A 57,671-nucleotide genomic window follows, 5' to 3' on the forward strand; every position below is an offset into this window, starting at 1 on the left:
CAGATGAACACCGGCGCGATCCTGGAGGGCGCGGAGAAGTACCAGCGCATCGCGCAGACCATGGGCCTGCCGCGGGACAACCACTGACCCGGGGGAGGGTCGCCGCGCCGGCGGCGCTCGGCCGCCTTTGCCCTGCGTCCCGGCTGGTACCACGCCCACCGCTAGCGTCATCCTGAGCTTGTCTCAGGACCCACTGCTCGCACGCGCTGCGACCGCCGGGTAGGCGGCGCGGTGGATCCCGAGGGAAGCTCAGGGTGACGGCAGGAGGTGAGGGCGCGCGCCGTCTCACGGGACGGCGCGCGGGGCGGGCGCGCCCTCTCCGCGTCTCCGTCTCCGCGTGAACATGCTTTCCCGCGCGAAGACGCGACGCATGGAGACGCGGCACCGACCGCGTGAGCGACACCTCCCCGCCCTCCCGCCTTCGCGGGGGATGGACTCTCGGAAGAGGTACAGAGGCGCGATGGGGGTGCGCGGAGAGCGAGCGGGGTGTCGCCGACGACGAGGTGAGAAGGCCTGCGGCGCTGGTCTCCGCCTGGGGGATGCCTTCAACGAAAAAGGGCGGCCCCGCAGGGCCGCCCTCGCACCTCTCAGCTTGATCCACAGCTTACCGCGGCGATGCCTCGCGCTTGCCATCCATCCGCCGCGCCACACCCCAGGGATTGGAGTCCGCCAGCGCCTCGGGCAGCAGCGACGCCGGCAGGTTCTGCAGGCTCACCGGGCGCAGGAAGCGGTAGATCGCCGCGGTCCCGACCGAGGTGGTGCGCCCATCGCTCGTCGCCGGGAACGGGCCGCCGTGCACCATCGCGTGGCTCACCTCGACCCCGGTCGGCCAGCCGTTGACCAGGATCCGGCCGACGCGGTCGGCGAGCACCGGGATCAGCGTCCTGGCCTCGGCCTCGTCCTCGGCGTCGAGGTGGAGCGTCGCGGTGAGCTGGCCCTCGAGGCTGGCGATCACCTGGCGCACCTCGTCCATGTCGCGGCAGGCCACCACGATCGAGGACGAGCCGAACACCTCGTGCCCCAGCGCGCGGTCGGCGAGGAAGCTCGCCGCGTCGGCGCGGAACAGCGCGCCGACCGCCTGATTGACGCCCTCACCGACCTTGCCGCGCGCCACCGTCGTCACCGCGCTGTGCCGTGCCAGCGCCTCGACGCCCTGCTCGAAGCTGGCGTGGATGCCCGGCGACAGCATCGTCGCGGGCGCGCTCTCGGTCAGCGCGCGGCCCGCCGCGGCGACGAAGGCGTCGAGCGCCTCGCCCGCGATCGCGAGCACCAGGCCCGGGTTGGTGCAGAACTGCCCAGCGCCCATCGTCAGCGACTGGACATAGGCCGGCGCCAGTGCCTCGCCGCGCGCCTCCAGCGCGTGCGGCATGAGGACGACCGGGTTGATGCTCGACATCTCGGCGTAGACCGGGATCGGCTCGGCGCGGTTGGCCGCGATCTTCACCAGCGCGAGCCCGCCGCCGCGCGAGCCGGTGAAGCCGACCGCCTTGATGCGGCGGTCGGCGACCAGCGCCTCGCCGAGCCGGTTGGTCTCGCCCGGCAGATAGGAGAAGACGCCCGCGGGCAGCCCCGCCTTATCGACTGCGGCGCGGATCGCGCGCGCGACCAGCTCGCCCGTGCCGGGGTGCGCCGGATGGCCCTTGACCACGACCGGACAGCCCGCGGCGAGCGCCGAGGCGGTGTCGCCGCCGGCGACCGAGAAAGCGAGCGGGAAGTTGGACGCGCCGAACACCGCTACCGGGCCGACCGCGACGTTCATGCGCCGCAGGTCGGGGCGAGGGAGCGGCTGCCGGTCGGGCAGCGCCGGGTCGATCGTGGCGTCGAGCCAGTCGCCCTGGCGCACCACCTGCGCGAACAGCTTGAGCTGACCGACGGTGCGGCCGCGCTCACCCTCGAGCCGCGCGCGCGGCAGCCCGCTCTCCTGCTGCGCGCGCTCGATCAGCTGGTCGCCGAGCGCGACGATCTCGTCGGCGATCGCTTCGAGGAAGGCGGCGCGATCCTCGGGCGCGGTCGCGGCATAGGCCGGGAAGGCCGCGGCGGCGAGCTCACACGCGTCGGCGACGGCATCGGGGCCTGCCGAGGAGAAGGTCGGGGTGAGAGGCGCGCCCTTGGCCGGGTCGACCGCGGTGAATCGCGCCTCGGCCTGGCGCAGCTCGGCACCGATCAGCATCGCTCCGTCGATCATGGATATCCTCGGCTTCGGAATTAGTCGGACATATTTAGGCGGCGGGGGGAGGGGGCGCAACCCTGGAGAGCGCCACGATCGTTCCCGTATACGCCTGTACCCCGGCAAACGCCGGGGCCCAGGTGGGGGACGTCGGTGAGACCCAACGCGGCTTTCCCGACCTCACCCCGGCTTCCGCCGGGGAACAGCTTATGAGGTTAGCCGTGTCATGCCATCCGCGATGTGAGGGAGCGGAGCAGCTCGCGTCCGCCCCCATCCCCTCAGATGAAGCGGTTAAGCAAATTCTCGATCCGCTCCTGCTGGCCCGAGCGCGGGCGCGGGTCGACGTTCTCGCGCTCGGCGAGGTCGGCGATCCCGGCGAGGTCGAGGCTCGACACCTGCTGGCCGAACGCGCCGTCCCAGCCGGCGTAGCGGTCGCGCTTGATCGAATCGAGCCGGCCGTCCTCGATCAGCTTGGCCGCGTTGAGCAGCCCGCGCGCGACCGTGTCGATGCCGCCGACATGGCCGTAGAACAGGTCGGCCGCGTCGACCGACTGGCGCCGCACCTTGGCGTCGAAGTTGAACCCGCCCGTGGTGAAGCCGCCCGCACGGATGATCTCGAGCATCGCCAGCGTCAGTTCCTCGACCGAGTTGGGGAATTGATCGGTGTCCCAGCCGTTCTGCGGGTCGCCGCGATTGGCGTCGATCGAGCCGAAGATGCCGAGCGCCGCGGCGGTGGCGATCTCATGCTCGAAGGTGTGGCCGGCGAGCGTGGCGTGGTTCGCCTCGATATTGACCTTGACCTCGTTCTCGAGCCCGTAGCGCTTGAGGAAGCCGTACACCGTGGCGGTGTCGAAGTCGTACTGATGCTTGGTCGGCTCGTGCGGCTTCGGCTCGATCAGGATCGTGCCCTGGAACCCGATCTTGTGCTTGTGCTCGACCACTAGGCTCAGGAAGCGTCCGAGATTGTCGAGCTCGCGCTTGAGATCGGTGTTGTGGAGCGACTCATAGCCCTCGCGACCGCCCCACAGCACGTAGTTCTGGCCGCCGAGCCGATGCGTCGCCTCGAGCGCGTCGCGCACCTGCACCGCGCCGAACGCGAACACCTCGGGATCGGGGTTGCTCGCGCCGCCGGCGGCGAAGCGCGGATGGCTGAACAGGTTGGCGGTGCCCCACAGCAGCTTGCGGCCCGAGGAGGCCTGCAGCGTCTCGAGATGGTCGACCGCCTCGGCGAAGTAGCGGCGGTGCTCGGCGACGCCGTGCGCGTCCGCCATCACGTCGACGTCGTGGAAGCAGTAGTAGGGCACGTCGAGCTTGCTGAAGAAGTCGAATGCCACCTCACGCTTCTGCGCCGCGGCGGCGCTGTCGTTGGCGCCGGCGTGCCAAGGGCGGTTGAAGGTGCCGCCGCCGAACACGTCCGAGCCCGGCCAGCAGAAGGTGTGCCAGAAGCAGGCGGCGAAGCGGAGGTGGTCCTCCATGCGCTTGCCGAGCACGACCCGGTCCTTGTCGTAGAAACGATAGGCGAGCTCGTTGTCGCTGTCGGGGCCCTCATACTTGATCTGAGGGATGTCGGCGAAGAAGTCGGTGGCCATGCAGGCGCTCCTTGGCGTGGTGGTTCGTGGGTAAGATCAGGCCGCGTGCGGCGCGATGCGGGGGTAGGCGTCGCGGAAGGCGGCGCGCTTGGGGGCGAGCCGGTCGACCAGCGCGGGGTCCGGCGCGACGACGTGGCTGACCGGCGGGGCGACGCAGACCTCGGCGGGCGTGCCGCCGTCGACCGCGAGCTGCGCCAGCCGCGCCGCGCCCATCGCCGGGCCGACCTCGCCGCCCTTGAGGTAGGCGAGCTCGACCTCGAGCGCGGCGGCGAGCGTCTCGCCCCAGTAGCGCGAGCGCGCGCCGCCGCCGATCACCGACAGCCGCTCGACCGCGGTGCCCGACTCGCGCAGCACGCGCACGCCGTCGGCCAGCGCGAAGGCGACGCCCTCGAGCACCGCCTGGGCGAGCCGCTCGGGCGTGGTGTCATGGTCGAGCCGCAGGAAACCGCCGCGCACCTGCGCGTCGTTGTGCGGGGTGCGCTCGCCCGAGAGATAGGGGAGGAACAGCTCGGGGCCGTTGCCGACGCCCGCCGCCTCCGCGCGCGCGAACAGCTCGGCCGCGCCCGCCGCGCCGATCAGCCGCGCCGCCCAGTCGACGCACACCGCGGCGGAGAGATGCACCGCCATCTGGTGCCACAGGTTCGGCAGGCAGTGGCAGAAAGCGTGGACCGCGGCCGCCGGGTTGGCGCGCAGCTCGGCGGTGGCGACGAAGATCACGCCCGAGGTCCCGAGCGACAGCAGGGCGTCGCCGTCCTCGACCACGCCGACGCCCGCTGCGCCCGCGGCATTGTCGCCGCCGCCGCCCGCGACCGGCACCTGGTCCATGCCCCAGCGCTCGGCGATCTCGGCGCGCAGCGTGCCCGCGACATCGCTACCCTCGACCGCGCGCGGCATCTGCTCGCGGCTGAGCCCGGTGGCGGCGAGCAGGTCGTCGCTCCAGTCGCGCTTCGCCACGTCGAGCCACAGCGTGCCGGCGGCGTCGGAGACGTCGCTGGCCTTCTCGCCGGTCATGCGCAGGCGGACATGATCCTTGGGCAGCAGCACGGTGCGGATCGCGGCGAACACCTCGGGCTCGTGGTGCGCGACCCACAGCAGCTTGGGCGCGGTGAAGCCGGGCATGGCGAGGTTGGCGGCGACCTGGTGCAGCTCGGGCGCCTTGGCCTCCAGCTCGGCACATTCGGCGAAGGAGCGCCCGTCGTTCCACAGGATCGCGGGGCGCAGCGGGCGATCGTCGGCGCCGAGCAGCGTCGCGCCGTGCATCTGGCCGGCGAGCCCGATACCGCGGACGGAGCGGCGCACCTCGGCGGGCAGCGCGCGCACCGCCGCCTCGGTCGCCTGCCACCACGCCTCGGGATCCTGCTCGGACCAGAGCGGGTGCGGGCGCTGCACGGTGAGCGCGGCGGTGCCCTGCGCCACGATCGCGCCGGCGGGGTCGATGACCACCGCCTTCACGCCCGAGGTGCCGATGTCGATGCCGAGGAACATGTTTCGCTTTCTGCCAGGTCGGAGCGCTGAAAAGAGAAGGCTTAAGCCGTTCTACCCACTACCCCGGCGAACGTCGGGGTACAGGTACGGGCCCGGCGCGAGAGGCGGCGACGTCTCCCAACTGGACCCCGGCGTTCGCCCGGGTGGTGCTCCGCGGGGAGCACCGAGCCGTCCGCCGCCCCGCGCCTCACTTCACGAACGGGTCGATCGTCGGGATCGTGCCGTCCGGGTTGAACTTGAGCTCGGTCATCTTGACGTTGCGGAGGTGGTTCTTCCCCGACAGCTGGGTGTCCGCGTAGAACAGCCACCACTTGCCCTTCCACTCGACGATCGAGTGGTGCGTGGTCCAGCCCTGCACCGGCTCGAGGATATGGCCCTTGTAGGTGAACGGACCATAGGGCGTCTTGCCGATGGCGTAGTTGAGGAAGTGCGTGTCGCCGGTCGAGTAGGTGTAATAATATTGCCCGCCGCGCTTGAAGACCCAGGAGGCCTCGAAGAAGCGCTTCTCATGGTCGCCGCCGAGCACGGGCTTGCCCTTCTCGTCGAGGATCACCGCGTCGCGCGGCGTCTCGGCGAAGCTCTTCATGTCGGCGTTGAGCTTGGCGACCTTGCCCGAGAGCGCGGGCTGATCGTCCTGCTTCAGGTCGGTGTCGCTGCCGCTGGGATCGTATTTGCCGCCCTTCCAGCGCTGGAGCTGGCCGCCCCAGATGCCGCCGAAATACATGTACGAGGTGCCGTCGGCGTCGGTGAACACCGCCGGGTCCATCGAGTAGCTGCCCTTGATCGCCTCGGGCTCGGCCTTGAACGGCCCCATCGGGTTGTTCGAGGTGGCGACGCCGATGCGGAACGCGCCCAGGCCGTTGCGGTCCTTGGTGCGGTCGCGCGCGGGGAAGTAGAGGTAATAGGTGCCGTTCTTGAAGGCGGCGTCGGGTGCCCACATCTGCTGCGACGCCCAGGGCACGTCCTTCACGTCGAGCGCGACCGGGCCGACCGTGACCTTGCCGCCGGGCTCGTCGAGCCGCAGCACGCGATAGTCGCGCATGGCGTATTGGTTGCCGAGATCGTCGTCCTTGGTCTCGGTCGGAATGTCGTGGCTCGGATAGACGTAGAGTTTGCCGTCGCCCCAGACGTGCGCCGAGGGATCGGCGGTGTAGATGTCACGTACCAGCGGCTGCGAGAGGTACGAGCGGCCGTCGGGTGCGCGCTCCTGGTCCCAGCCGGCGGTCTCGGCGGTCGCGTTGTTGCCCGCGGCGGCGGAGCTGCTCTCCTGCGACGAGCAGGCGATCAGCGGCAGCGGCGCGAGCGCGGCGAGCAGCAGGCGGCGGGCGGTGGATCGGGATGGGCGCATTCGGGCGTTCTCCTCTCGGTTCGCAGCGGATCTACGCCCGCGTCGCCGTTAGAGTTAGCGCTACCATGCGGCGCGCGCAACAGCTTTGATCGTGCGATCGCGTGAGCTTAGGTCAGGCAGGCATCGACGCAGGCGCGGCCCTCAACGCCCTGCCCAGCAGCAGCATGATCCAGCCCAGCGCGAGCAGGTAGGAGACCGCGGCGAACAGCAGCAGCGGTAGGTAGCCGAGCCCCGCCGCGAGCACCACGCCCGCCACCTTGGAGATCACCACGCCGCCGACATTGCCGCTGAAGGAACCGAAGGCGGTGACCCGCCCGACCTTCTGCTGCGGCACGACGTCGGCGATCAGCGCGAACAGGTTGGTGGAGAAGGCCTGGTGCCCCGCCAGCGCGAGCGCCATGAGCGCCACCGCGGCAGGATAGCTCGCGGTCGCGAGCGCGAAGGGGACGGGCAGCACGCAGAGCGCCGCCGCCAGCATCGCACCGCGCCGCACCGTCCAGGCGCGATGGCCGAACGCCAGCAGCCGAGTCGCGACCCCGCCGCCGAGCAGCGAGCCGAGCGCGGCGCCGCCATAGGCCAGCGCCAGCGGCACGCCGAGCTCGACCCCGCTCAACCCGAAGCGGCGATGGAAGAAGTCGGGCAGCCAGAACAGCAGCAGCCACCAGGTCGCGTCGGAGAGCAGCTTGGCACCCGCGACCGCCCAGGTACGCCGCTCGCGCAGGATCGGGCCATAATCCACCGGCGCGGACTCCGCCGGCGCCTCGGCCGGCGAGTCGAGTCGCAGCCCGCGCGCGGCGACCAGCCAGGCCAGCGCCCAGCCGAGCCCGATCACCCCGGCCGCGGCGAAGGTGCCGCGCCAGCCGAGCAGCAATGCCGCCGCGGGGATGGCGAGCGGCGCCAGGATCGCGCCCAGGCTGCTCGCCGCGTTGCTCACGCCGAAGCCGGCCGAGCGCCACGCCGGCGGCAGCACCGCCGCGACGGTCTTCGTCGCGGTGGGCGTGCCCATCGCCTCGGTCGCGCCGAGCGTGACGCGGACGAGCACGAACTCGATCGTGGTGCGCGCCCAGCCGTGCAGCAGCGCGGCGACGCTCCACGCCGCCACCCCGACCGGGTTGGCCCATCTCACTCCCAGCTTGTCCGCTATCCAGCCGGTGACGAGGAAGCCGCCTGCCGCGCCGGCCTGGAACCAGGCGGCGAGCGTGCCGTAATCGTCGTCGCTCCAGTTGAGGTCGGCGGCGATCTGCGGCTTGAGCACCGCGATGATCTGGCGGTCGACGAGGTTGAGCACGCCGGCGGTGATGACCAGCGCGAAGAGCAACGCGCGACGCGCGGAGCCGAGGTCGGCGAGGGTACGGGTCACTTGGCGCGGGGCGGCACGATTGTCGCCCTCCTTGTCACCCCGGCCCTGCACCGGTGTCGATGGCACCGCGCGTGCCGCGATGATGACGGAACAAGTCCGGAGTGACGAGCGCGAGGATGTGGGCCAGAAGAAGGCGCGCGCCCCGGTGGCGTCACGACGCGAACGCCTCGCCGCACCGGCCTCACCGCGCCAGCGGCGCGTGGTCGAGCCGCGGCAGCACGTGGCGCGCGAACAGGTCGGCCTCGGCGGCGTGCGGGTAGCCCGAGAGGATGAAGGCGTCGATCCCCTCGGCGCGATACGCCTCGAGCTTGGCGAGCACCTGATCGGGGTCGCCGACGATCGCGGCGCCGCAGCCCGAGCGCGCGCGACCGATCCCGGTCCACAGATTGGCCTCGGCATAGCCGTCGTCGCTGCCCTCGCGCAGCTCGGCCTGGCGGCGCACCCCCGCCGACTGCGAGTCGAGCGAGCGCGCGCGGATCGTGGCGCCGGTGGCGTCGTCGAGCCGCGACAGCAGCCGGTCCGCCGCGTCGCGCGCCTCCGCCTCGCTCTCGCGCACCACGACGTGAACGCGATAGCCGAAGCGCAGCGTACGCCCCTTCGCCGCCGCGCGCGCGCGCAGGTCGGCGACGATGCCGCGCACGCCCTCGATCGTGTCGGGCCACATCAGATAGACGTCGGCCTGCTCGGCCGCGGCCTCGCGCGCCGCCTCCGACAGGCCGCCGAAATAGAGCAGGGGACAGCGCCCCAGCGTGGTGGTGATGCCGGGCGGGTCGAGCTGGAGCTGCCAGAACTCGCCCTGGTGATCGAGCGACTTGCCGTCGAGCAGCGTGCGAAGGATCTGCATCGCCTCGACGGTGCGGCGGTAGCGCGGCGCGCTCTCCAGCGTTTCGCCGGGCAGGTCGCTCGAGATGATGTTGACGGTCAGCCGGCCGCCCAGCATGCGATCGATGGTCGCGATCTGACGCGCGAGCTGCGGCGGCCAGCTCTCGCCGACGCGCACCGCCATCAGCAGCCACAGCCGGCGCAACAGCGGCGCGATGCCCGCGGCGAAGGCGGTGGTGTCGATCCCCAGCGTGTAGCCCGAGGGCAGCAGGATATTGTCGAACCCCCCGCTCTCCGCCTGGAGCGCGATGTCGCGGCAATGCTCCCACGACGAGCGCAGCCGCTCGTCGGGCACGCCGAGGAACTCATAGTCGTCGTCGCACAGCGCCGAGAACCAGCTCACCTCGCAGGGCGCGCGCGTCATGGCAGTTTCTCCCCCATGCCGGTCTCGAGCACGGCGTACCAGCCCGCCCGGTCCCACTCGACCTTGAACGCGTCTGCCGCGGCGCGCACGCGCGCCGGGTTCTGCGAGCCGATGATCGGGATCACGCGCGCCGGATGCGCCATCGCCCAGGACAGCGCCGCCGTGGCCGCGTCGACGCCGAACGCGGCGCCCTGCTCGGCCAGCAGTCGCGCCGCCGGGTGCGACGGGTCGGCCAGCCGGCCGCCGCCGAGCGGCGACCAGGCGAGCACCGCGAGGTCGAGCCGCAACGCCTGGTCGAGCACGCCGTCGAACAGCGGCGCGGCGCGCAGCGGCGAGAACTCGGGCTGCGTGCTCGCCAGCGGCTGCGTGAGGAAGGACTGGAGCGCCTCGAGCTCGTGCACCGAATGGTTGGAGACGCCCAGCGCGCGCACCTTGCCGCTCTCCACCATCCGGGTCAGCGCGGCGGCGACCTCCTGTGGGTGAGTGAGGAAGTCGCGGCGGTGGACCTGGTAGAGGTCGATCACGTCGACGCCGAGGCGCCGCAGCGAGTCGTCGAGCGCGCCGGCGAGGTAGTCGGCGCTGGAGTTATAGGGGATGCCGGGTCGAATACCCCCCTTGGTCGCGATCACCATGCGGCCGCGCAGCGCGCGATCCTCGGCGAGCGCGCGGCCGAACAGTTGCTCGGCCGAGCCGAAGCCCGCCGGCACGTCGGCACCGTAGATGTCGGCGGTGTCGAACAGCGTGATCCCGGCCTCGAGCGCGGCGTCGATCAGCGCGCGCACCGGCGCGGTGTCGTCGCCGGCGAGGCGCCACATGCCCCAGGCGAGCGGTGAGACGGTCAGCCCGCTCTTGCCGAGCGGGCGCGGTTGGTTCGATAGGCGCAGCGTCGTCATCCGCGGCGGCATGGCACAGGGTTGGACGTGATGGTAGCCGAGATCAGGTACGGATTGGTCGGCACGGGGATGATGGGGGTCGAGCACCTCCGCAACATCGCGCTGGTGCCGGGCGCGCGCGTCGTCGCGCTCGCCGACCCGGTGCCGACCTCGCTCGGCTGGGCGCGCGACGCGCTCGGCGACGCGGCCGCGGGCGCGACCGCCTATGACTCGGCCGAGGCGTTGGCGCGCGACGGACAGGTCGACGCGATCGTGATCGCCTCGCCCAACCACACCCATCGCGCCGTGCTTGAGCCGCTGTTCGCCACCGACGCCGCGATCCTGTGCGAGAAGCCGCTCGCCACCACACTCGACGACGCGCGCTGGATCGTCGATCGGGCGGCCGCACGCGCCGCGCCGTTCTGGACCGGCATGGAATATCGCTTCATGCCGCCCGCCGCCGCCTTCATCGAACAGGTGCATGCCGGGCGCGTCGGCGCGCTGCGCATGCTGTCGATCCGCGAGCACCGCTTTCCCTTCCTCGAGAAGGTCGGCGACTGGAACCGCTTCGCACGCAACACCGGCGGCACGATGGTAGAGAAATGCTGCCACTTCTTCGACCTGATGCGCGTGATCACCGGCGCCGAACCGGTGCGCGTCCACTGCTCGGGGGCGATGGACGTCAACCACCTAGACGAGCGCTACGGCGGCGAGCGCCCCGACATCATCGACAACAGCTTCACCACGGTCGACTTCAGCAACGGCGTCCGCGCCCTGCTCGACCTCTGCATGTTCGCCGACGGCGCCGAGCACCAGGAGGAGATGAGCGCCACCGGCGACGCCGCGCGGCTCGACGTGCTGATCCCGCCGGGCGAGCTGGTGTTCTCGCCGCGCACCGGCTTCGGCAACCCCAAGCGCGTGGAGCGAGCCGCCGTGGCGATCGACCCGGTCGCGCACGCCGCCGGCAGCCACGAGGGCGCGACCTATTACCAGCATCTCGCCTTCGCCGCCGCGGTGCGCGGCGAGGCGCCGGTGCAGGTGAGCGCGGAGGACGGGCTGCGCGCGGTCGCGATCGGCGTCGCCGCCGAGATCAGCGCGCGCGAGCATCGCGTCGTCGAGATGAGGGAGCTGGGGCTGTGAGCCTGGTCCAGCCCGGCGACCATGTCGCGATCGTCGGCGGCGGCTTCTCGGGCACCCTGCTCGCGATCAACCTCGTCCGCCACGACGGCCCGCGCGCCACACTGATCGAGCGGCGGCCCGCGCAGGTGGCGCGCGGCGTCGCGTACAGCGCCGCGCACGACGAGCATCTGCTCAACGTCCGCGCCGGCAACATGAGCGCGCTGCCCGACGATCCCGACCACTTCGTCCGCTGGCTCGAGCGCGAGGGGCTGGGCGATCGCACCACCTTCGTCCCGCGCAAGATCTACGGCCGCTATCTCCGCGCGATGCTCGAGGAGGCCGCCGCGGCCCATCCGGAGCGGCTGACGCTGGTGTCGGGCGAGGTCCGTGCGCTCGACTGCGACCCGCGCGGCTTCACGCTGACGCTGGCCGAAGACGGACGCGTGGACGCCGATGTGGCGGTGCTCGCGCTGGGCAACCTGCCGCCGCACAGCCCGCCCGGGCTCGACCCCGCGACGCTGCCGGACGGCTGCTACCGCGCCGACCCCTGGGCCGGCGACATCGCCGAGGGGCTGAGCGACGCGGACGAGGTGGTGCTGGTCGGCACCGGGTTGACCGCGATCGACGCCGCGCTGCTGCTCGACTCCTCCGGGTTCCGCGGTCGCATCCTCGCGCTGTCGCGGCGCGGGCTGGTGCCGCGCCGCCACGCCGACGGCGCGCCCCGGCCCGGGTTGAGCGAGCGGCCCGCCGCTACGCTCTCGGCGCTGGTGCGCGCGGTGCGCGACCGCGCCGACGCGATCGGCTGGCGCGCCGCGGTCGACGAGCTTCGCCCGGTGACCCAGATGATGTGGGGCAGCGCCGACGCGACGACGCGCGCGCGCTTCCTCCGCCATCTGCGCCCCTATTGGGACGTGCACCGCCACCGGCTCGCGCCGGCGGTGGCGGAACGGATCGACGCGCTAGTCGAGGCGGGGCGGCTGTGCTTCGCCGCGGGCAAGCTGGCGGGGGCGGAGGCGGACGGCACACACGCGCGGCTGCGCTGGCGCGCGCGCGGCCGCGAGGCGGTGACGACGACGCGGGCGGCGCGGATCGTCAACTGCACCGGGCCGCAGGGCGACCTCCTGCGCTCGCGCGAGCCGCTGATCCGCCAGTCGCTCGCCGCGGGGATGATCCGGCCGGACGAGCTGCGCATCGGCCTCGACGTCGACCGTCAGTCGCGCGTCGTCGCCGCTGACGGCGGGGTCAACGACCGGCTCTACTGTATCGGCCCGATGACCCGCGGCGAGCTGTGGGAGGTGGTGGCGGTACCCGACATCAGGCAGCAGAACTGGACGCTCGCGCGCCGCCTCGCCAACGCGCAGTGGGTCGGCGGCGAGGGGCTGTGAGGAGCCGTGCTCCGGCGGACGCGAGACCCTGGCGAGAGGGACGATGCCGCTCGTCGGCCAGCTGTTTTCCCGCGAACGCGGGGACCCAGAGCCCCGCAAAACGACGTCTTGTGGCGCGAGAGCCGTCTGGGCTCCCGCGTGCGCGGGAGCACATGAGGGCGTTGCGCCGAAGGTCTCGCGGACGCAGGAGCCTCGAGCCCGAGCACGGCGTTCGACGCCTGGCGTCGCGTGTTGGCGTGAGCGCGGAGGTTCCTGGGTCGACGCATCATTACAGTGCAGCGCGGGTCGGCGAGCCGATTGTACGGCGCGGCGCTATCTCGTAGGCTGCTCGCTCGCCACCGGAAGACCGACTCATGACTGCCGCGCACGCGCACGAATATCCCGTCCAGGTCGCGGACGAGGACATCGACTTCATGGGCCACGTCAACAACGCGGTCTACCTCAAGTGGGTCCAGGCCGCGGTGATGGACTATTGGGAGCGCGTCGCGCCGCCCGAGGCGGTGGCGCAGCATCTCTGGGTCGCGCTCAAGCACGAGATCACCTATCGCCGCCCGACCTTCCTGGAGGATGGCATCGTCGCCGAGGTGATCGCGGAGAAGGCACAGGGCGCACGCACCTTCTTCAGCACCCTGTTCAAGCGCGGCGAGGAGATCGTCGCCGAGGTGAGCAGCGTCTGGTGCTGTCTCGACGCCGCCACGCAGCGTCCGGCGCGGCTCGCCAAGGACGTGATCGCGCGCTTCGTCGCCGAGCCCGGCACCGCGCGCGGTTGACGCCGCCGTCCCCAGCCCCGACACACGGCGGCGCAACGGGGAAGGGGAGCGCGATGGGCAGGTTGCTGGCATTCGGCGAGGTGATGCTGCGGCTGTCGCCACCGGGGCGCGAGCTGCTGCTCCAGTCGCCGCGGCTCGACGTGTGGGTCGCCGGTGCCGAGGCCAACGTCGTCACCCAGCTCGCCTGCCTCGGCCATGACGTCGCCTTCGCCAGCCGCGTGCCGGACAATGATCTCGGGCGCGCCGCGCTGCGTACGCTACGTGCCCACGGGGTCGACGTCGCGCATGTCGCACTCGGCGGCGAGCGGATCGGGCTCTACTTCGCCACCACCGGTGCGGGCCTGCGCGCGACCGAGGTGGTGTACGACCGCGCTTACTCCGCCTTCGCCGAGGCACCTGCGGAGTCCTGGGACTGGGACCGGCTGCTCGACGGCGTCGACCGGCTGCATCTCTCGGGTATCACGCCGGCGCTCGGGCCCGTGCCGGCGCGCAGCGCCGTGGCAGCGGCCGAGGCGGCGTCCGCGCGCGGCGTCGCGGTGTCGTTCGACGGCAATTGGCGCGGCAAGCTCTGGTCGCGCTGGAGCGGCGACCCGCGCGCGATCCTCGGCCAGATCGTCCGCCACGCCGATCTCATGTTCGGCAACCATCGCGACGTCGCGCTGCTGCTCGGTCGCGACGACCTCGCCGGCGACGCGCGCCGCGCGGCAGAGGCGGCGTTCGAGGCCTTCCCGGCGCTGCAGACGATCGCGTCGACCGCGCGGCAGGTCGAGCATGTCGACCTCAACCGCCTGTCGGCGCGGATCGACACGCGCGAGGGCGCGGTGGAGAGCGAGGAAGTGGTGCTCGCCGGCATCGTCGACCGGATCGGCGGGGGAGACGCCTTCGCCGCCGGGGTGCTCCACGCGCTGCGGCGCGGCGAAGCGGCGGAGGCGGCGGCGCGCAGCGGGCTGGCGCTGGCGGCGCTCAAACATTCACTCCCGGGCGACGCCGGGCTGTTCCGCCAGGCCGACCTCGACGCCTTCCTCGGCGGCGAGCTCGACGTACGGCGCTGACGAGTCCGGGCAGGGAGGCGCCAGCTCACCCCACCGCACGGACGCCGGCGTGCTCCTGCGCGCGCAGGAGCGCCGCCACGCCGACTAGGTCCCGCGACGCCCTGGGCTGCGGCGTTCGCCGGGGCACGGGTCGGCGGCGACCGGAGGCCTCTCCGTCACCGCCGCGGCGCGCTCACTTCGGCAGCGCGTAGGCGAGCACGCTGTCGCCGAGCCTGGTCCCGAGCGAGCCGTGCCCGCCGGCGACGACTACGACGAACTGCCGCCCACTGCGCGGTGAGATGTAGCTCATCGGCGTGGCCTGGCCGCCGGCAGGCAGGCGCGCGCGCCACAACACGCGGCCGTCGCGGACGTCATAGGCGCGGATGTAATCGTCGATCGCAGAGGACAGGAAAGCCACACCCCCCGCGGTCGTCATCGGACCGCCGAGCGAGGGCACCCCCATCTTGAACGGCAGCGGCAGCGGCGTCTCGTCGCGGATCGTGCCGTTGGCGTGGCGCCACGCCACCTTCCCGGTGCGCAGGTCGAGCCCGGCGACATAGCCCCACGGCGGCGCCTGGCACGGTAGCCCCAGCACCGACAGGAACGGGTTGAGCTCGACCGCGAAGGGTGCGCCCTTGTTCGGATTGTAGCCGTGCTCGGACGACCCGTGCATGTCCGACCCCCCCGACGGTCCGACGCCGGGGATGTTCGAGTCACGCCGCGGCACCAGCCGATCGACGAAGGCCATGTAATTGGGATGAGCGAAGGCGATCTGCCGCACCGGATCGATCGCCAGCCCGCCCCAGTCCATCACGCCGAAATTGCCCGGGAACACCAGCGTGCCCTGGAGCGAGGGCGGGGTGAACGGTCCCTCGTAGCGCAACCGGCGGAACTTGATGCGGCAGGCGAGCTGGTCGAGCATCGTCCCGCCCCACATGTCCCGCTCGGCGATCGGGCGCTCGGCCATCAGCGACGCCGCCGAGAAGGGTTGGGTGGGCGCGGTGCGATCGCCCGGTGCAGCGCCACCCGGCACGCGCCGCTCGGTCACCGGCAGCAGCGGCCGGCCGGTACGCCGGTCGAGCACGAAGATGTTGCCGGTCTTGGTCGACTGTACCAGCGCTGGGACCCGCCCACGGCCTGGGAGATCGAGGTCGACCAGGGCGGGCTGCGCCGGCACGTCCATGTCCCACAGATCGTGGTGGACGGTCTGGAACGCCCAGCGCGGCCGGCCGGTGGCGAGGTCGAGCGCGAGCACGGTGGTGGCGAACCGCTCGGTCCAGGCCGGGCGGTGGCCGCCCCATTGGTCGACCGCGCCCATGCCCATCGGGAAATACGCCAGGCCCAGCGCCTCGTCCGCGGCGGCGGTGCTCCACATGTTCGGCGTCGAGGGCGTGTAGCGCTGGCCGGCCGGTAGCGGGGCGGTGGCGTCGGGTCGAGCGGGATCGAAGTTCCAGACGAGATGGCCGTCGCGCGCGTCATAGGCACGGATCACCCCGGCAGGGACGTGGGTGGCGATGTTGTCGTAGACCGCGCCGCCGACGATGACGAGGCCGCGCGCTACCAGCGGCGCCGACGTGCCCTGATACCAGCCGTGTGGGCCGACCTCCATGCCCCGCCGCAGGTCGACGTCGCCGCCGCGCCCGAAGCCGGCGCAGCGTCGCCCGCTGGCGGCGTCGATCGCGATCAGCCGCGCGTCGTTGGTGGCGACGAACACCCGGCGCGCGCAATCGCTCCCCGCGCCGGGCGTCGCTAGGTAGGAGACGCCGCGGCAGGTGAGGTGCTGCATATGCTGCGTCACCTCGATCCGCGGATCGAACGTCCAGCGCCGTTGCCCCGTCTCGGCGTCGAGCGCGAGCACGAGGTCGTGCGGCGTGCAGAGAAAGACGGTGTCGCCGACCTTGATCGGCGTCACCTCGTAGGTGGTCTCGCCGGGATCGCTCGGACGCTTGCGGTCGCCGGTGTGGACGTGCCAGGCGAGCGCGAGCTTGTCGACGTTGCCCGGCGTGATCTGCGACCAGGGGGCGTATTTCTGCCCCGCCCAGGTGCCGGCATAGGCGGCCCAGTCGCCCGAGGCGGGCGCGGGCGCGGCGGTCGCGGCCATATCAAGCCGGCCGGGCCGATCGTGGTCGCGATGGAAGGCGGTCACCAGCGCGACCAGCGCGGCCGCGACCAGCGCCACCGCGAGCGGCGCGGCAGCGGGTCGCCAGCCGCGCGGACTGAGGCGGCGCACGACCGGGGGCAGCAGCAGCAGCGCGCCCAGCAGGAAGATGAGGTCGCCGCGCGGCACCAGCTGCCACCAGTCGAAGCCGATCTCGGATATCGCCCAGACGATGGTGCCGACCACCAGCACCGCGAAGACGTGCAGCGCGGCCGCTCGTCGGCGGAGCAGGAGCACCGCGCTCGCCACCATCAGCGCGCCGGCGAGGAGGTAATAGAGGCTGCCGCCGAGCCAGGCGAGCCAGGCGCCGCCCGCGAGCATGAACACGCCGAGCCCACCGATCAGCAGCGCCGGAACGACCAGCCAGGCGCCGCCGCGACGCTCGACCGCAGGAGGGGAAGGGGAGTGGCTGTCGATCATGCGTCCGCCCTGCGATGCGTCACGCGTGTCACGGCGTGCTGCTGGCGGGACGAGCGAGATGCCCGGATCGTTCCGACGCGTGATCTGGGTTAGCGGCTCCTCATGGCGCCGCCGGGGCGATCAGCGCCGGCCGATCAGCGCCTCGGCACGCGCGACCTCGTGCGCCGCGACCTGACCGGTCACGCGCAGGAACAGCCGCTGCGCCTGCTGCCACGCGCCGCGCTCGTCCGCGACGCTGCGCACGCGCCGCCCCGCGACAAGCTGGCTGCCCCAGGCGTCGAGCGTCGAGCGGATCGCCGCCTCGTCGTGCTGCGGCTGGATCACCACCGAGGGGAAGGGCAGCGGCGTGCCCGGCGAGGCGAACAGGCCGGGGTCCCCGTCGACGCCAGTCTCCTCGCCGCGCGGGGCGAACAGCAGCGCCCCCGCGATCCGCGACACGTAATCGGCCGGCGAGAGTCGCCCCCACCAGGCGCTGGCGGCGCAGCCTAGCCCGTCGGCGATCAGCAGCACCGGTCGCTGGGTCGCGCACACGGCCTGGTCGACCTTGGCCGCCCAGATCTTGCGGTCGGCGCGCGAGCGGACCGACAGCGGCAGCGCGCGCGGGTCGTCGGCCGGCCAGCCGAACATCGTCTTCCAGGTGGGCACCGCGCGCGCCGAGTCATTGATAGCGAGCACGGCGAAGGGGCCCGAGTCGGCGATGGCGAACATGATCGTCTCCCACGGGGTCGGCCACGGCAGGCTAGGCTATCCGACCGTCAAGGCGAGTCCAGATGCGCTTGGCATCGCAGCAGTTCTTCTATCATCGCCGTGAAGCGGCACGACCCGCTTGAGCCCGCCTTGACGTTGACGTAAGCGGCATCCAACGAACTCGGACTCGAGAGGAATGAGATGAGCAACGTCGTGATCGCCGGCTACGCCCGGTCGCCCTTCCAGCTCGCGGGCAAGGGCGAGCTGGCGCGCGTCCGCCCCGACGACCTCGCCGCGCAGGTGATCCGCGGGCTGCTGGAGAAGACGAAGGTCGATCCCGCCGCGATCGAGGACATCATCCTGGGCTGCGCTTTCCCCGAGGGCGAGCAGGGGCTCAACGTCGCGCGGCTCGTCGGGCTGCTCGCCGACCTGCCGCTGTCGGTCGGCGGCATGACGGTGAACCGCTTTTGCGGCTCGTCGATGAGCGCGATCCACATCGCGATGGGGCAGATCCAGATCGGCGCGGGCGAGGCGTTCATCTGCGCCGGGCTCGAGTCGATGAGCCGCATCCCGATGGGCGGCTACAACCCGCTGCCCAGCCCCGAGCTCGCCGCCAAGAGCCCGGGCGCATATATGGGGATGGGCCAGACCGCCGAGAACGTCGCGCAGCAGTATCAGATCACGCGCGCCGAGCAGGAGGCGTTCGCGGTCAAGAGCCAGCAGAAGGCCGCCGCGGCGCGCACCGAGGGCCGGCTCGCCGACGAGATCGTGCCGATCCGCACCAAGAAGGGCGAGGTGACGCAGGACGGCATCATTCGCCCCGAGACCACCGCCGAGGTGCTCGCCGGGCTCAGGCCCGCGTTCAGCGCGGACGGCTCGGTGACCGCGGGCACGTCCTCGCCGCTCACCGACGGCGCCAGCGCGGTGCTGGTCACCTCCGAGGAGTTCGCGGCGAGGCACGGGCTGAAGGTGCTGGCGCGGATCGTGTCGGTCGGCGTCGCGGGCTGCGCGCCCGAGACGATGGGGCTGGGGCCGATCGGCGCCTCGAAGAAGGCGCTGGAGCGCGCGGGCATCGCCGCCGCCGACCTCGACGTGGTCGAGATCAACGAGGCGTTCGCCAGCCAGGCGATCGCCTGCATCCGCGACCTCGGCCTCAAGGAGGAGACGATCAACCTCGACGGCGGCGCGATCGCGATCGGCCACCCGCTCGGCGCCACCGGCGCGCGCATCGTCGGCAAGGCCGCCGCGCTGCTCGAGCGCGAGGGCGGCCGCTACGCGCTGGCGACGCAATGTATCGGCGGCGGGCAGGGCATCGCCACGGTGCTGGAGCGCGCGTGACATGAGCGAGGCTGTGAAGAAGGTCTGCGTCATCGGCGCGGGCGTGATGGGCGCGGGCATCGCCGCGCAGGTCGCCAACGCGGGCGTGCCGGTGCTGCTGCTCGACATCGTGCCCAAGGACGCGACCGACCGCGACGCGGTCGCCAAGGGCGCGGTGGCGAAGATGCTCAAGACCGAGCCCGCGCCGTTCATGTCGGCCGCCGCGGCGCGGCTGGTCGAGACCGGCAACATCGACGACCATCTCGATCGCGTCGCCGAGTGCGACTGGATCGTCGAGGCGATCGTCGAGCGGCTCGACATCAAGCAGGCGCTCTACGCGCGACTCGAGCAGCTCAAGCGCCCCGGCACCGCGGTGTCGTCGAACACCTCGACGATCCCGCTCGGCCATCTCGTCGAGGGGCGCTCGGAGCAGTTCACGCGCGACTTCCTAATCACGCACTTCTTCAACCCGCCGCGCTACATGCGATTGATCGAGATCGTCCGCGGCGCGCACACCGACGCCGCCGTGGCGGAGAAGGTCGAGACCTTCGTCGATCGCTTCATGGGCAAGCGCATCGTCCGCGCCAAGGACACGCCGGGCTTCATCGCCAACCGCATCGGCACCTATTGGCTCGCGGTGGCGGTCAACGCCGCGCTCGACCAGGGGCTGACGGTGGAGGAGGCGGACCAGATCGGCGGACGGCCGATGGGCGTGCCCAAGACCGGCATCTTCGGGCTGATCGATCTCGTCGGGATCGACCTGATGCCGCTGCTGTCGAAGAGCCTGTCCGCGACGCTGCCCGCCGGCGACCCCTATTTCGCCACGGTGCGCGCGCTGCCGCTGGTCGATCGCATGATCGCCGAGGGCTATACCGGTCGCAAGGGCAAGGGCGGCTTCTACCGGCTCGACAAGCGCCCCGACGGCAGCCGCGCCAAGCTGGCGATCGATCTCGCCAGCGGCGACTATCGTCCCGAGCAGAAGCCCGCCGCGCTGCCACCGACGGCGGAGAAGGACCTCGCCGCGCTGGTGATGGTGCCGGGCAAGGTCGGCGACTATGCCTGGACGATCCTCGGCAACGTGCTGAGCTACGCCGCGATGCTGGTCGGCGAGGCGGCCGACGACGTGGTCGCGATCGACGACGCGATGAAGCTCGGCTACAACTGGAAGTTCGGCCCGTTCGAGCTGATCGACCGGCTCGGGCCGGGCAAGCTGGCCGAGCGGCTGCGCGCCGAGGGCCGCGCTGTGCCCGCCATCCTCGACACCGCGGGCGAGCGGCCGTTCTACCGCGTCGAGGGCGGGGTCCGGCAGTATCTCGGGCGTGACGGCGCGTACTACGACGTGCCGCGCGCCCAGGGCGTGCTGCTGCTCGAGGACGTCAAGCGTCGCTCGGCGCCGGTCGCGACCAGTGCCTCGGCGGCGCTGTGGGACGTCGGCGACGGCGTGCTGTGCCTCGAGTTCACCGCCAAGATGAACGCGCTCGACGGCGAGGTCGCGGCGCTGATCGAGCAGGCGGTGGCGCTGGTGCCGCAGCGCTTCAAGGCGCTGGTGATCTACAACGAGGGCAGCAACTTCTCCGCCGGCGCCAATCTCGGGCTCGCGCTGTTCGCGGTGAAGGCGGGTGCCTGGGGCGAGGTGGAGAAGCTCGTCGCCGCCGGGCAGCGCGCGTTCAAGGCGCTGAAATATGCGCCCTTCCCGGTGGTGAGCGCGCCCTCGGGGCTGGCGCTGGGCGGCGGCTGCGAGGTGCTGCTCCACTCGGACGCGGTGCAGGCGCATGCCGAGAGCTATGTCGGGCTCGTCGAGTGCGGCGTCGGACTGGTGCCGGGCTGGGGCGGGCACGGCGAGCTGCTCGACCGGCTGGCCAAGCTGCCGACGATGCCCAAGGGACCGATGCCCGCGGTGATGAAGGCGTTCGAGCTGATCTCGACCGCGCAGGTCTCCAAGTCGGCGGCACAGGCCAAGGAGATGGGCTTCCTGCGCGCGAGCGACGGCGTGACGATGAACCGCGATCGGCTGCTCGCCGACGCCAAGGCGCGCGCGCTGGCGCTGGTCGACGGCTACCAGCCGCCCGAGCCGCCGGTGTACCGCTTGCCCGGTGAGAGCGGGCGGGTCGGCATCGCGGGTGCGGTCGCCGACTTCCACCGCAAGGGCGTCGCCACCGACTATGACGTGGTGGTCGCGGGCCGGCTCGCCGAGGTGCTGACCGGGGGAGAGGCCGATCTGGTCGATACCGTCACCGAGGAGCAGCTGCTGGCGCTCGAGCGGGCGGCGTTCCTGGCCAGCGCGCGAGACGAGCGCACCCACGCGCGCGTGGAGTCGATGCTGATGACCGGCAAGCCGCTGCGCAACTAGGAAGCCTAGTTCGTCATCGCGGCCTCGAGCCGGGATCCATCGCGCCGCAAACGTAACCCGCGTGGCACGACGGATCCCGGATCAGGCCAGGGATGCCGGAAGAGGTGGAAGTAAGTCACTGAGAACGTTAGCCGGCCCACGCCATCTTGCACTTTCCTTCACCGCGCGTTCAGCCGGGCTGGCGGCAGGCAGATCACAGAAACGTCGAAAAGAGAGGTTCGCATATGTTCCCGTCGAAGAAGCTCGCGCTGTCGCTCACCGCCGCCGCCGGCGCGCTGGCGAGCGCCGGCGCCGCGCACGCCCAGGCCTTCTACCTGCAGGAGCAGGCCGCGCGCGCCGCGGGTCGCGCCTTCTCGGGCGAGGCGGCGGACACCGGCGCGGCCTCATTGTGGTGGAACCCGGCGGCGATCGGCGGGCAGGAGCGCGCCGAGGCCACCGTCAGCGCGTCGGTGATCCTCCCCAAGGGCAAGGTGACCAACAGCAATACGCTGATCCGCCGCCCCGGGGGCACCTTCGCGCCCGTAGGCGGCGACTCGACCTCGGAGGACCCGATCAACAACGGCGTGCTTCCCTCGGGCGCGGTCGCGGTGCCGCTGACCGACCGGATCGCGGTCGGCATCGCGGTCACCTCGCCGTACAGCTTCACCACCGACTACAGCGGTGACAGCTGGGCGCGCTACAGCGCCGACCGCACCTATCTGCGCACCTTCGATATCCAGCCGTCGGTCGGCGTCGCGGTGACCGACTGGCTGCGTGTCGGCGGCGCCGCCAACGTCGAGCATGCCGAGGCGAGCCTCACCAACGCGCTGCCCAATGTCGCCGCGGCGCTGCCCGACGGCAGCCAGAAGCTCGCCGGCGGCGGGTGGGACGTGGGCTGGAGCGCCGGCTTCCAGATGCACAACGACTGGGCGACGGTCGGCGTCAGCTACAAGTCATCGATCAAGCACAACCTCAAGGGCGACCTGACCGTCAGCGGTCTGCTCGGCCCGCTGGCGGCGAACAACCGCGAGATCAACGGCGTCGACGCCAGCTTCTACACGCCCGCGCAGGTGATCGTCGGCGGTCGCTTCCGAGTGACGCCAGCGCTGACGCTCAACGCGCAGACGATCCGCTACACCTGGGAGAAGTTCGACGCGATCCGCCTCGGCGCGCCGGTCAACGCCGCGCTGCCCGAGAACTACCGCAGCACGTGGAGCTACGCCGGCGGCATCGACTATGCCGTGTCGCCGCGGCTGACGCTGCGCGGCGGCGTGCAGCGCGCGTTGACGCCGACGCGTGACGGCGAGCGCGACGCGCGCGTGCCCGACGCCAACCGCTGGAACTACGCACTGGGCGCCTCCTTCGACGTCACGCCGAGCTTCTCGCTCGACCTCGCGGGCAATTACGTCGACTTCGCCGACACCACGATCGACCGCACCACCGCGGCCTATGCCGGGACGGAGGCGCAGACCCCGGTGCTGGTCAACGGCACGCTGACCGACGCGCGCGCGCTGGTGTTCTCGGCGGGCGGGCGCGTGCGCTTCTGAGGGAGAAGACCGCCGCTCTCTTTATCCGTTCGCTTCGCATCTCGAGAGGGCGCCGTGTGCGTCCCTCTCGATACGCCGTGTCGACAGGCCCGACGGCCACTCGCGGCGAACGGAAGTGGGCGCCACGAGGCGAGCGGTAGCAGGTGACACGACGCGAACGGGACCGGGCGAGTTGAGCCTCGCCCCAGCGATGCGCCGTCCGGAGGTGCGAGAGCCGCTCAGCTCAGCGCGGCCTCCGCAGCCACCCTCTCACTCTCCCGCCAGTTCCCGCAACAACGCGCCCGCGCGCTCCAGCCGTTCGCGCGGCGAATCGATCCGCTCGCGCAGCAGCAGCCGACGCTCCTTCGCCTCCAGCCCGTGTGCGGCGGCGTCGATCTCCACGCCCGGCCGCGGCGTCAGCGCGATCGCCGCCGGGCCCGCGGCCACCGCCGCGATCCCTGCCGCGCTCGCGTCGACCCGCAGCCGCGCTACCGCCAGCAAGGTCCTCGCTTCCTCCGGTAGCGCGCCGAAGCGATCTTCCAGCTCCTCCTCCAACGCGTCGAGCGCCTCGCCCTCGTCGATCCGCGCCAGCCGCGCGTAGATCGTCACGCGGATCTCCTCGTCGCGGATCCAGCTCTCGGGCAGGCGGCCGCCCAGCTCGAGCTGAAGCTCGGGCGTCCAGCGTTCCACTTCCTCGCCGCGCGCGCGGCGCAGCGCGCCCTCGAGCAGCTGTTGGTAGAGGTCGATCCCGATCAGCTTCATATGCCCCGCCTGGGTGTCGCCGAGCAGGTCGCCCGCGCCGCGCATGTCGAGGTCGCGCGCGCTGATCGCGAAGCCGGCGCCGAGCCGGTCGAACGCCTCCAGGGTGCGCAGCCGCTTCAACGTGCGCGGCGCGATCTCGTGCTCGGGATCGGTGACGAGCAGGACGTGCCCGCGTCGCGTCCCGCGCCCCACGCGCCCGCGCAGCTGGTGGAGCTGCGACAGGCCGAAGCGGTCGGCGCGCCAGATCACCATCGTGTTGGCGCGCGGCACGTCGAGCCCCGCCTCGATGATGTTGGTGGCCAGCAGCACGTCGCCGTCGCCGCCGGCGAAGCGCACCATCGCCTCGTCGATCTCGGCCGCGGGCATCTTGCCGTGTGCCTGCACCAGCGACAGCTCGGGCACGAGCCGCGCGAGCTTGTCGGCGATCCCCGCCATGTCCTCGATCCGCGGGACCACGACGAAGCTCTGCCCACCGCGCGCGCGCTCGCGCAGCAGTGCCGCACGCAGCGTCTCGGGATCGAAGTCACCCACCGCGGTGCGGATCGGCTGACGCCGCGCGGGCGGGGTGGCGATGATCGAGAGCTGCTGCAGCCCGACCAGCGCGCTCTGCAGCGTGCGCGGGATCGGCGTCGCGCTCAGCGTCAGCACGTGGCCGGCGGAGAGCGAGCGCAGCTTCTCCTTGTCGGCGGCGCCGAAGCGCTGCTCCTCGTCGATCACCACCAGCGCGAGGTCGTGATAGTCGACGCCCTTGCCAGCCACCGCGCCGGTGCCGATCACGACGCGGATCGAACCGTCGGCGAGCCCCGCCTTGACGCGCTTCTTCTCCGCCGCGCTGCTCAGCCGCGACAGGCCCGCCACCTCGATCCCGAGCGGCTCGAAGCGGCGCGCGAAGCTCTCCAGATGCTGGCGCGCGAGCACCGTGGTGGGCGCGGCGACCGCGACCTGCTTGCCCGCGAGCGCGGCGATCGCGGCGGCGCGCAGGGCCACCTCGGTCTTGCCGTAGCCGACGTCGCCGACGATCAGCCGGTCCATCGGTCGGCCCGAGGCGAGATCGTGGCGCACCGCCTCGATCGCGCGCGCCTGGTCGGCGGTCTCGGTGAAGGCGAAGCCGGCGGCGAAACGCTCGTAGGCGGCGGGATCGGGATCGAGCACCGGCGCCTCGCGCGCCCCACGCTCGCGCGCCACCTCGGTGAGCTGGCGCGCGCTCTCGGCGATGGTCGCGTCGATCTCGCCGCGGCGCTTCTGCCAGCTCGACCCGTCGAGTCGGTCGAGCGTCACCGCGTCGGCGTCGGCGCCGTAGCGCCAGATGCGGTCCGCCTCGGCGACCGGCACGAGCCGCACGCCGTCGTCGGCATAGCCCAGCTTGATCGCGTCGCCGTCCTCCTCGCCGGGCAGGCGCTCGAGTCCGAGCACGACGCCGATACCATGTTCCTCGTGGACGACGACGTCGCCGACCCGGATCTCACCGGTCTCGAACAAGGCGAGATCGGCGGGCGCGGTGGCGAGGCTCTCGCGCTCCGCGCGACTGCCGAGCAGGTCGGCGGCGGCGACCGCGAGCACGCCTTCGCGCCGGAAGCCGCGGTCCGCCGGCAGTGCGAGCGCGACGAGCGCGCCGGTCTTCGCCGTCGCGATCTCGGCCCAGGAGTCGACCGTCGCGATCTCGTCCTTGAGCGCCTTGGCGACGCGCCGGCGTAGGAAACGCAGGTCGCGCTCGCTGCCGAGCAGCGCCACGCGGTCGCCCTCCTCACGCGCCGCGCGAGCGAGCTTGGCGAAGGCGCGCAGCGGCGCCTTGTGCTCGACGAAGCGCGGCGGCGGGTCACCGGCGCGATCGACGCTGGCCTGATCGCGCCCGGCGAGCGCCTTCGCCCAGGCCGCCGCCTCGACGACGTCGGCGAGCGTACGATGCGGCGATCTCCTGGCGGTGTCGGCGGCGAGCGCGAGGAACCGGCGCCGCCGCTCCTCCGCCGCCGGTCCGATCACGACCAGCGCGTCGGGGAGATGATCGAGCAGGGTGGTGGTGGCGCCGGACCCTTTCGCGGAAGGCGCGGTCACCTCCGGCTCGGACACGCGTCCCAGCTCGCGCTCCTCCAGCTCCTCGGTCGTGCGCTGGTCCGCCGGGTCGTAACTGCGCAGGCCGACGACCTTGTCCTCGGCCACCTCGATCCGCAGCGGCTGCGGCGCGTCGGCGGGGAAGACGTCGAGCACTTGGCCGCGCAACGCGACCTCGCCGGGCTCGTCGACGCGCTCGTCGGCGACATAGCCGATCGCGATCAGCTCGTCGTAGAGCGGCGCGAGATCGAGCGCCGCGCCGCGCTTCACCGTCGGCGGTTCGGCCTCGAACGCCGCGGGGGGCGGATAAGCGCGCGCCAGCGCCTCTCCGGTGGTGACGCAGGCGAGGCGCGGGCGCTCGCCCTTCTTCTCGGTCAGGAGCCGCAGCCGCCGCAGCGCCGAGACACGCTGGCCGACGTTGGCGGGGGAGGCGGCGGCTCTCTCGCCCGGCAGCGCGTCGCTGCCGGGGCAGAAGATCACGCAGGCGTCGGGCACCGCCGCGGCGAGCGCGTGCGCCAGCGAGAGACCGCGGGCCTCGTCCACGGCGGCGACGAACAGGTCGCGCTCGCCGAGCAGCTCGGCCAGTGCCGCCGCACTCTCGGCGATGCCCAGCTGCGGCGTCGGCAATGGGTCGGTCAGCGCGGTGAGCGCTGCCGCCTCTGTCTTGGTCATTCGGCTAAACCCCTGAAGTTAGGGCACGGAACGAGCCTGAGGGGGCGGCGTTCCCTTGTCGAGGTGACGGCGTGAGGCGCGAGGTGGTACGATGCTGAGGGCAGGCGTGGCGATGGCGATGGTGGCGCTGCTCGCGGCAGCGCCCGCGGCGGCGAAGCGCAAGACGCCGGACGCGGAGCTCGCCGAGCTGCTCAAGGGTCGCACCGCCGAGCCGGCGGTGCGCTGCATCACACCGACCACCAACGACTCGCAACGGATCATCTCGGGCAAGGCGATCGTGTACGGCAACGGGCGACGAATCTGGGTCAACGTGCCGATCGGTCGCCTCGAGACGATGCGGTGGGACGACGTGCTGGTGACCGAGCGTTTCGGTGGGCAATTGTGCCGCAACGACCAGATCCGCGTCGTCGACCGCTTCTCGCGCGTGCCGCGGCCGATCCTGCGGCTCGGCGACTTCGTGCCCTATGTGAAGGGTTCGGCGCGGCGATAAGGGGTAAGACGGCCTCTCCGCTAGCCCCTGGCGTCATCCTGAAGTCGTTGCAGGATGCACCGCGCCGCGAATACAGCGGCCGAGATGTGCGCGGTGTCGTCGATCCTGGAACAAGTCCAGGATGACGCCCGCGGGTAAATGGATGGCGCCAGCCACAAGATCGCCCCACCAGCAGCTTGCTACTCCGCTCACCCCGCCTCGATCACCTGCACGCGATGCTCGTGGCAGGCGCGCAGCAGCTCGTCCGGCAGCGGCTGGTCGGTGACGAGATAGTCCACCATGTCGAGCCGCCCGACCCGCACCGGCGCCGCGCGCCCCACCTTCGACGCATCGACGACCAGGATCACCTGGCGCGCGTTGCGCGCGATCGTCTGGGTGACCTGCACCTCGTCCGCGGCGAAATCGAGCAGGCTGCCGTCGAGGTCGATCGCGGAGGCGCCGATCAGCGCCACGTCGACCTTGAAGCTCTCGATGAAGCGCATCGCCAGCGCCCCCACCACCGCGCGGTCGCCGCGGCGCACCTGACCGCCGACCACCACCAGCTCGATCCCGTCATGCCCGTCGAGCAGGTCGATGACGTTGAGGTTGTTCGAGATCACCAGCAGGTCGCGGTGCGCCACCAGCTGCCCCGCGACCGCCTCGGTGGTCGTGCCGATGTTGATGAACAGTGACGCGCCGTTCGGGATCAGCGCGGCCGCGGCGGCGCCGATCGCCGCCTTGGCACCGGTCGCGACGCCGCGGCGCTTGGCATAAGCGAGATTGTCGACCCCGGAGGTCACGATCGCCCCGCCATGCACGCGCGACAGCAGCGCGCGCCGCGCCAACACGTTGAGGTCGCGTCGGATCGTCTGCGGGGTGACGTCGAAGCGCGCGGCGAGGTCGTCGACCGTGACGCGCCCGGCACCCCGCGCCAGCGCGAGGATGCGGCGATGGCGCTCGGCGGCGGGATCGCCGCCGTCGGGCGCGTCCGCGCTCACGCCGCCGTCGCGGCGCGCGCGAGATAGGCGTCGACCCGCTCGGCGGTCCCCGGCGGCACGTGAAGTCCGAGCTTGCTGCGGCGAAAGAGCACGTCCTCGGCGGTGCGCGCCCACTCGGTCGCGGCGAGATAATCGAGCTCGCGTGCGGTGAGCCCCGCGCCGAAGTCCTCGCCGAGGTCGGCGGCGGTGCGTGCCTCGCCGAGCAGCACGCGCGCCTTCGTGCCGTAAGCGCGCGCCAGACGGCGCAGCAGCGTGCGGTCGAGCGCGGGATAATCGCCCGCCAGCGAGTCGACGAGCGGCTCGAACCCCTCGGCCGGGAAGTCGCCGCCGGGCAGCGTCGCGCCCGCGGTCCAGGCGCCGCCGGCGTCGGGGAAGGTCTCGGCCAGCTCCGCCATCGCGTGCTCGGCGAGCTTGCGATAGGTCGTGATCTTGCCACCGAAGATGCTCAGCATCGGGGCGTTCTCATTGGCGCCGGCGGGGCCGCGGTCGAGGTCGAGGACATAGTCGCGCGTCACCGCCGAGGCACTGGCGGCCTTGTCGTCGTACAGCGGGCGGATGCCGGCATAGCTCCACACGATCTGCTCGCGCGAGACGGGCGCCTCGAAGTAGCGCGCGATCGTCTCGAGCAGATAGTCGGTCTCGTGCGGCGCGATCGCGGCGCGGCCGGGTGCGCCCTCCCACGGCTCGTCGGTGGTGCCGACCAGGGTGAAGGCGCCCTCATAGGGGATGGCGAAGACGATGCGGCGGTCGGGGTTCTGCAGCATGAAGGCGTGGTCGCCCGCGTAGAGCCGCGGCACGACGATATGGCTGCCCTTGACCAGCCGCACCCCGCGGTCGTCGCGCGCGTGCGGCACGCGCGACAGGATGTCGGCGACCCAGGGCCCCGCGGCGTTGACCAGGGCGCGCGCGGTGAGGGTGCGCTCGCCGCCGGCGTCCGCGCCCACGCCTGACAGCGTCGCGCGCCAGCCGCCGCCCGCGCGCGCGGCGTCGACGAGGCGGGTGCGCGTGAGCACGGCCGCGCCGCGGTCGGCGGCGTCGCGCGCGTTGAGCACGACGAGCCGGCTGTCCTCGACCCAGCAGTCGGAGTAGACGAAGGCGCGGCCGCGCTGACGAAGCCCATCGCCGCGGAGGTCGTACGCGAGGCGGATCGTCTCGGTCGCGGGCAGGCGCTCGCGCCCGCCGAGATGGTCGTAGAGGAACAGCCCCGCGCGCACCATCCAGGCCGGACGCGGCGAGTTCGTCTGCGGCAGCACGAAGCGCAGCGGCCAGATGATGTGCGGCGCCATCGCCCATAGCCGCTCGCGCTCGATCAGCGCCTCGCGCACCAGCCGCACCTCGCCGTACTCGAGGTAGCGCAGCCCGCCGTGGATCAGCTTGGTCGAGGCCGAGGACGTGTGGGCGGCGAGGTCGTCCTGCTCCACCAGCGTCACGCGCAGGCCGCGACCGGCGGCGTCGCGCGCGATCCCGGCGCCGTTGATCCCGCCGCCGACCACCAGCAGGTCGGTGTCGAAGCCGTCGCGTGTGTCGTTCCCGCTCGCCATCGCGCGAATATGAGCCGCGGCGCGCGCGACTTCAAACGAAGATGTTGACGTTCGTTCGAACCCGGCGGACAAAAGTCGGCGACGGCCACCAGGGCCGCGGGGAGAGGGGACATGGCGGACGAAGCGGCGCCGGCGGTCAGCACGCTGCGCGGCGAGCTGATCTCGGAGATGCTCGCGGTGGCGATCATCATGACGCTGGGCGACTCGGCCGCGGCGATGATCACGCTCTACGACCCGAGCCCCTATGCCACGGCCTATTGGGGCGTGTGCATCGCCTGGGGTCTCGCGGTGACGATCGCGATCTACGTCACCGGCGCGGTCTCGGGCACGCACGCCAACCCGGCGGTGACGCTGGCGCTGACGCTCTTCCGCGACTTCCCGCGTCGCAAGGTGCTGCCGTACGTGGCAGCGCAGGTGGCGGGCGCGATGATCGGCGCGGCGCTGGTCTATCAGATGTTCGGCCCCGTGATCGACGCCTATAACGCCAGCCACGCGCTCACCCGCGCCGAGGGCGGGGCGGCGGGCGTGTTCTTCACCGCGCCGGGGCTGCACATCACCGCGGTCCACGCCTTCTGGGACGAGGTGGTGCTCACCGCGATCCTGCTGCTCGGCATCTTCGCGATCACCGACGAGTTCAACACCTCCGCGCCGATGGCCAACGCCAGCGCGCTCATCATCGGCCTGCTGGTGGCGTGCATCGGCGCCTCGGCGGGCTTCCTCGAGGGTTGGCCGATCAACCCCGCGCGCGATTTCGGACCGCGGCTGTTCTGCTGGCTGCTCGGCTGGGGCGAGTCCGCCTTCCCCGGGCCGGACCATTATTGGTGGGTGCCGATCGCGGGACCGCTGGTGGGTGGCGTCACCGGCGCGGGGCTCTATCAGTTCCTGGTCAAGCCGTACCTGCCGCGGCGGCGCTGAGGAGAGGGATCATGCGCGATACCAAGAACCACGTGCTGGCGATCGACCAGGGCACCACCTCGACCCGCGCGATCGTCTTCGACCGGGACGCGCGCCCGGTCGCGACCGCGCAGACCGAGTTCGCGCAGCATTATCCCGAGGGCGGCTGGGTCGAGCACGACCCCGAGGATATCTGGCGCGACACGCTCCAGGTCGCGCGCGACGCGATCGCGGGGAGCGGCGTCGGGGCGGAGGGCGTGGCGGCGATCGGCATCACCAACCAGCGCGAGACGGTGGTGGTGTGGGACCGCGCCAGCGGCGCGCCGATCCACCGCGCGATCGTCTGGCAGGACCGCCGCACCGCCAGGCTCTGCGCCGAGCTCAAGGCCGCCGGGCACGAACCCGCGGTGCGTGCCAAGACCGGCCTGCTGATCGATCCCTATTTCTCCGCCACCAAACTCGCCTGGATCCTCGATCACGTCGAGGGCGCGCGCGAGCGGGCCGAGCGCGGCGAGCTGGCGTTCGGCACGATCGACAGCTTCCTGCTGTGGCGGCTGACCGGCGGGGCGGTCCATGCCACCGACGTCACCAACGCGGGCCGCACCCTGCTCTACGACATCCGCGCGCAACGCTGGGACGAGGAGCTGTGCCGCCTGTTCGAGGTACCGATGGCGCTGCTGCCGGAGGTGCACGACAACAGCCGGGTCTTTGGCCACACCGCCGAGGGCCTGTTTGATGTCGCCATCCCGATCGCGGGCATCGCGGGCGACCAGCAGGCCGCGCTGATCGGCCAGGCCTGTTTCGACACCGGCATGGCCAAATCGACCTACGGAACCGGCTGCTTCCTGCTGCTCAACACCGGCGGCGAGGCGATCGAGTCGGAACATCGTCTGCTGACCACGCCGGCCTATCGGCTCGACGGCGCGATGACCTACGCGCTGGAGGGCTCGATCTTCGTCGCGGGGGCGGCGGTCAAGTGGCTGCGCGACGGCATCGGCGTGATCACCCACGCGCGCGAGACCAACGACATGGCGACGCAGGTGCCCGACAGCCACGGCGTCTACATGGTCCCGGCGTTCGTCGGCCTCGGCGCGCCGCACTGGGACCCGGACGCGCGCGGCGCGATCTTCGGGCTGACGCTCGGCGCGACCCAGGCGCATCTCGCGCGCGCCGCGCTGGAGGCGGTGGGCTATCAGACGATGGACCTCACCGCGGCGATGATCGCCGACGGCGGCGCCGCGCCGGCGACGATCCGCGTCGACGGCGGCATGGCGGCGAACGACTGGCTGTGCCAGTTCCTCGCCGACCTGCTCGAGGTGGCGGTCGAGCGGCCGGTGCATCTCGAGACCACCGCGCTGGGCGCCGCCTTCCTCGCCGGGCTGGCGACCGGCGTGTGGGCCGACCTCGACGCGGTGCGCGCCACCTGGGCGCGGCGCGACTGTTTCGAGCCGCGCATGGCCGCGGCGGACCGAGAGCGGCTCGTGGCGGGCTGGCAGGTGGCGGTGGCGAAGACGCTGACGACGGGGTGAAGGGGCGAGGCGCCTGCCTGCCCCTGACCGCGTCAGAACAGCAAAGTCAGCGAGTAGACCAGCGCGCCCACCGCGGCCGAGGCGGGGATGGTGATCACCCAGGCCACCACCACGTTCTTCGCCACGCCCCAGCGCACCGCCGAGGCGCGCCGCGCCACGCCGGCGCCGATGATCGAGCCCGTGATCGTGTGCGTCGTCGACACCGGGATCCCCAGAGTGGACGCGCCGAACAGCACGATCGAGCCCGCCAGCGAGGCGCTGAACCCCTGGTGCTGCGACAGCCGCGTGATCCGCGAGCCCATGGTCTCGATGATCCGCCAGCCGCCGGTCATCGTGCCGAGCCCGATCGCGACGTAGCAGCTGATCGCGACCCAGTGCGGCACCTCGAAGGGCCCCGTCAGATAGCCGGTCGAGTAGAGCAGGACGGTGATGATCCCCATCGTCTTCTGCGCGTCGTTGAGGCCGTGGCTGAGCGAATAGGCCGCCGACGAGACGAGATGGAGCACGCGGAACGAGCGCTCCGCCTGGTTCGCGGTGCGGTGGCGCAGCGCCCAGCTCGACAGCAGCATGACGAGCATCGCCAGGAACATCCCGATCGTCGGCGAGAGCACGATCGCGATCAGCGTCTTGTTGAGCCCGCCCCATTGCACCCCGGTGAGCCCGGCATGCGCCACGCCCGCGCCGATCAGCCCGCCCACCAGCGCGTGGCTGCTCGACGAGGGAATGCCCCTCAGCCAGGTGATGACGTTCCACGTCATCGCCCCGCCGAGCGCGCCGAAGATCACCGCGGGGGTCACCACCTCCTGCGCGATCAGCCCCTTGCCGATCGTCTCGGCGACCGCGTGGAGGCTCGGCACCGCCAGCGTCAGGAAATAGGCGGCGAAGTTGAAGAAGGCGGCGAACACCACCGCCTGCACGGGGGACAGCAGCCGAGTCGCCACCACGGTGGCGATCGAGTTGGCGGCGTCGTGCAGCCCGTTCAGGTAATCGAACGCCAGCGCGACCAGGATGAGGCCGACCAGCAGCGGAAAGGCGAGCTCGTGCATGGGCGCGCGTCAGGCGTGATCGATGACGATGCCATCGATCTCGTCGGCGACGTCCTCGAAGGCGTCGAGCACGCGCTCCAGATGCTTGTACAGCTCGCGCTCGACCACGAAGCGCAAGGTGTCGGTGCGGCCGAACTCGCCGAGCGAGCGCTTGAGTCCGGCGGCGTGCATCTCGTCGGCGCGGCCCTCGATGCGGATCAACTGCTCGGTGAAGTCGTGCAGCTTCTGACCGTTGCGGCTGACGTCGCGCAGCAGCGGCATCGCCGCGACGGCGAGCTCGGCCGCCTCCACCGCCGCGGCGGCCATCTCGCGCATCTCCGGCGCGAACTCGCGCACCTGGTAGAGATCGATCGCGGCGGCGGCGGCCTGCATCTCGTCGACCGTGTCGTCGAGCGCGCCGATCAGCGTGGCGATCGCGCCGCGATCGAACGGCGTCAGGAAGGTCGAGCGCACCGTCTTGAGCACGTCGCGGGTGACATCGTCGGCATCGTGCTCGCGCGCGATGATCTCGGCGATCATCGCGGCGGGGTCGCCCTCGCCGCTGACCAGCCGAGCGAGCGCGCGCGCGCCCGCCAGGTCGATCACCGCGTGCGCTTCGAACAGCTCGAAGAAATTACCCGTCTTCGGCAGAAGACGCTGGAACCAAGCGAACATCGAACTCCCATCCCCACCCGAAGGTGCTCACATCCCTGTAGCCCGAAGCACGAGTTGCGCGCGGCGCCAAGCGAAACCGAGCGGGGCCATGGCTTAGTCATGTGACACTTGGGTTGCAGCGCCCTGCGACGGCCCGCGCCGAAAACCGATAACCTGCATCAAAGCCAATGATTTTAAAGGAACATCCGGCGCCGCACCAGCTTGATCGGGAGAGCAAGGAGAGACGCATGGCAAGCTATTCCAACGATGTGGTCCAGTCGGTGTTCGTGACCGGGCTGAAGAACGCGCACGGAGTCGAGCACCAGGCACTGGCGCTGATCGACCGCCAGCTCGACCATCTCGCCAACTATCCGGAGGTCGCCGCGCAGCTGCGCACGCACCGCGCCGAGACCGAGCAGCAGATCGAGCGGCTGGAGGAGATCCTGGCCGGCTTCGGTGAGACCCACTCGGTGCTGAAGGACGCGGCCTTGTCCTTCACGGGCAACATGGCGGCGCTGGCACATGTCTTCGCGCCCGACGAGATCCTCAAGAACAGCTTCGCCAACTTCGCCTTCGAGAACTTCGAGGCGGCGAGCTACAAGTCGCTGCTGACGCTGGCGGACGCCGGCGGGTTCCAGCAGCCGGTCTCGCTGCTGACGGCGTCGCTTAACGAGGAGCTGGCGATGGCGGCCTGGGTCGACGAGCACAACGCCGAGCTGACCCTGAAATATGTCGAGCGCCGCGCCGCGGGGGAGACGGCGAGCCACTGAGGCTGGCGGGACTCAACATTCGCGCGGCGACGGCGTGTTCGGCTAAGTGACGGGGAGGCTGGGTTCTCTCCGTCCGGGTCGGGGCGGCGGCGGGCGCGAATGTTGCGAAAGTTGAGTCGCTGGCGCGGTTCGCGCGAACGTTGAGTTGGGCGCGGATGGCGCGGTGATCGCGGTAACCGGGCGTCGCGGGGCGCGATCGCGGCCGGCGACGATGAGACAGAGCCGCGCGTATGTGACAGACCGCCGAGGTGTAGGACAGCGGCGGCCTCGAGGAGCCAATCCTCCCCGATCGCGGGGAGGGGACCGCCGCGCGAAGCGCGGTAATGGAGGGGGCTTTCCAAGCAGCGCAGCGTTCGCGGACATCCCCCCTTCCACCAGCCTGCGGCTGGTCCCCCTCTTCGCGAGCGGGGAGGGCCTTAGGGCTCGAAGCCGACCCCGCTCACGCCACCGCGACCGTCACCGGCCCCGCCGCGAACAGCGCGCTCGCGGCCATCTCCTCGCCCGAGGCGAAGCGGACGCGCGTGTCACCCCAGTCGGTCGTCCCGTGCAGCGCCACCGCGCAGCGCAAGGTACGGCCGTCGCCGCGGCGCTCGAAGGCGAGCAGGTGCGCGGCACCCGCGCCGCTCGCCTCGGCCGCGGCATAGTCGCCGTCGCGGAACAGCGTCGGATGCGCGCGCCGCAGCGCCAGCAGCTCGGTGATCAGCCGCAGCTTCGGCTGCCCCTCTCCCCCCAGCAGCCGCGCGCGCAGGTCGTAGTCGACCGGGCGCCGGTTGTCGGGATCGACCAGCGAGAGGTCGGCCAGCTCGGTCCCCTGGTAGAGATCGGGCACGCCCGGCAGCGTGTAGCGCAGCAGCACCTGCGCCAGCGTGTTCGCCTCCGCGACCGGGCGAAGCGCGGCGAGCAGTTCCTCCACCGCCGCCGCGAACGCCGCGTCGGCGAGCCAGCGATCGAGCAGCGCGTCGGCGGCGGCCTCGTAGGCCTCGTCGGGCGCCTCCCACGACGATCGCAGCTTGGCCTCGCGCAGCGCCTTCTGCTGCCAGCCTTTCACGCGCTCGGCGAAGTCGCCGCCGGTGCCGTCGTCGGGCCCATCGTCCGGCCACGCCCCGACCAGCGTCTGGAGCAGCATATAGGCGTCGGCGGGATCGACCGCCTCGTCCTCCGCGACCCAGCGCAGCGCGAACGCGCGCCACGCCTCGGGCCGCGCGCTCACCGCCGCCAGCCGCGCGCGGACGTCCTCGCCGCGCTTGTGGTCGTGCGTCGCGGTGGTGAGCATCGCGTGCGGCACCGCGCGCGCGCGCTCGGTCATGACCGCGTGGAAGGCGGCGGGGGGTAGGGCGAAGGTCTCGGCGTCGAAGCCGACGTCGTTGCGCGAGAGCAGCCGGCCGTAGCGGTAGAAAGCGGTGTCCTCGACCGCCTTGGCCGCGATCGGCGCGGAGAGCTGCTGGAAGCGGCGCACCGCCTCGGCGGCGAGTGTCGCGTCGCCGGGGCCGTCGCCGGCGAGCCAGGCGAGGACACGGTCAGTGATCGGCGCCTCGCCCGGCGGGATCAGCTCGGCGACGCGGGCGCGGACCTGCGCGCGCACCGCCTCGTCTCCGGCGGGCGCGGCGTCGCCGGTGCCGTAGGTGCGATAGACCGGGAAGACCCACAGCAGCCGCTCGATCGCGCGGCGCAGCGCGGCGGCGGTGACGCCATCGCCGCCGGGCGCGCTCGCGGCGAGCGCGGCGAAGGCGGCGACGCAGCCGTCGAGCTGCCCCGCGAACTGCCACGAAAGCAGGTCCTGCCGCGCCTGGAACTCCTCCGGCTCGAAGGTCGCGCTGCGCCCGCTGATCTCCTCCCACAGGGCGCCGAGCGGTTCCGCGCCGGCGGGATCGTGGAGCAGCGCGGTGACCTGCTCCATGAAGTCGTAGCCGCTGGTGCCGTCGATCGCCCATCCCTCCGGCTGCGGCTCGCCCGCGCCGAGGATCTTCTCGACGATGATCCAGGCGTCGGCACCGAGCCGCTCGCGCAGCCGGTGACAATAGCCGATCGGGTCGGTGAGCCCGTCGACATGGTCGACCCTCACGCCGTCGATCAGCCCCTCGGCGTGGAGGCGGAGGTAGAGCGCGTGCGTCGCCTCGAACACCGCGGGATCCTCGGCGCGGACGCCGGCGAGCTCGTTGATGGTGAAGAAGCGACGCCAGTTGAGCTGATCGTTGGCGGTGCGCCAGTAAGCGAGGCGGTAATGCTGGCGCTCGAGCAGCGGGGCGAGCGGGCTGGTCTCGGCGCCGTCTTGATCCTCGTCGCGGATCGGGAAGTGGTGCTCGCCATAGGCGACCACTTCCCAGCGGTCGCCGGCGCGCTCGACCGCGATGTCGCCGTTGGCCAGCGCCTCCGACAGGGGCGCGCCGAGCACGGGCAGGACGATCCGCTCGCGCCAGTCGATGTCGAAGACGCGCGCGTGCGGGCTGTCGGGGCCGCGCTGGAGGACGTCGGTCCACCAGGCGTTGTGGCCGCCGGCGACGCCCATGTGGTTGGGGACGATGTCGATGATCACGCCCATGTCGCGCGCGCGCAGCGCGGTCACGAGCGAGCGGAACGCCTCCTCGCCGCCCAGCTCGGGGTTGATCCGGGTCGGGTCGGTGACGTCATAGCCGTGGGTCGAGCCCGGCGTCGCCACCGTGATCGGCGAGGCATAGACGTGGCTGACCCCGAGCCGGTCGAGGTACGGGACCAGTGCCTCGGCGTCGGCGAAGGTGAAGTCCCTGTGGAACTGGAAGCGATAGGTGGCGCGCGGGGTCATCCGTGTCTCTCGGCGGTGAGCAGGTCGGTGCGGCGCGCGACGTCGCGCTGCGCGAGCAGCTGCTCGGTGGCGGCGGGGAGGCGGCGTCGCCAGTTGGGGTGCTCGTCGACCGTGCCGGGCAGGTTGGGCTGCTCCTCCTCGCCGAGCAGGTCCTCCATCGGCACGATCGCGAGCGGGGCGGGCGCGGCGGCGACGTGCGCGAGCACGCGGTCGAGCGGCGGTTGCGCGGGAGGCGCACCGGTCTCGCCCATCGCCTGCCAGAGCGCAGCGCGTTCCTCGCCGCGGTGGGCCTTGTCCTCGGCCGCGCTGGCGTGGCGCGAGCGGCGTCCGAGCTGCCAGGCCCAGTCGATGTCGCGGCCCTTCCACCAGCCCGCGACCGTGGGCGTGTCGTGCGTGCCGGTCATCGCCACCGCCATCGCGTCCCAGCGGGTGGGATCGGTGAAGCCGCCGTCCGCGTCGCGCTCGAACGGCAGCACGCGCATGCCGAGCATGCAGCGCCGCGCGAGCTCGTCGCGGAAGCCGGGCGGGACGGTGCCGAGGTCCTCCGCGATCACCAGCGCGCCGGCGCGCTGCGCCTCGATCGCGACGATGCGGCGGAGATGGTCGCCGGGCATCGTGAGATAGGCGCCGCGATCGGCACTCTCGCCCGCCGGGATGATCCAGAGCCGCTGCAGCCCGAGCGCGTGGTCGACGCGGATGCCGCCGGCGTGCGCCAGCGTCGCGCGCAGCGTCTCGATGAACGGACGGAAGCCGGTGCGCTCGAGCGCGAACGGGTCGAGCGCGGTGATGCCCCAATTCTGCCCGTCGGGGCCGAGCGGGTCGGGCGGGGCGCCGACGGTGAGACCGGTGAGCAGCTCGTCGCGTGCGCCCCAGGCGTGGCTGCCCCCGCCGTCCATCCCGACCGCGAGGTCGGCGATCAGCCCGACCCGCATCCGCTCGCGCGCGGTGCGCTGGGCGGTGGCGAGACCGAGATCGGCGAGCCACTGGAGGAAGGCGTAGAAGGCGACGTCGTCGGCGTGCTCAGTGGCGAAGCGGATCACCGCGTCGGAGCTCGGGTCCTGATACGCGCTCGGCCAGTCCTGCCAGCCGTGCCCGCCGAGCCGCGCGTGGAGCGCGTCGAAGCGCGCGTGCGCCTCGAGCGCGGCGCCGCGCTGGCGGCGGAAGGCGAGCGCGGCTGAGCGCGCCGCCTCGCCGGCGAGGTCATAGGCGCCGCGCAGCTGCTGCAGTCGCTCGCGCGCCGCGCTCTCCCACTCGATCAGCGCGGGCGCGGGGGCTGGGGGAAGCGGCACGCCGACGAGGCCGGGGTCGGCGAGCAGCACGTTGTGGAACAGCCGCGTCGACGGCGCATAGGGGCTGAAGCGCGTCGGGTCGGCGGGGAAGAGCGCGTGCGTCGGGCTGATCGCGAGCGCGTGCGCGCCCGACCGGCCGAACGCCTCGGCCGCCTCGACCAGCGCGCCGGCGTCGCCGAAGGCGCGCGGCGCGCGCGACTGGAGCGCGGGGATCTGCACCGCGGCGCCCCAGCTGCGCGGCGGCGGCTCGGGGCAGCGTCGCGGCGCGAGCGCGAGCGTGTACGCGCGCTCGCCGACCAGCAGGCGGTGGTAGCCGGGGCGGTCGAGCGCCGGGAGCCGGCCGCTGGCGTCGCGCTTCGGGGCCGCGCGGCCGCCGTCCTCGAAGTGGAGCTCGACCGCGCCGGTCGCGTCCGCGGGCAGGTCGATCGCGGCGCCCGCGTCGGCGGAGAGGAAGGGGGTGTCGGGCGGCGTCGGGTCGAGCCGGTCGAGGATCGCGGCGAGCACGTCGTCGGGCACGCGCTGCGCGTTGCCGTCGGCGTCCTCCCAGTCGCGCACGAGGCCGGCGGCGGCGGCACGGGCGGGGAGGTCGGTCACGTCTCCACCCAGGCGACGAAGCGCTCGCCCTCGCGCCACAGCACGCGCTCGGGTGTCGGCAGCGGCGCCGGCGCGTCGCCGAGGTCGAGCGCGATCGCCAGCGTGGTGCCGTCGGCGAGCCGCCAGCGCGCCTCCACCGCCGCCGCGCCGGTGGCACGCGCGCCGAGCGACGTCGCGCCCCCGAGTCCGGGCACGATCCGCTCGGCGCGCAGCGCGAGCAGGTCGGCGTAGAGCGCGCGCCACGCCGCGGCGTGCGGACCCGGCTCCGGGCGCGAGCGCTCGAACGTGCTCGCCGCGTTCGGGTCGGGGATGCGTTCGCGCGCGGACTCGTCGGCGAAGGCGTCGAACTTGGCGAACTCCTTGCGCCTCCCCTCGCGCACCGCGTCGGCGAGCTCGTCGTGGAAGTCGGTGAAGAACAGGAACGGCGTCTCGCTGCCCTCGGCGTCGCCCATGAACAGCAGCGGCACCTGCGGGCACAGCAGCAGCAGCGCGGTGGCGGCGCGCAGCTTGTCGGGCGCGGTCAGCAGCGTCAGCCGCTCGCCCAGCGCGCGGTTGCCGACCTGGTCGTGGTTCTGGAGGAAGGCGACGAAGCGCGTCGGCGGCAGGTGCTTGCTCGGCGTGCCGCGCGGCTTGCCGTCGTGGTTGGGCGAGGGGTCGCCCTGGTAGATGAAGCCCTCCGCCAGGCAGCGCGCCAGCCGCTCGGCGGGCCGGTCGGCGAAGTCGCCGTAATAGGCGCTCGTCTCGCCGGTGAGCAGCACGTGGAGGACGTTGTGGAAGTCGTCGTTCCACTGCGCGTCATAGCCGCCCTCGTGAAGTCGCGCGGCGTCGTTGCGCTCGTTCTCGAGCACGAGGTGGACGTGGCGGCCCGGCAGCGTGGCGCGCAGCTCGGCCGCCATGGCGTCGAGGAAGTCGTCGTCGGCGATGGCGTGGACGGCGTCGAAGCGCAGCCCGTCGACGCGATAGTCGCGCAGCCACATCAGCGCGTTGTCGACGAAATAGCAGGCAACCGGCGGCGCCGACACGTTCACTGCACCGCCCCAGGGGGTGTGCACCGCCTCGTCGAAGAAGCTCTTGGCGTAGAGCCCGAGATAGTTCCCGTCGGGGCCGAAGTGGTTGTAGACCACGTCGACGAAGACGCTCAGCCCGAGCCCGTGCGCGGCGTCGACCAGGGTGCGCAGCTCGTCGGACGTGCCATACGCCTCGTGCAGCGCATAGGGCAGCACGCCGTCATAGCCCCAGCCGCGTTCGCCGCCGTAGGCGCCGAGCGGCATCAGCTCGATCGCGGTGGCGCCGCCCGCGGCGATGGCGGCGAGTCGCTCGGTGACGCCGGCGAAGCCGCCGAGCGCGCCGGCGTGGAGCTCGACGATCACCATCTCGTGCCACGGCCGACCGCGCCACTGCGGGTGCTGCCAGTCGAACGCGGTGGCGGTGACGACGCTCCAGCCGTGCACCCCGCCGTCCTGGCGGCGCGACGCCGGGTCGGGCACCGCCTGCTCGCCGACGCGAAAGCGGTAGCGCGCGCCCGGTGCGGCCTGCGCCTCGGCGGCGTACCAGCCGTCCTCGCCCGCGGTCATCGCGATCGGCGCGCCGTCGGCGAGCTCGAGCGTCACCGCGGCGGCGTCGGGCGCCCACAGGCGGAAGCGCGTGCGGCCGCCCTCGAGCGGCTCGGGACCCCAGGCCATCATGACGGGAACGCGCTCCGCCACGTCAGCAGCACGGCACCCTGCGGCGCGACCTCATAGTGGTCATCGACCTCGATCTCGCCCTGCTCGGGCTTGGCGCTGTCGAGCAGTACCACGCGCTGCACCTGCGGCGCGGGCAGCTGGAAGGTGATCGGGTCGGCGCCGGCGTTGAGTAGCAGCGAGATCGCCTCGACCTCGCCCTCCTCGGTGCGCGTGGCGCGGCGCATCATCAGCGCGCGGCCCTCGGGATTGTCCCAATCCTCGGGCGTCATGCGCTCGCCGCGCTCGTTCCACCACTCGACGTCGTTGATGCCCTCGCCGGGCGAGTCCTGGCCGTAGAGGAAGGCGGCGGCGCGCAGCACCGGATAGCGCCGGCGCAGCTCGGTGAGCCGGGCGGTGAAGTCGATCTGGCGCTGGCCGTCCTCGCTCGCCGCCGCGGTCCAGTCGAGCCAGCTGATCTCATTGTCCTGGCAGTAGGCGTTGTTGTTGCCGCCCTGGGTGCGGCCGAACTCGTCGCCCGCGACCAGCATCGGCGTGCCGAGCGAGGCGAGCAGCGTGGTCAGCATCGAGCGCATCACGCGGCCGCGCGCGTCGTTGATCGAGGGATCGTCGGTCGGCCCCTCGGCGCCCCAGTTGCGCGAGTAATTCTCCGAGTGGCCGTCGCGATTGTCCTCGCCGTTGGCCTCGTTGTGGCGGCCCTCGTACATCACCGTGTCGGCGAGCGTGTAGCCGTCATGCGCGGAGAGCAGGTTGACGGTCGCCCAGGGACGCCGCGCGCGCCGGTCGAACAGGTCGCCCGAGCCCGACAGCCGCGCCGCGAGGTCGCCGCGCTGCGACGGGTCGCCGCGCCAGTACTTGCGCACGGTGTCGCGGTACTTGTCGTTCCACTCGGCGAAGCCGGGCGGGAAGTTGCCGAGCTGGTAGCCGCCCGGGCCGACGTCCCACGGCTCGGCGATCAGCTTGAGCCGGCCGAGCACCGGGTCCTGCCGCAGCACGTCGAAGAAGGCCGCGCCGGGATCGAAGCCATAGTCCTCGCGCCCGAGCGTGAGGCCGAGATCGAAGCGGAAGCCGTCGATCCCGAAGCTCGTCGCCCAGTAGCGCAGCGAGTCGGCGACCATCTGGATCACGCGCGCCTTGCTCATGTTGAGCGTGTTGCCCGTGCCGGTGTCGTTGATCGTGTAGCGCGGATTGTCCTGGACCAGCCGATAGTAACTGGCGTTGTCGAGCCCACGCCACGACAGGGTCGGGCCGCGCTCGGATCCCTCGCAGGTGTGGTTGTAGACGACGTCGAGGATCACCTCGATCCCGGCCTTGTGGAGCCGGTGCACCGCGCGGCGCAGCTCGTCCTGGTGGTCCGACGCCATGTAGGACTGCTCGGGCGCGAAGAAGCCGAGCGAGTTATAGCCCCAATAGTTTCGCAGGCCCTTCTCCTGCAGGAAGCGGTCCTGCGTGAAGCTATGGATCGGCAGCAGCTCGATCGCGGTGACGCCGATGCGTTGGAGGTGCTTGATCACCGCGGGGTGGCCCAGCGCGGCATAGGTGCCGCGCTCGCGCGCGGGGACCAGCTCCATCAGCTTGGTCAGGCCCTTGACATGCGCCTCGTAGATCACCGTCTCGGACCAGGGCGTGTTGGGCCGGCGATCGCGCGACCAGTCCCAGTGATCGTCGACCACCATCGCCTTGGGCATGGCGGGCGCGCTGTCGCGCTTGTCGAACGACAGGTCCTCGCGGCGGTGGCCGATGCGATAGCCGTGGAGCGCGTCGGTCCACTTGATCTGGCCCTGGATGCGGCGCGCATAGGGGTCGAGCAGCAGCTTGTTGGGGTTGAAGCGGTGACCTTCCTCGGGCGCGTAGCGGCCGTGCGCGCGATAGCCGTAGACCAGCCCGGGCCCGACGTCGGGGAGATAGCCGTGCCACACCTCGTCGGTGCACTCGGGCAGCATCAGCTTGCGGAGTTCACGCTTGCCCGCGGGATCGAACACGCAGAGCTCGATCGCGTCGGCGTTGGCGGAGAAGACCGCGAAATTGACGCCCTCCCCGTCGAACGTGGCGCCGAGCGGATAGGGCGATCCCGGCGATAGCCGGTCCGGCAGGTCGTGCAACATCGTGCTCCCGACAGGAGAGGGGCCGCACGGCGGCGGCCGAAGAGGTAAGGTGTCTCGCGCCGGGGAGGGGCGCCGCGGCGCGCCTCAGGCGCGCTTGGTGCGGGGCCCCGGGCGCTTGGGCGCGGGGGTGGCGCCCGTCGCCGTGGAGTCGGCCGCCTTGGCGCCACGCGCGCGCGGCGCCTTGCCGCCGGCGCTGCCCGCGCTGCCGCTCTCGGCGGCGCCGGACGGGATCGTGGTGGCGGGCGAGTCCGCCGGCTCGTTGGCGAGCGGCTTGGTCAGCTCGGCGCCGGTGGTCTCGTCGCCGGAGGTCACGGCTGGGGTGTCGCTGCCGTCCTGCGGCTCAGGCGCGGCGGTCGGCTGCTCGCCGGGGAATTCCTGCTGCGCGCGGTGCCAGTGCTCGTCGTGCTTGCCGTGCGGCTCGCCCTCGTCCTGCCAGAGGCGATAAGCGCGCTCGCGGATCTGTCCCTCGCGATCGTCCGACATGCCCGTTCCCTTTTTCCCGGTTTTCCGCGGCTGTAACTCCCGAAGCGCGGGATCGTCGCAGGAGGCCGAAGAAAATCGTCGGGAGGTGAGATAGATCCTCCCCGCGAGCGGGGAGGATCTGCGCGCCTCACCCCTCCGCGAGCGTCGCGTTGTCGATCACGAAGCGGTACTTCACGTCGCTGCGCTGCATGCGGTCATAGGCCTCGTCGATCTGCTGGATGCGGATCATCTCGATGTCGGCGGTGACGCCCTTCTCGGCGCAGAAGTCGAGCATCTCCTGCGTCTCGGCGATCCCGCCGATCAGCGAGCCCGCGATCGCGCGGCGGCCGAAGATCAGCGTGCCGACGCTCGGCGACGGGTGCGGGTGCTCGGGCACCCCGACCAGCACCAAAGTGCCGTCGCGCTTGAGCAGCCCGGTGAAGGCGTCGAGGTCGTGGCTCGCCGCGACGGTGTTGAGGATCATGTCGAAGCTGCCGGCGTGCGCCTCCATCTCCTCGCTGTTACGCGAGTTGATCACCTCGTCGGCGCCGAGCGCCCTGGCGTCAGCGCGCTTCGACTCCGAGGTGGTGAAGGCGATCACGTGCGCGCCCATCGCGTGCGCGATCTTGACCCCCATGTGGCCGAGCCCGCCGATCCCGACGATGCCCACCTTCTTGCCCGGCCCGACGCCCCAGTGGCGCAGCGGCGAGTAGGTGGTGATCCCCGCGCACAGCAGCGGCGCCACCGCGGCGAGCTGCTCCTCGGAGTGCGAGATCTTGAGCACGAACTTGTCGGAGACGGTGATGCGCTGCGAATAGCCGCCGAGCGTGTGGCCGGGCGCGTCCGCGGTCGGGCCGTTGTAGGTGCCGACGAAGCCGCCGCCGGTGCAATATTGCTCCAGCCCCTCGTCGCACGAGGCGCAATGCTGGCAGCTGTCGACCATGCAGCCGACCCCGACGGTGTCGCCGACCTTGAACTTGGTCACCTCGCCGCCGACCGCGGTGACATGGCCGACGATCTCGTGGCCGGGGACGCAGGGGTAGAGCGTGCCGGCCCACTCGCCGCGCACCTGGTGGAGATCGGAGTGGCAGACGCCGCAATAAGCGATGTCGATCTGGACGTCGTGCGCGCCGGGTTCGCGCCGGGTGATGTCCATCGGCTCGAGCGGCTTGTCGCCGGCGATCGCGCCATAGGCTTTGGTGGCCATGATTGTTCCCCTTGGCAGAAGTGGGCGCGCCGGGCGACGCGCGGTGGATCAGATAAGGGCGCGGCGCCGCCAGCGCAGGCGGGTGGCGGCTCAACGCTGTGATGAGGATCGCTCAGCGGCGATCCTCCGTGTGCTCCTGCACACGCAGTAGCACGGACTGACTACACCGGGACGGCGCTCACCCCAGCGGCCGCCGCTCGCGGATGTGGTCGGCGAGCAGGCGCAGCGCGGTCGGCACCTGGCGGCGGCTCGAATAATAGAGGTGGTAGCCGCCGCCCACTGCGGCCCAGTCCTCCAGCACCAGCCGCAGCGCGCCGTCTTCCAGCGCGCCCGCGAAGACCGGCTCGGGCCCGTACATCAGCCCCGCGCCGCCGCGCGCCAGCGTCAGGCCGAGATCGGTGTCGTCGATCGTCAGCGCGCCGGGTACGTCGATCGCCAATTCCTCGGTGCCGCGCTCGAACTCCCAGTGGTAGATCCGCCCGGCGCCCTGTCGCAGCCGCACGCAGCGATGCTGCGCCAGCTCGCGCGGGTGCGCCGGCGTGCCGAAGCGGTCGAGATAGGCGGGGGCGGCGGCCACCACCCAGCGGATGTCGCGCGAGAGCCGGAGCGCGATCATGTCCTCCGGCACCGTGCCGCCGTAGCGGATCCCGGCGTCGAAGCCCTCGCCGACGACGTCGACCAGCCGGTTGCTCGCGACGACGTCGACCTCGATGTCGGGGTACAGCTCGACGAAGCCGGGCAGCACCGGCGCGAGCAGCAGACGCGCCGCGTCGACCACGACGTTGAGCCGGATCCGTCCCGCCGGCGCGTCGCGGAAGCGGTTGAGCGCCTCGATCGCGCCGTCGATCGCGCGCAGCGGGTCGCTGATCGAGTCGCGCAACTGCTCGCCCGCGGCGGTGAGCGTGACGCTGCGGTTGGTGCGGTGGAGCAGCCGCACGCCCAGCCGCGCCTCGAGCGCCTTCATCGAGTGGCTCAGCGCGGAGGCGGTGACGCGCAGCTCCACCGCCGCGCGCGCGAAGCTCAGGTGGCGCGCGATGACGAGGAAGTAGCTGAGATCGGGCAGGTCGCCGCGGCCGGTGGACATTACGCCGATGTGCGACCTCGCCGCGGCGCTGGCAACCGCGTCAGCGCCGCGCGCGCACCAGCGTCACCGCGCCGGTGCCGAGCGCGGTCAGCACCGCCAGCACCGTCAGCAGCAGCGCGAAGTCGCGCGGCGTCGCCAGCGTCCAGGTCAGCAGCGGGCCGAGCAGCGCCGGCAGCGTGTTGGTCAGGTTGAGCAGCCCGAGATCACGCCCGCGCCGCCGCGCGTCGGGCAGCAGCTGCATCGCGAAGGCGGAGTGGAGCGCGAGGAACACCGCCGACCCGACCGAATAGGTCGCGAAGCCGATCGCGGCGGCGGTGGTGCCGCTCGCCAGCGCCATCGCGCCCAGCCCGGCCACCGCGACCAGCCCCGCGCCGACGAGGAACGGCTGGCGCCGCCCGACGCGGTCGGACCAGCGCCCGACCAGCAGCGCGAGCGGCAGCGGGATGACGTAGCAGATCGTCAGCAGCGTGCCGACCTGGCGCGCGAGCACGAGCTGGCGCTCGCCCGGCGCGACGCTCTCGAACACGTAGAGCAGGTACAGCGACAGTGCCGCGGTGGCGAGCTGCATCATCAGCCGCGCCGCGGCGGCGATCAGCAGGTCGCGGCGCGGCAAGCGCGCTGCGGCCGCAGGCGCGGTCTCGCCCGCGCCGCCGTCGCCGCGCAGCAGCAGCAGCGGCAGCAGCGCCAGCGCGGCGAGCAGCGGCACGATCGCCAGGCGAGTCGCGTCGGCGAGCCCCTCGTCCGCCACCAGCAGCGCCGAGACCAGCGCCGCGACCGGGTTGCCGAGCGCGATCAGCCCCGCGGCGAGGCCCTTGCGGGCGTCGGGCACCTCGTCCGCCATGATCGGCAGCAGCGGCGCGAGCACCGCGTTGACCGCCACCTGGAATAGCATGACCGCCGCCACGATCGTCGCCGCGTTCGCGGCCGCGGCGACCAACGCGTAGCTCGCCGCGGTGGCGACCAGCCCGCCCGCGACCCAGCGCCGCCGCCCACCGCCGCGCGCCACCGAGCGGTCGCTGAGCCAACCGAACAGGATGTTGGCCGCGCTCGCCGCGACCGCGCCGAGGATCGCGGTGAGGCTCAGCAGCGGGATGCGCGCGTCCCCCGCGATGGCGTGGATCTTGAGCGGCAGCAGCAGCGTGAGCAGCGGCAGATAGGCGATCACCCCGCCCATGTTGGCGAGCGCGAAGGCGAGCAGGAACCACGCCGGGCGCGCGGGGCGGGGGAGAGCGGGACGGGCCATGGACGCGCGCATGATAGGGCCGCGCGACCGCCGCGCCACCCTCGACCGCAACGCGGGTTGGCGGGGCGCCGCCGGCTTGGCTATGGCGGGGAGACCGGGGCAACCGGCGGTCCGGGGGAGCAGAGATGGTACGGCGGCGTCAGTCGGTCACGATCAAGCATGTCGCGGCGGACGCGGGCGTCTCGCTGCAGACGGTCAGCCGCGTCATCAACAACGAGCCCAACGTCCGCCCGGCCATGGCGGAGCGGGTGCGCGAGGCGATCACGCGGCTGGGCTATGTCCCGTCGCTGGCGGCGCAGCGCATGGGCGGCTCGCGGAGCTATCTCATCCTGGCGCTCAACGACCGCGAGCGCACGATCAGCGACTGGCGCGCGCGCCAGGGCACCGACTGGGTCGACCAGATGCTGCTCGGCGGCATGCTGACCTGCGCGCGCCACGGCTATCGCCTGCTGCTCGAACTGGTCGACACGCACAGCGACCGGATCGAGCGCGAGCTCGCCGCGACGATCGCGGCATTACAACCCGACGGCGTGATCCTCACCCCGCCGCACTCGGACAACCCGCTGATCGCCGAGCTGCTCGACCGGCACGACATCGCCTTCGCGCGGATCGGCGCGCACGGCGGCGGGACCGGGATCGCGCTGTCGATGGCGGACGAGGCCGGGGCGCGGCGCGCGACCGAGCACCTGCTCGGGCTCGGCCATCGCCGCATCGGCTTCGTCGCGGGGCCGGAGGATTACACCACCAGCGCGCAGCGCGCCGACGGCTGGCGCGGCGCGATGCGCGACGCCGGCGCGAGCTGCGACGGGCTGCTCGCGGTCGGCAACTTCGATTTTCCCAGCGGCGAGGCGGCGGCGCACGCGCTGCTCGGCGCCGCCACACCACCCAGCGCGATCCTGGCGAGCAGCGACCAGATGGCGCTGGGCGTGCTCGCCGCGGCGCGCGAGCGCGGCCTCAGCGTGCCCGAGGACCTGTCGGTGGTGAGCTTCGACGACACCCCGATCGCGCGCTTCGCGCACCCGCCGCTCACCGCGATGGAGCAGCCGATCGCGGCGGTGACGGCGCGCGCGGTGGAGCTGATCATCGCGCAGCTCGGCGGCCGGGCGCGCCCCGCCGCGCCCGTGGTGATCGCGGGCGAGCTCAAGCTACGCGCCTCGACCGCGCCGCCGCGGGAGTGAGGATCAGTGACGGCGCGTCGTCGAGACGGTTGGACCGTAGGCGAAGAGCCGTGGGCGGAGCGGCGAGAGATTGAACGATCGCTTCGACCGCGCGGTGGCAAGCAGCGCCTGAAGCTCGCTGTCCGCGTCGGTCGGCCCCACGCGCTTGATGTCGCCGTCGAGCAGCTCGCTGTTCGAGCCGATCATCTCGTGCGTCCACCGCGTCGCCTCGCGGACCTCGGGTGTCATATAGTCGGTGGCGATGGCGTCGCCCCGCCGATCACCGTGATGCATCACCGCATCGTTGAAGGGCGCCAGAGGCGCGCGTCCGCCGTCCTTCCTCACGCCGCCTCGCGCCGCCGCTCCCACTCGCGTACCAGCGTCGCGGCGGCGTCCGGCTCGATCGGGGGCGAGAACAGGTAGCCCTGCACCGCGCCGCAGCCGATCCGCAGCAGCGCGTCGAGCTGCGCCCCGGTCTCCACGCCCTCCGCCACGCATTCCAGCGCGAGCGAGCGGCACAGCGCCACCACCGCCGCCACCACCGCCCAGCCGCGCGCGGCCTCGTCGTCGGCGAGAAAGCTGCGGTCGATCTTCACCTTGTCGAGCGGCAGCTGGTGCAGGTTGCTGAGGCTGGAATGGCCGGTGCCGAAATCGTCGAGCGCCACCTTGATGCCGCGCGCCCGCAGCTGCGCCAGGGCGCGCGCCGCCGCGGGCGGGTCGCGCATCACCGCGGTCTCGGTCACCTCGATCCAGATCCGCTCGGCGGCCACGCCCGAGGCGGTGATCTCGCGCTCGATCGCCGCCATCGTCGCGGGCGAGTGCAGGTCGCAGGCCGAGAGGTTGAACGACAGCGCCAGGTCGGCCGGTAGCGCGCGGGCCGCCGCGAGCCCCTTGCGGAACACCGCCAGCGTGATGCCGTGGATCAGCGAGGATCGCTCGGCGATGGCGATGAACTCGGCGGGCGGCACCTCACCCACGAGCGGGCTGTGCCAGCGCGCGAGCCACTCCACCGCCACGATCGTGCCGCTCGCCGCGGCCACGATCGGTTGCGCGACGACGCGCAGCTCCTCGTCCAGCGCGCTGGCCTGGAGCGCGGCCTCGATCGCGCGGTCGGTGCGGATCGCGCGCGCCATGTCGGGCGTGAACACGCAGGTGCCGCCGCCGTTGACTCGCTTGGCGTGGTAGAGCGCATAGTCCGCGCGATCGAACAGCTCGGCCGCGAGCGCGCCCGCCGCGTCAACCTCGCCGGAGAGCGCGAGTCCGAGCGAGCCGCCGACGGCGACGCGCAGCTCGCCGACGGCGAACGGCGCGGCGATGCTCTGGCACAGCCACTCGGCCGCGGCGACCGCCTCGTCGCGCGCGCCCAGGGTGAGCAGTCCGAACTCGTCGCCGCCGAGCCGATAGACGGTGGTGGCGCCGCCCGCGACCGCGCGCATCCGCCGTGCCAGCTCGACCAGCAGCAGGTCGCCGACCTGATGACCGTAGGTGTCGTTGACCGGCTTGAAGCGATCGAGATCGAGCAGACCGACCGCGAACGGCGCGCCGTCGCGCGCTGCCGCGAACAGGTCGAGATCGTGGTGGAACTGGCGGCGGTTGGGCAAGGCGGTGAGGCTGTCGGTCAGCGCCAGCCGGCCGTTCTCGGCGTTGAGTCGCACCAGCTCGGCGTGCTGCTGCTCCAGCGCGGCGCGCGCCGCCACCTGGTCGCGGAAATAGTCGAAGCTGTTGAACAGCACGCGCAGCAGCACCGCGACGACCAGCGCCACGTTGGTGGCGATCACCGCGAACATGATCTGATAGTGCGTCAGACAGGCCGCGATGAAGGGCGGCACCACCATCGTCGCCACGAGCAGCGCGGCCTGCGGCAGCGACATCAGGCAGAAGACACAGCCCATCACCGTGGTGGAGAGATAGACCGCGGCATGCGTCTGCTGCGCCGCGTCGCCGTAACGCATCAGCAGCAGCGACCACACCATATAGGCGATCGCGATCGGACCCGCCGCCGCCGTGATCGTGCGCAGCTGGCGCCGCGCCGCCGCGGGGGTAGGCGCGACCCCGCGTCGGCCGGCGCGGGCCCAGCGCAGCAGGCGGATCAGCGTGACCGCGAAGAGCAGCGCGGGCACGGTGACGGTGAGCAGCGCCGGCGCGCTGTCGTGATGCGTCACCGCGACCGCGAGCGAGTTGATCAGCAGCAACCCGTAGAGCAGCGGGACCTGGCGGTAGAGGTTGGTGACCTGGGCGATCGCCAGCCGCGGATCGTCACCGATCCCGGCGTACCAACGATACAGCCGCGTCACCATCGCCACCCCCTGACACGCGCGAGCGTCCCTTTCCCCATCGTGGGCCATAGAACGGATGGGCTGACGATACACTAACGCGGCGGCTACGATTCCTTCCAATTCCCGCGGGCTTGCGGGGCGAGCCCGAGGCTATGCGCGCGTTGGGAGCTTGTCGTACCAGATCGACTATCTTCTTCGCGGACCGCGGCTGCGCCTTCCACGTCTCCGTCATCCCGGGCTTGGTCCGGGATGACGGAAGTCTGCGGAGAGGCGCCGCGGACCCAGGAAGCCGCTACACCGAGGCTTGCTGCTCCTGCGCCGGCACGTCGGATCGGCTCGGCCCGCCCGCCGCATCGCGCGAGAGCAGCTCGAGCCGCTGCGGCACCGTGCCCAGCTCGATGCCCTCCTCGCGGAAACGGCGCAGCAGCACCGTGAAGATCGCGCTGCGCGAAGCGTAAGCGGCGCGCGGCGAGCCGACGTGCGCGAAGCAGTTGAAGAAGATCCGGCCATCCGCGATCGAGTCGATGAAGATCGCGGGCGCGGGATCGTCGAGGATCGCGCCCTCGTCGGCGAACGCCTGCGCGACGATCGCGCGCGCCTTGTCGGCGTCGCTCTCGAGCGGCACGGAGAATTGTACCTGGATGCGGCCGAGCGGGCTCGCCAGCGTCTTGTTGAGCACCGACTTGGTGATCAGCTCGCTGTTGGGAACGATCAGCGTGGAATGGTCGGCCAGCGCGATCTCGGTCGAGCGCACGCTGATGCGCTTGACGTCACCCTCGTCGGTGCCGACGCGGATCCAGTCGCCGATCTTGATCGGCCGCTCCGCCAGCAGGATCAGCCCCGACACGAAATTGGACGTGATCGCCTGCAGGCCGAAGCCGATGCCGACCGAGAGCGCCGAGAGCAGCAGTGCGATCCGCTCGACACCGATGCCGAGCGAGGCCAGCGCCCAGATCACCGCCAGCGCCACACCGACGTAGCGCGCCACCAGGCTGACCGAGTTGCGCCCCGATCCGTCGAGGTCGGTCGCGGGCAGATAGCGCTGCTCGAGCCAGCGCATGAAGCCGCGCACCAGCGCCAGCCCGATGAACAGCACCACCACGCCGCGCAGGATCGTCCCCGGCGAGATCGCGATGCCGCCGACCTGCACGCCCTGCGCCAGCGTGCCCAGCCGCGAGACGAGCGCGCCGACGCCGTTGCCGCCGTTGAACGGCGAGAACAGCAGCCCCAGCGCGAACAGCGCCAGCGTCAGTCGCAGCACGCCCGAGGCGAGCACGCCGAACTGCTCGATCAGCGCGCCGCGGACGCCGAGCGCGCGCGACAGCGTCCGCCCCAGGCCGCCGTCGCGCGTGAAGACCGTCGTGGCCAGGTCGTCGATCGCCGCCATCAGCAGGAAGGTGGCGCAGCCGAGCACCGTCGCCCAGGCGACGATCCGGACGATGAACGAGGCCAGGCCGACGTAGCCGAGCAGCAGCGCGAACGACGCCACCACCACCACCGTCCAGGCCACCAGCGCGGCGGCCCCGAGCCCGGCGCGCGCCGGGGCCTGGTCGTCCTCCGCGCGCGCCGCGCGCAGCCGGCCGAGCGCGACCAGCGCCGCGGCGAGGATCAGCAGATGGAGCAGCGCGACGAGCACCTGGGTCGCGCTCAACGCCGCGGCACTGGCGCCGACCGTCTGGTTGAAGGCGTTCACGATGATCGAGAAGAAGGCGACCGCGGCGAGCAGCCAGCTGAACGGGCGCAGCCGGCGCGCGACGTCGTCGGCGATCGGCGCGACGCGCCAGCTCGGCTGGTTGCGCATCAGCACGGCGCCCGTCACCGCGACGGTGAAGCCGGCGAACGAGCTCGCCTGCACGAACGTGTCCGCCAGGCCGTTGACCGCCGCCGGCACCAGCCCGGCCCAGCGCAGCCCCTGTACCAGCGCGAAACTCGCCAGAAGGGGGGTCAGCGTGCCGACCAGCACGCGCCAGATCGCGTTGCCCGAGCGGCGGACGCGATGCCCGGGCGCGTCGTCGATCAGGAAGCGCAGGCCGATCCGCACCGCGGCGGCGCGGCCGGGCAGCGCGATCGCCAGCGCGACGAGCAGCCCGAGCAGCGCCGGCCAGACGGGGGCGTCGCGCCAGCCCGCGGCGAGCTGGCGCGTCGCGAGCGTGAGCACCGCCTCGATCCGGCGCAGGTCGCGCGGCGCCGCCTGCAGCACCGCGCCCCAGAAGCCGGGGGAGAGCGGCGAGGGGACGTGCGCCGCGATCGTCTGGCTGAACTGCTCGGCCTCGGTGCGGTCGATCTCCTCGACGAGCTGCTGCGCCTCGACCGCGATCAGCCGGCCGCGCTTGCTGTTCGAGTCGATGGCGGTGCGCTGCCGCGCCAGCCGCGCGCGCTGCGCGGCGAGGTCGGGCGCCTCGCCCGCGGCGGCGGGGCCGAGCTGCGCGGCGCGCGCCTCGACCAGCGCGAGCTGGTCGGTGAGATCGTCGGCGGCGGCGGCGGCGTCCTCGCGCGCGGCGTTGACGCGCTCGCGCAGCGTGTCGCGCGCCTCGCGGTCGGTCGACCGGTCGAGTGCGCCGTCGACCGCGCGCACCTCGCGCTCGGCCTTGATCAGCCGCGCGGTGGCGGCGGTGACCGGGTCGACCTGCGCGGCGGCGAGCGGCGCGAACAGGAGCGCGAGCAGCGCCAGCAGCGACAGCGCGGCGGCGCGCGCGCGGGCGGACAGCGGGAGGCACGTCATCGCCGCGGCGATAGCAGAGCGGGCGGGGGCGCGGCCAGTGTGCGGGGAAAAGGCATCGGGGTCATCCGTCCGCGTCACCGTCCGGACGCGCTTCGTCGCTTCCCGCCGTCATCCTGAACTCGTTACAGGGTCGAGTGTCCCGCGAGCGCCGCCGCGGCCGATCTGCGGCGCGGTGGATCCTGGAACGAGTTGAGGATGACGCCAGTGGACGACGCATGGCGCTGACGCACGAAGGACGGCGCGTGGTGCATCGCGCTACCCTGCGCTTCACCGCTCCCCCTCGGGACCGTTCCGCCCTACACCGTCGTCGAGAGGAGACGGACGTGGCGGAGCGGGAGCGGGTGAGGCGGGTGGTGATCCTCGGCGGCGGCACCGCCGGCTGGATGACCGCGATCGCGCTCGCGCGCCAGCTCGGACGCTCGGTGGCGGTCACCTTGCTCGAGTCGGAGGAGATCGGCACGGTCGGGGTCGGCGAGGCGACGATCCCGACGATCCACTGGTTCAACCAGCTGATCGGGCTTGACGAGGCGGCGTTCCTGCGGGCCACGGGGGCGACCTACAAACTCGGCATCGAGTTCGTCGACTGGGCGCGACCGGGGCACCGCTATTTCCACCCGTTCGGCCACTATGGCGCGGCGCTGCCCGGGGTCGCCTTCCATCACCGCTGGCTGCGCGCGCGCGCGGAGGGGCTGGACCTGCCGCTCGCCGCACTGTCGCTGGCCACGCACGCGGCGCTGGACGGGCGCTTCGCCAAGCCCGCGACGGAGCAGCGATCGATCCTGTCGACGCTGGGCTATGCCTATCACTTCGATGCCGGGCGCTACGCCGCGCACCTGCGCGGGCTCGCCGAGGCGGCCGGGGTCGTGCGGGTCGAGGGGCGACTCGCCGCGGTCGAGCGCGACGCGGCGAGTGGCCGGGTCGCGGCGCTGACCACCAAACGCGGCGAGCGGCTCGCGGGCGAGCTGTTCGTCGACTGCTCGGGCTTCCGCGCGCTGCTGATCGCGGGCGAGATGGGCGCCCGCTACGACGATTGGTCGCGCTGGCTGATGTGCGACCGCGCGGTGGCGGTGCCCAGCGCGGCGACGCGGCCGACGCTGCCGTACACGCGCTCGACCGCGCGCGCGGCGGGGTGGCAGTGGCGCATCCCGCTGCAGCATCGCACCGGCAACGGCTACGTCTACGCCTCGCAGCACCTGTCGGACGACGAGGCGGCGGCGACGCTGCTCGCCGACCTCAACGGCGCGGCCCTGGGCGAGCCGCGCTTCCTGCGCTTCACCGCGGGCGCGCGGCCCGAGCCCTGGTGCGGCAACGTGGTCGCGATCGGGCTCGCGGCGGGGTTCCTCGAGCCGCTCGAGTCGACCAGCATCCACCTGATCCAGAGCGGCATCGCCAAGCTGCTGACGCTCTTCCCCGAGCGCGGCGACGACGCGGCGCTGGCGGCGCGCTACAACCGGCTGATGGCGGCGGAGATGGAGCGGATCCGCGACTTCCTGATCCTCCACTATCACGCGCAGCGCGGGAAGCCCGAGCCGCTGTGGCAAGCGTGTCGCGCGATGGCGCTGCCGGAGGCGCTGGTGGAGCGCGAGGCGCTGTACCGCCGGGGCGGACGGCTGATGCTGGAGGCCGACGAGCTGTTCCGCGAGGCGAGCTGGCTGGCGGTGCTGGAGGGGCAGGGGATCGCGGCCGAGGGGTATCACCCACTCGCCGACGCGCTCGACGGCGCCGGCAACATCGAGCAGGTGCGCGCGCTCGCCGGGCTGATCGCGCGCGCCGCGCCGACGCTGCCGATGCACGACGACGCGCTGGCCGCGGCGATGGGCGAGGGGGGTCGGTAGCCACGCCGGCGCGTGCTCCGGCGAACGCCGGAGCCCAGGGCGCCAGCGCGGGACGCCGCTGGCGCTGGGCTCCCGCATGTGCAGGAGCACCGGCTCACGACGTCGTACGGCCGCTCACCGCGGGGGACGCACCGCCAGGTAGACGGTGCTCCACAGCTGCGCCGCGTTGGACTCGTCGACGTCCTTCTTGCCCGCGCCGAACGGCACCACCGCGTAGCGCCCGTCGCGATAGGCCCAGGACCACAGCTCCGAGCTCTGCGTCGCGCGCGTCGCGGCGATCGCGCGCCACAGCCGCGCCTGCGCGTCGGTCAGCACCGCGCGGGTCGAGGCGGGCAGGTCACGGCGCTGGAGCTGCCGTTCGAGCCCGGCGGCGAACAGCGCCTGCTGCCACGACCACACCACCGCGCCGTGATAGGCAGCGGGGGTGAAGCGCGCCTGCGTCGCCGCGTCCGCCAGCGCCGGGTTGGCGACGAGCAGGCCGACGTCGGTCATCAGCCCGGCGGGGAAGGGTCGCGCCAGCGCCGCGACGTCGCGCTCCAGCTCGGCCGCGGGCGGCGCGCCGAACAGCAGCGCGAAGCCTTCGTCCGAGTTGAGGATCGGCACCGCGCGGCCGCGCTCGTCGAGCGACAGCGCGTGATAGACCAGCGGCGTCTGCCCCAGGCTCGCCAGCGCGGGGGCGGCGGGCACGCCGAGCGTGCGCGCATAGGCCGCGATCTTCGGTGCCGCGTCGCGCGCGGGCAGCTCGACGCGGAACAGCGCGGGGGCGCGTTCACGCCACGTCGCCGCCATCGCCGCGGCGCGCGCGAGGCCGGCGCGGTCGGACGCGCTCACATAAGGGGCGAGCAGACCCGCCGCGTTCAGCCGGGCCGCCGCGTCGAGCGCGGCGGGGACCAGCACGGCGTTGACGTCATAGGGGTAGCGCCCGCGGCCGAGCCCCTCCTCGCTGTCGCGCCACTGACCGGTCATGCGGCCGGGGCGCAACGCGACCAGGCGATCGACCGCGGGAGCCTCGGCGAACGCGCGCGCGCGCTCGATCACCAGCCGCAGGTTGCGCAGCAGCGCCGCGCCGGCGGGTTCGCTGGAGCCGGGGCGCGCCTCGCTGGCGATCGGTCGCGCCAGGAAGGCGCGCGCGCGGGCCGGGTCGGCGTGCTCGAGCAGGTAAGCGGCGGCGACCGGCGCGAGCATGAAGTCGTCGTCGATCATGGCATAGTCGAGCGTGGCAGCGTCGCCGCTGCGCCCCGCCCTGCGGTGCTCGAGCAGCGCGAACTCGGACAGGCCCTCCTCGTGCGCGACGTCGCCGTCGGCGGCGAGCCGCGCCAGCACCGCGCCGAGCCCCGCCTCGATCGCGGGAGGCTGGAGCGCCGGCATCAGCAGCCGCACCGACATCAGCGTGTCGCGTCCGAAATAGGTGTCGAACCGCCACGAGCCCGCCAGGAACTTCTCACGATAGCTGAGGAAGCGCAGCGCGTTGCGCGCGGTAGGCTCGTCGGCGGCGTCGGCGTTGAGCAGTTCGGGCAGCGCGATCCCGGTGAGCGGCGTGTCGCCGGTCGCGGCGGTGATCTCGAGCTGGATGCGGCCGTCGCGCCCCGCCACCAGCGCGCCGCGCTCGATCCGGCCAGCGCGCACGCGCAGTGCGAGACGGTAGCCCGGGGCGCCGTCGACGCGGTCGCGCGCGTAGGTGATCGTGTCGCGGCCGAGGCGGGGAGCGACCGCCACCTCGGGCGGGAAGCGCCCGACGCTCTGATAGTCGCGCAGGAAGCGGACGTTCGACAGCACCGCCTGCCGCAGCTCGAGCCGCGGCGCGGCGACGCTGGCGACGGCGCGGATGCCGTGGAGCGGGCGGCCGCGCGCGTCGCGCAGGGTGATCGCGGCGGGTGCGCGATCGAGCCGCCACGTGACCGGCGCGGCGGTGCGCTCGAACCAGAGGCCGACGCCGCTGTTGCCGGCGGGGAAGGCGACGAGGATGCGCGGCTCGGCGCCCTCGCGCAGCAGCAGGTGTGCCGCGGTGGCGCCGTCGCGCAGGAAGGCGTTGAGATTGTCGCCCTCGCTGAGCTGATAGGCGAGCTCGGGCGGACGCTGGGCGAGCGCCACCCCGGCGCTGCCCGCGAGCAGCAGCGCGGCGAGGAGGCGGGCGGCGCGGGTCATGTTCGTGCTCCGGATGTTGGGGGGCAGACGCATCAGCGCTCTAGCCGTTGCCGTGCTCCTGCGCACGCAGGAGCCCAGGATCGCGGCCGTCGCGCGCTCGGCTTCGGGCTCCTGCGCACGCAGGAGCCCCATGTGGTCCGCTTCGAACGTCGACGGTCCGCGTCTCGGAGCGAAGTGCGCCGCACACGGGGCCGAGCGGCAGGGGGCGAACTCTCCTCGCCGCTCGCCGTCGTGTCCTCAGAAGCGCAGCGTCACCGACCCGCCGTAGGTCGGGCCGACGATCCCGCGGGCGTAGAAGAAGCCCTGGGTGATCGCCTGCGTCTGCCCCTGGCGTGGGTTGCCCTCGGTGAGGCCGACGACGTTGAAGATGTTCTCGGCGTTGAAGCTCACCTGCAGCTGCGGTGTGACGTTGACGTTGATCCCCGCGCTGGTGACGCCATAGCCGGGCAGCGCGACGCCGTTGCCCGCATCGGCGAAGATCTTGCCGACGTATTTATAGCGCGCGAAGATGTCGCCGAGACCGTTGGGCAGCTGGATCGCGGGCGTCACCGTCCACAAGGTGGAGGGGGTGCGCTCGGGGCGATTGCCCTCATAGCCCGCCTGGGTGGCGCCATCGAGCTGGAGGTTCTCGAGCCGCGGATCCTGGAACACTGCCTGGCCGTCGATCGAGAACCAGCGCACCGGGCGGATCACCGCGTCGATCTCGATGCCCTTGGTGCGCAGGTCGGCGTTGATGTTCTGCTGCTGCGCCGGGTTCTCGGGATTGGCGAAATTGTAGTTCTGGTCGTCGAAGTTGGTGCGGAACACCGTGACCGAGCCGCTGAAGAAGCGTTCATATTGGTAGCGGATCCCGGCCTCGTACAACTTGATCGTGGTGATCGGGTCGGCGCTGTTCGTCTGGAAACCATCGGCATAGCGC

General features: G+C 72.3%; 40 protein-coding genes (1 of these 40 running past the window's edge). 13 read left to right on the forward strand and 27 right to left on the reverse strand.

Going from position 1 to position 57,671, the window contains the following annotated elements; all coding sequences use genetic code 11:
• Positions 1-604: 604 nt before the first annotated feature.
• The 7 genes from FHY05_RS21365 to FHY05_RS21395 all read right to left on the reverse strand — a co-directional run bounded on the left by FHY05_RS21365 (position 605) and on the right by FHY05_RS21395 (position 10,088).
• Positions 605-2,185: an aldehyde dehydrogenase (NADP(+)) gene (locus FHY05_RS21365; protein ID WP_183946463.1), complete on the reverse strand. Its 1,581-nt coding sequence runs from the start codon at positions 2,183-2,185 to the stop codon at positions 605-607.
• Between the two features lie 260 nt (positions 2,186-2,445).
• Positions 2,446-3,756, reverse strand: coding sequence for a xylose isomerase (gene xylA / locus FHY05_RS21370; protein WP_183946464.1), 1,311 nt, complete (start codon positions 3,754-3,756; stop codon positions 2,446-2,448).
• 36 nt (positions 3,757-3,792) lie between these two features.
• Complete coding sequence (xylB, locus tag FHY05_RS21375; protein ID WP_183946465.1) at positions 3,793-5,241, reverse strand: xylulokinase; 1,449 nt, start codon at positions 5,239-5,241, stop codon at positions 3,793-3,795.
• A 187-nt stretch (positions 5,242-5,428) separates the two neighbouring features.
• A complete protein-coding gene (locus FHY05_RS21380; RefSeq protein ID WP_183946466.1) occupies positions 5,429-6,589 on the reverse strand; it encodes a glycoside hydrolase family 43 protein in 1,161 nt (386 codons plus the stop codon).
• A 112-nt stretch (positions 6,590-6,701) separates the two neighbouring features.
• Complete coding sequence (locus tag FHY05_RS21385; RefSeq protein ID WP_183946467.1) at positions 6,702-8,015, reverse strand: MFS transporter; 1,314 nt, start codon at positions 8,013-8,015, stop codon at positions 6,702-6,704.
• Positions 8,016-8,130: 115 nt separating this feature from the next.
• Complete coding sequence (locus FHY05_RS21390) at positions 8,131-9,195, reverse strand: LLM class flavin-dependent oxidoreductase (protein WP_183946468.1); 1,065 nt, start codon at positions 9,193-9,195, stop codon at positions 8,131-8,133.
• The gene (locus FHY05_RS21395) at positions 9,192-10,088 is read right to left on the reverse strand and encodes an aldo/keto reductase family oxidoreductase (RefSeq protein WP_183946469.1); all 897 of its coding nucleotides are present in this window, start codon (positions 10,086-10,088) and stop codon (positions 9,192-9,194) included. The genes FHY05_RS21390 and FHY05_RS21395 overlap by 4 nt, the downstream gene beginning before the upstream one ends.
• A 30-nt stretch (positions 10,089-10,118) precedes the next feature.
• Here FHY05_RS21395 and FHY05_RS21400 point away from each other — a divergent pair, with 30 nt between their 5' ends.
• The 4 genes from FHY05_RS21400 to FHY05_RS21415 all read left to right on the forward strand — a co-directional run bounded on the left by FHY05_RS21400 (position 10,119) and on the right by FHY05_RS21415 (position 14,393).
• A complete protein-coding gene (locus tag FHY05_RS21400; RefSeq protein WP_183946470.1) occupies positions 10,119-11,207 on the forward strand; it encodes a Gfo/Idh/MocA family protein in 1,089 nt (362 codons plus the stop codon).
• Complete coding sequence (locus FHY05_RS21405; protein ID WP_311732551.1) at positions 11,204-12,571, forward strand: FAD/NAD(P)-binding protein; 1,368 nt, start codon at positions 11,204-11,206, stop codon at positions 12,569-12,571. Before FHY05_RS21400 ends, FHY05_RS21405 begins: the two co-directional genes overlap by 4 nt.
• A gap of 353 nt (positions 12,572-12,924) precedes the next feature.
• On the forward strand, positions 12,925-13,341 hold the full coding sequence (locus tag FHY05_RS21410; protein ID WP_183946471.1) for a thioesterase family protein: 417 nt from the start codon (positions 12,925-12,927) through the stop codon (positions 13,339-13,341).
• Between the two features lie 53 nt (positions 13,342-13,394).
• The gene (locus FHY05_RS21415) at positions 13,395-14,393 is read left to right on the forward strand and encodes a sugar kinase (RefSeq protein ID WP_183946472.1); all 999 of its coding nucleotides are present in this window, start codon (positions 13,395-13,397) and stop codon (positions 14,391-14,393) included.
• Between the two features lie 172 nt (positions 14,394-14,565).
• Here the strand turns inward: FHY05_RS21415 and FHY05_RS21420 are convergent, their stop codons facing one another.
• Both FHY05_RS21420 and FHY05_RS21425 read right to left on the reverse strand, forming a co-directional pair.
• Complete coding sequence (locus tag FHY05_RS21420) at positions 14,566-16,950, reverse strand: membrane-bound PQQ-dependent dehydrogenase, glucose/quinate/shikimate family (RefSeq protein ID WP_183946473.1); 2,385 nt, start codon at positions 16,948-16,950, stop codon at positions 14,566-14,568.
• Between the two features lie 120 nt (positions 16,951-17,070).
• Positions 17,071-17,658 (reverse strand): alpha/beta hydrolase, encoded by a 588-nt coding sequence (locus FHY05_RS21425; RefSeq protein WP_183946474.1) that lies wholly within the window; start codon positions 17,656-17,658, stop codon positions 17,071-17,073.
• 180 nt (positions 17,659-17,838) lie between these two features.
• Between FHY05_RS21425 and FHY05_RS21430 the strand changes: the two genes are divergently transcribed.
• The 3 genes from FHY05_RS21430 (at position 17,839) to FHY05_RS21440 (ending at position 22,830) form a co-directional block, all read left to right on the forward strand.
• Positions 17,839-18,975: a thiolase family protein gene (locus FHY05_RS21430; RefSeq protein ID WP_183946475.1), complete on the forward strand. Its 1,137-nt coding sequence runs from the start codon at positions 17,839-17,841 to the stop codon at positions 18,973-18,975.
• Between the two features lies 1 nt (position 18,976).
• A complete protein-coding gene (locus tag FHY05_RS21435; protein WP_183946476.1) occupies positions 18,977-21,304 on the forward strand; it encodes a 3-hydroxyacyl-CoA dehydrogenase/enoyl-CoA hydratase family protein in 2,328 nt (775 codons plus the stop codon).
• A gap of 224 nt (positions 21,305-21,528) precedes the next feature.
• The gene (locus FHY05_RS21440) at positions 21,529-22,830 is read left to right on the forward strand and encodes an OmpP1/FadL family transporter (protein WP_183946477.1); all 1,302 of its coding nucleotides are present in this window, start codon (positions 21,529-21,531) and stop codon (positions 22,828-22,830) included.
• A 249-nt stretch (positions 22,831-23,079) separates the two neighbouring features.
• Here the strand turns inward: FHY05_RS21440 and FHY05_RS21445 are convergent, their stop codons facing one another.
• Positions 23,080-26,292 (reverse strand): helicase-related protein, encoded by a 3,213-nt coding sequence (locus FHY05_RS21445; protein WP_183946478.1) that lies wholly within the window; start codon positions 26,290-26,292, stop codon positions 23,080-23,082.
• Between the two features lie 91 nt (positions 26,293-26,383).
• On the opposite strand from FHY05_RS21445, the gene FHY05_RS21450 reads away from it, so the two are divergent.
• Complete coding sequence (locus FHY05_RS21450) at positions 26,384-26,782, forward strand: hypothetical protein (RefSeq protein ID WP_183946479.1); 399 nt, start codon at positions 26,384-26,386, stop codon at positions 26,780-26,782.
• A 188-nt stretch (positions 26,783-26,970) separates the two neighbouring features.
• Here the strand turns inward: FHY05_RS21450 and FHY05_RS21455 are convergent, their stop codons facing one another.
• Together FHY05_RS21455 and glpD are read right to left on the reverse strand one after the other, a co-directional pair.
• Positions 26,971-27,759: a DeoR/GlpR family DNA-binding transcription regulator gene (locus FHY05_RS21455; protein WP_183946480.1), complete on the reverse strand. Its 789-nt coding sequence runs from the start codon at positions 27,757-27,759 to the stop codon at positions 26,971-26,973.
• Entirely contained in the window at positions 27,756-29,300 is a 1,545-nt protein-coding gene (gene glpD / locus FHY05_RS21460) for a glycerol-3-phosphate dehydrogenase (RefSeq protein WP_183946481.1), read from the reverse strand. The genes FHY05_RS21455 and glpD overlap by 4 nt, the downstream gene beginning before the upstream one ends.
• 111 nt (positions 29,301-29,411) lie before the next feature.
• On the opposite strand from glpD, the gene FHY05_RS21465 reads away from it, so the two are divergent.
• Both FHY05_RS21465 and glpK read left to right on the forward strand, forming a co-directional pair.
• The gene (locus FHY05_RS21465; protein ID WP_183946482.1) at positions 29,412-30,215 is read left to right on the forward strand and encodes an MIP/aquaporin family protein; all 804 of its coding nucleotides are present in this window, start codon (positions 29,412-29,414) and stop codon (positions 30,213-30,215) included.
• A gap of 11 nt (positions 30,216-30,226) precedes the next feature.
• Entirely contained in the window at positions 30,227-31,723 is a 1,497-nt protein-coding gene (glpK, locus tag FHY05_RS21470) for a glycerol kinase GlpK (RefSeq protein ID WP_183946483.1), read from the forward strand.
• 32 nt (positions 31,724-31,755) lie between these two features.
• Here the strand turns inward: glpK and FHY05_RS21475 are convergent, their stop codons facing one another.
• Together FHY05_RS21475 and FHY05_RS21480 are read right to left on the reverse strand one after the other, a co-directional pair.
• Positions 31,756-32,769 carry an inorganic phosphate transporter gene (locus tag FHY05_RS21475; RefSeq protein WP_183946484.1) on the reverse strand — a complete coding sequence of 338 codons (1,014 nt, stop codon included), beginning with the start codon at positions 32,767-32,769 and terminating at the stop codon, positions 31,756-31,758.
• Positions 32,770-32,778: 9 nt separating this feature from the next.
• On the reverse strand, positions 32,779-33,423 hold the full coding sequence (locus FHY05_RS21480; RefSeq protein ID WP_183946485.1) for a DUF47 domain-containing protein: 645 nt from the start codon (positions 33,421-33,423) through the stop codon (positions 32,779-32,781).
• 227 nt (positions 33,424-33,650) lie between these two features.
• On the opposite strand from FHY05_RS21480, the gene FHY05_RS21485 reads away from it, so the two are divergent.
• A complete protein-coding gene (locus FHY05_RS21485) occupies positions 33,651-34,172 on the forward strand; it encodes a ferritin-like domain-containing protein (protein WP_183946486.1) in 522 nt (173 codons plus the stop codon).
• Positions 34,173-34,611: 439 nt separating this feature from the next.
• Here FHY05_RS21485 and treY read toward each other — a convergent pair whose 3' ends face one another.
• From treY to FHY05_RS21525, 8 genes are all read right to left on the reverse strand, one after another.
• On the reverse strand, positions 34,612-36,951 hold the full coding sequence (treY, locus tag FHY05_RS21490) for a malto-oligosyltrehalose synthase (protein WP_183946487.1): 2,340 nt from the start codon (positions 36,949-36,951) through the stop codon (positions 34,612-34,614).
• Positions 36,948-38,834 carry a 4-alpha-glucanotransferase gene (gene malQ / locus FHY05_RS21495; protein ID WP_183946488.1) on the reverse strand — a complete coding sequence of 629 codons (1,887 nt, stop codon included), beginning with the start codon at positions 38,832-38,834 and terminating at the stop codon, positions 36,948-36,950. Before malQ ends, treY begins: the two co-directional genes overlap by 4 nt.
• On the reverse strand, positions 38,831-40,519 hold the full coding sequence (gene treZ / locus FHY05_RS21500) for a malto-oligosyltrehalose trehalohydrolase (protein ID WP_183946489.1): 1,689 nt from the start codon (positions 40,517-40,519) through the stop codon (positions 38,831-38,833). Before treZ ends, malQ begins: the two co-directional genes overlap by 4 nt.
• A complete protein-coding gene (glgX, locus tag FHY05_RS21505; RefSeq protein ID WP_183946490.1) occupies positions 40,516-42,621 on the reverse strand; it encodes a glycogen debranching protein GlgX in 2,106 nt (701 codons plus the stop codon). Before glgX ends, treZ begins: the two co-directional genes overlap by 4 nt.
• A gap of 84 nt (positions 42,622-42,705) precedes the next feature.
• Complete coding sequence (locus FHY05_RS22310) at positions 42,706-43,104, reverse strand: DUF2934 domain-containing protein (RefSeq protein ID WP_221191363.1); 399 nt, start codon at positions 43,102-43,104, stop codon at positions 42,706-42,708.
• Between the two features lie 127 nt (positions 43,105-43,231).
• Complete coding sequence (locus FHY05_RS21515) at positions 43,232-44,290, reverse strand: NAD(P)-dependent alcohol dehydrogenase (RefSeq protein ID WP_183946491.1); 1,059 nt, start codon at positions 44,288-44,290, stop codon at positions 43,232-43,234.
• A gap of 178 nt (positions 44,291-44,468) precedes the next feature.
• Entirely contained in the window at positions 44,469-45,374 is a 906-nt protein-coding gene (locus FHY05_RS21520; RefSeq protein ID WP_183946492.1) for a LysR family transcriptional regulator, read from the reverse strand.
• 40 nt (positions 45,375-45,414) lie between these two features.
• Positions 45,415-46,617 (reverse strand): MFS transporter, encoded by a 1,203-nt coding sequence (locus tag FHY05_RS21525; RefSeq protein ID WP_183946493.1) that lies wholly within the window; start codon positions 46,615-46,617, stop codon positions 45,415-45,417.
• A 125-nt stretch (positions 46,618-46,742) separates the two neighbouring features.
• Here FHY05_RS21525 and FHY05_RS21530 point away from each other — a divergent pair, with 125 nt between their 5' ends.
• On the forward strand, positions 46,743-47,795 hold the full coding sequence (locus FHY05_RS21530; protein ID WP_183946494.1) for a LacI family DNA-binding transcriptional regulator: 1,053 nt from the start codon (positions 46,743-46,745) through the stop codon (positions 47,793-47,795).
• A gap of 3 nt (positions 47,796-47,798) precedes the next feature.
• On the opposite strand, the gene FHY05_RS21535 is transcribed toward FHY05_RS21530, so the two are convergent.
• The 3 genes from FHY05_RS21535 to FHY05_RS21545 all read right to left on the reverse strand — a co-directional run bounded on the left by FHY05_RS21535 (position 47,799) and on the right by FHY05_RS21545 (position 52,772).
• Positions 47,799-48,068 carry a hypothetical protein gene (locus tag FHY05_RS21535; protein WP_183946495.1) on the reverse strand — a complete coding sequence of 90 codons (270 nt, stop codon included), beginning with the start codon at positions 48,066-48,068 and terminating at the stop codon, positions 47,799-47,801.
• Between the two features lie 47 nt (positions 48,069-48,115).
• On the reverse strand, positions 48,116-50,071 hold the full coding sequence (locus FHY05_RS21540) for a bifunctional diguanylate cyclase/phosphodiesterase (RefSeq protein ID WP_183946496.1): 1,956 nt from the start codon (positions 50,069-50,071) through the stop codon (positions 48,116-48,118).
• A gap of 271 nt (positions 50,072-50,342) precedes the next feature.
• Complete coding sequence (locus tag FHY05_RS21545) at positions 50,343-52,772, reverse strand: DUF3772 domain-containing protein (protein WP_183946497.1); 2,430 nt, start codon at positions 52,770-52,772, stop codon at positions 50,343-50,345.
• 323 nt (positions 52,773-53,095) lie between these two features.
• Between FHY05_RS21545 and FHY05_RS21550 the strand changes: the two genes are divergently transcribed.
• Positions 53,096-54,607: a tryptophan halogenase family protein gene (locus tag FHY05_RS21550; RefSeq protein WP_311732552.1), complete on the forward strand. Its 1,512-nt coding sequence runs from the start codon at positions 53,096-53,098 to the stop codon at positions 54,605-54,607.
• Between the two features lie 114 nt (positions 54,608-54,721).
• On the opposite strand, the gene FHY05_RS21555 is transcribed toward FHY05_RS21550, so the two are convergent.
• Positions 54,722-56,752, reverse strand: a complete 2,031-nt coding sequence (locus FHY05_RS21555) for a hypothetical protein (protein WP_183946499.1) — start codon at positions 56,750-56,752, stop codon at positions 54,722-54,724.
• Between the two features lie 237 nt (positions 56,753-56,989).
• On the reverse strand, positions 56,990-57,671 hold the final stretch of the coding sequence (locus FHY05_RS21560) for a TonB-dependent receptor domain-containing protein (protein WP_183946500.1). It continues 1,955 nt past the right edge of the window; 682 of the gene's 2,637 nt are visible here — the last part of the coding sequence; its start codon lies off the right edge, out of view; the stop codon is at positions 56,990-56,992.

This window comes from Sphingomonas sp. BK580 (assembly GCF_014194975.1).
Taxonomy (GTDB): domain Bacteria; phylum Pseudomonadota; class Alphaproteobacteria; order Sphingomonadales; family Sphingomonadaceae; genus Sphingomonas.

Excerpts from the sequence above, each read along its gene's own strand:
- FHY05_RS21515 (WP_183946491.1), bottom strand. The coding sequence starts at position 44,290 with ATGGCCACCAAAGCCTATGGCGCGATCGCCGGCGACAAGCCGCTCGAG.
- FHY05_RS21445 (WP_183946478.1), bottom strand. The coding sequence starts at position 26,292 with ATGACCAAGACAGAGGCGGCAGCGCTCACCGCGCTGACCGACCCATTG.
- xylB (WP_183946465.1), bottom strand. The coding sequence starts at position 5,241 with ATGTTCCTCGGCATCGACATCGGCACCTCGGGCGTGAAGGCGGTGGTC.
- FHY05_RS21395 (WP_183946469.1), bottom strand. The coding sequence starts at position 10,088 with ATGACGACGCTGCGCCTATCGAACCAACCGCGCCCGCTCGGCAAGAGC.
- FHY05_RS21420 (WP_183946473.1), bottom strand. The coding sequence starts at position 16,950 with ATGATCGACAGCCACTCCCCTTCCCCTCCTGCGGTCGAGCGTCGCGGC.
- FHY05_RS21535 (WP_183946495.1), bottom strand. The coding sequence starts at position 48,068 with ATGCATCACGGTGATCGGCGGGGCGACGCCATCGCCACCGACTATATG.
- FHY05_RS21435 (WP_183946476.1), top strand. The coding sequence starts at position 18,977 with ATGAGCGAGGCTGTGAAGAAGGTCTGCGTCATCGGCGCGGGCGTGATG.
- FHY05_RS21450 (WP_183946479.1), top strand. The coding sequence starts at position 26,384 with ATGCTGAGGGCAGGCGTGGCGATGGCGATGGTGGCGCTGCTCGCGGCA.
- FHY05_RS21545 (WP_183946497.1), bottom strand. The coding sequence starts at position 52,772 with ATGACGTGCCTCCCGCTGTCCGCCCGCGCGCGCGCCGCCGCGCTGTCG.
- FHY05_RS21520 (WP_183946492.1), bottom strand. The coding sequence starts at position 45,374 with ATGTCCACCGGCCGCGGCGACCTGCCCGATCTCAGCTACTTCCTCGTC.
- FHY05_RS21390 (WP_183946468.1), bottom strand. The coding sequence starts at position 9,195 with ATGACGCGCGCGCCCTGCGAGGTGAGCTGGTTCTCGGCGCTGTGCGAC.
- FHY05_RS21525 (WP_183946493.1), bottom strand. The coding sequence starts at position 46,617 with ATGGCCCGTCCCGCTCTCCCCCGCCCCGCGCGCCCGGCGTGGTTCCTG.
- FHY05_RS21530 (WP_183946494.1), top strand. The coding sequence starts at position 46,743 with ATGGTACGGCGGCGTCAGTCGGTCACGATCAAGCATGTCGCGGCGGAC.
- glpD (WP_183946481.1), bottom strand. The coding sequence starts at position 29,300 with ATGGCGAGCGGGAACGACACACGCGACGGCTTCGACACCGACCTGCTG.
- FHY05_RS22310 (WP_221191363.1), bottom strand. The coding sequence starts at position 43,104 with ATGTCGGACGATCGCGAGGGACAGATCCGCGAGCGCGCTTATCGCCTC.
- FHY05_RS21475 (WP_183946484.1), bottom strand. The coding sequence starts at position 32,769 with ATGCACGAGCTCGCCTTTCCGCTGCTGGTCGGCCTCATCCTGGTCGCG.
- FHY05_RS21440 (WP_183946477.1), top strand. The coding sequence starts at position 21,529 with ATGTTCCCGTCGAAGAAGCTCGCGCTGTCGCTCACCGCCGCCGCCGGC.
- treZ (WP_183946489.1), bottom strand. The coding sequence starts at position 40,519 with ATGATGGCCTGGGGTCCCGAGCCGCTCGAGGGCGGCCGCACGCGCTTC.
- FHY05_RS21540 (WP_183946496.1), bottom strand. The coding sequence starts at position 50,071 with ATGGTGACGCGGCTGTATCGTTGGTACGCCGGGATCGGTGACGATCCG.
- FHY05_RS21465 (WP_183946482.1), top strand. The coding sequence starts at position 29,412 with ATGGCGGACGAAGCGGCGCCGGCGGTCAGCACGCTGCGCGGCGAGCTG.
- FHY05_RS21365 (WP_183946463.1), bottom strand. The coding sequence starts at position 2,185 with ATGATCGACGGAGCGATGCTGATCGGTGCCGAGCTGCGCCAGGCCGAG.
- FHY05_RS21415 (WP_183946472.1), top strand. The coding sequence starts at position 13,395 with ATGGGCAGGTTGCTGGCATTCGGCGAGGTGATGCTGCGGCTGTCGCCA.
- FHY05_RS21555 (WP_183946499.1), bottom strand. The coding sequence starts at position 56,752 with ATGACCCGCGCCGCCCGCCTCCTCGCCGCGCTGCTGCTCGCGGGCAGC.
- glpK (WP_183946483.1), top strand. The coding sequence starts at position 30,227 with ATGCGCGATACCAAGAACCACGTGCTGGCGATCGACCAGGGCACCACC.
- FHY05_RS21425 (WP_183946474.1), bottom strand. The coding sequence starts at position 17,658 with ATGTTCGCCATCGCCGACTCGGGCCCCTTCGCCGTGCTCGCTATCAAT.
- xylA (WP_183946464.1), bottom strand. The coding sequence starts at position 3,756 with ATGGCCACCGACTTCTTCGCCGACATCCCTCAGATCAAGTATGAGGGC.
- FHY05_RS21430 (WP_183946475.1), top strand. The coding sequence starts at position 17,839 with ATGAGCAACGTCGTGATCGCCGGCTACGCCCGGTCGCCCTTCCAGCTC.
- glgX (WP_183946490.1), bottom strand. The coding sequence starts at position 42,621 with ATGTTGCACGACCTGCCGGACCGGCTATCGCCGGGATCGCCCTATCCG.
- FHY05_RS21480 (WP_183946485.1), bottom strand. The coding sequence starts at position 33,423 with ATGTTCGCTTGGTTCCAGCGTCTTCTGCCGAAGACGGGTAATTTCTTC.
- FHY05_RS21410 (WP_183946471.1), top strand. The coding sequence starts at position 12,925 with ATGACTGCCGCGCACGCGCACGAATATCCCGTCCAGGTCGCGGACGAG.
- FHY05_RS21400 (WP_183946470.1), top strand. The coding sequence starts at position 10,119 with ATGGTAGCCGAGATCAGGTACGGATTGGTCGGCACGGGGATGATGGGG.
- FHY05_RS21380 (WP_183946466.1), bottom strand. The coding sequence starts at position 6,589 with ATGCGCCCATCCCGATCCACCGCCCGCCGCCTGCTGCTCGCCGCGCTC.
- treY (WP_183946487.1), bottom strand. The coding sequence starts at position 36,951 with ATGACCCCGCGCGCCACCTATCGCTTCCAGTTCCACAGGGACTTCACC.
- FHY05_RS21485 (WP_183946486.1), top strand. The coding sequence starts at position 33,651 with ATGGCAAGCTATTCCAACGATGTGGTCCAGTCGGTGTTCGTGACCGGG.